The organism is Actinoallomurus oryzae, assembly GCF_039541955.1.
Taxonomy (GTDB): Bacteria; Actinomycetota; Actinomycetes; order Streptosporangiales; family Streptosporangiaceae; genus Actinoallomurus; species Actinoallomurus oryzae.
In genome coordinates this window covers 584,289-641,511 of the sequence record NZ_BAABHF010000009.1, presented here as the reverse complement: position 1 = coordinate 641,511, position 57,223 = coordinate 584,289, and the positions used below count along the sequence as shown (strand labels likewise).

49 protein-coding genes, 1 tRNA gene and 5 pseudogenes (1 of these 55 running past the window's edge) are annotated in these 57,223 nt (G+C 70.5%); 21 read left to right on the top strand and 34 right to left on the bottom strand.

The window, feature by feature from the left end:
- Positions 1-324 precede the first annotated feature (324 nt).
- Positions 325-3,276 (top strand): glycosyl hydrolase, encoded by a 2,952-nt coding sequence (locus ABEA10_RS04820; protein WP_345458003.1) that lies wholly within the window; start codon positions 325-327, stop codon positions 3,274-3,276.
- A gap of 5 nt (positions 3,277-3,281) precedes the next feature.
- Here ABEA10_RS04820 and ABEA10_RS04815 read toward each other — a convergent pair whose 3' ends face one another.
- Both ABEA10_RS04815 and ABEA10_RS04810 read right to left on the bottom strand, forming a co-directional pair.
- A complete protein-coding gene (locus ABEA10_RS04815; protein ID WP_329249373.1) occupies positions 3,282-3,950 on the bottom strand; it encodes a response regulator transcription factor in 669 nt (222 codons plus the stop codon).
- The gene (locus tag ABEA10_RS04810) at positions 3,947-4,768 is read right to left on the bottom strand and encodes a sensor histidine kinase (RefSeq protein WP_345457996.1); all 822 of its coding nucleotides are present in this window, start codon (positions 4,766-4,768) and stop codon (positions 3,947-3,949) included. Before ABEA10_RS04810 ends, ABEA10_RS04815 begins: the two co-directional genes overlap by 4 nt.
- 190 nt (positions 4,769-4,958) lie before the next feature.
- Between ABEA10_RS04810 and ABEA10_RS04805 the strand changes: the two genes are divergently transcribed.
- From ABEA10_RS04805 to ABEA10_RS04785, 5 genes are all read left to right on the top strand, one after another.
- Positions 4,959-6,341 (top strand): FAD-binding oxidoreductase, encoded by a 1,383-nt coding sequence (locus ABEA10_RS04805; RefSeq protein WP_345457993.1) that lies wholly within the window; start codon positions 4,959-4,961, stop codon positions 6,339-6,341.
- Positions 6,342-6,376: 35 nt separating this feature from the next.
- Complete coding sequence (locus ABEA10_RS04800) at positions 6,377-7,885, top strand: MFS transporter (RefSeq protein ID WP_345457990.1); 1,509 nt, start codon at positions 6,377-6,379, stop codon at positions 7,883-7,885.
- A 132-nt stretch (positions 7,886-8,017) separates the two neighbouring features.
- Positions 8,018-10,189 carry a protein kinase domain-containing protein gene (locus ABEA10_RS04795; protein WP_345457987.1) on the top strand — a complete coding sequence of 724 codons (2,172 nt, stop codon included), beginning with the start codon at positions 8,018-8,020 and terminating at the stop codon, positions 10,187-10,189.
- Positions 10,176-11,561, top strand: a complete 1,386-nt coding sequence (locus ABEA10_RS04790; RefSeq protein WP_345457984.1) for a serine/threonine-protein kinase — start codon at positions 10,176-10,178, stop codon at positions 11,559-11,561. Before ABEA10_RS04795 ends, ABEA10_RS04790 begins: the two co-directional genes overlap by 14 nt.
- A gap of 22 nt (positions 11,562-11,583) precedes the next feature.
- The gene (locus tag ABEA10_RS04785; protein ID WP_345457981.1) at positions 11,584-12,789 is read left to right on the top strand and encodes an ROK family transcriptional regulator; all 1,206 of its coding nucleotides are present in this window, start codon (positions 11,584-11,586) and stop codon (positions 12,787-12,789) included.
- A 29-nt stretch (positions 12,790-12,818) separates the two neighbouring features.
- On the opposite strand, the gene ABEA10_RS04780 is transcribed toward ABEA10_RS04785, so the two are convergent.
- Both ABEA10_RS04780 and ABEA10_RS04775 read right to left on the bottom strand, forming a co-directional pair.
- Positions 12,819-13,268, bottom strand: coding sequence for a hypothetical protein (locus ABEA10_RS04780; protein ID WP_345457978.1), 450 nt, complete (start codon positions 13,266-13,268; stop codon positions 12,819-12,821).
- A 54-nt stretch (positions 13,269-13,322) separates the two neighbouring features.
- Positions 13,323-14,150 carry an SCO4651 family lipoprotein gene (locus tag ABEA10_RS04775; RefSeq protein WP_345457975.1) on the bottom strand — a complete coding sequence of 276 codons (828 nt, stop codon included), beginning with the start codon at positions 14,148-14,150 and terminating at the stop codon, positions 13,323-13,325.
- Positions 14,151-14,298: 148 nt separating this feature from the next.
- On the opposite strand from ABEA10_RS04775, the gene ABEA10_RS04770 reads away from it, so the two are divergent.
- On the top strand, positions 14,299-15,096 hold the full coding sequence (locus ABEA10_RS04770; RefSeq protein WP_345457972.1) for a S1 RNA-binding domain-containing protein: 798 nt from the start codon (positions 14,299-14,301) through the stop codon (positions 15,094-15,096).
- Here ABEA10_RS04770 and ABEA10_RS04765 read toward each other — a convergent pair.
- From ABEA10_RS04765 to ABEA10_RS04740, 6 genes are all read right to left on the bottom strand, one after another.
- Positions 15,077-16,144, bottom strand: coding sequence for an alpha/beta fold hydrolase (locus ABEA10_RS04765; protein WP_345457969.1), 1,068 nt, complete (start codon positions 16,142-16,144; stop codon positions 15,077-15,079). The genes ABEA10_RS04770 and ABEA10_RS04765 overlap by 20 nt on opposite strands.
- A gap of 83 nt (positions 16,145-16,227) precedes the next feature.
- Positions 16,228-16,881 carry a response regulator gene (locus tag ABEA10_RS04760; RefSeq protein WP_345457966.1) on the bottom strand — a complete coding sequence of 218 codons (654 nt, stop codon included), beginning with the start codon at positions 16,879-16,881 and terminating at the stop codon, positions 16,228-16,230.
- Complete coding sequence (locus ABEA10_RS04755) at positions 16,878-18,002, bottom strand: sensor histidine kinase (protein ID WP_345457963.1); 1,125 nt, start codon at positions 18,000-18,002, stop codon at positions 16,878-16,880. The genes ABEA10_RS04760 and ABEA10_RS04755 overlap by 4 nt, the downstream gene beginning before the upstream one ends.
- A 5-nt stretch (positions 18,003-18,007) precedes the next feature.
- A complete protein-coding gene (locus ABEA10_RS04750) occupies positions 18,008-18,772 on the bottom strand; it encodes a hypothetical protein (protein ID WP_345457960.1) in 765 nt (254 codons plus the stop codon).
- Between the two features lie 128 nt (positions 18,773-18,900).
- Positions 18,901-19,398 (bottom strand): NUDIX hydrolase, encoded by a 498-nt coding sequence (locus ABEA10_RS04745; RefSeq protein ID WP_345457957.1) that lies wholly within the window; start codon positions 19,396-19,398, stop codon positions 18,901-18,903.
- Between the two features lie 5 nt (positions 19,399-19,403).
- A complete protein-coding gene (locus ABEA10_RS04740; RefSeq protein ID WP_345457954.1) occupies positions 19,404-20,117 on the bottom strand; it encodes an HAD family hydrolase in 714 nt (237 codons plus the stop codon).
- 172 nt (positions 20,118-20,289) lie between these two features.
- Between ABEA10_RS04740 and ABEA10_RS04735 the strand changes: the two genes are divergently transcribed.
- Positions 20,290-21,102 carry an SAM-dependent methyltransferase gene (locus ABEA10_RS04735; RefSeq protein ID WP_345457951.1) on the top strand — a complete coding sequence of 271 codons (813 nt, stop codon included), beginning with the start codon at positions 20,290-20,292 and terminating at the stop codon, positions 21,100-21,102.
- A 42-nt stretch (positions 21,103-21,144) separates the two neighbouring features.
- On the opposite strand, the gene ABEA10_RS04730 is transcribed toward ABEA10_RS04735, so the two are convergent.
- A complete protein-coding gene (locus ABEA10_RS04730; RefSeq protein WP_345457948.1) occupies positions 21,145-21,765 on the bottom strand; it encodes a sigma factor-like helix-turn-helix DNA-binding protein in 621 nt (206 codons plus the stop codon).
- A 77-nt stretch (positions 21,766-21,842) separates the two neighbouring features.
- Here ABEA10_RS04730 and ABEA10_RS04725 point away from each other — a divergent pair, with 77 nt between their 5' ends.
- Together ABEA10_RS04725 and ABEA10_RS04720 are read left to right on the top strand one after the other, a co-directional pair.
- On the top strand, positions 21,843-23,237 hold the full coding sequence (locus ABEA10_RS04725) for an IS110 family RNA-guided transposase (RefSeq protein ID WP_425550859.1): 1,395 nt from the start codon (positions 21,843-21,845) through the stop codon (positions 23,235-23,237).
- Positions 23,238-23,247: 10 nt separating this feature from the next.
- On the top strand, positions 23,248-23,739 hold the full coding sequence (locus ABEA10_RS04720; protein ID WP_345457943.1) for an SMI1/KNR4 family protein: 492 nt from the start codon (positions 23,248-23,250) through the stop codon (positions 23,737-23,739).
- 156 nt (positions 23,740-23,895) lie between these two features.
- Here ABEA10_RS04720 and ABEA10_RS04715 read toward each other — a convergent pair.
- The 3 genes and pseudogenes from ABEA10_RS04715 to ABEA10_RS04705 all read right to left on the bottom strand — a co-directional run.
- A pseudogene (locus ABEA10_RS04715) lies at positions 23,896-24,222 on the bottom strand (sigma factor); the annotation flags it as partial.
- Positions 24,197-24,779, bottom strand: a pseudogene (locus ABEA10_RS04710) (alpha/beta hydrolase fold domain-containing protein). The pseudogenes ABEA10_RS04715 and ABEA10_RS04710, both read right to left, overlap by 26 nt.
- Complete coding sequence (locus ABEA10_RS04705; protein ID WP_345457940.1) at positions 24,776-25,000, bottom strand: hypothetical protein; 225 nt, start codon at positions 24,998-25,000, stop codon at positions 24,776-24,778. Before ABEA10_RS04705 ends, ABEA10_RS04710 begins: the two are co-directional and overlap by 4 nt.
- A gap of 65 nt (positions 25,001-25,065) precedes the next feature.
- Here ABEA10_RS04705 and ABEA10_RS04700 point away from each other — a divergent pair, with 65 nt between their 5' ends.
- Positions 25,066-26,025, top strand: coding sequence for an NAD(P)/FAD-dependent oxidoreductase (locus tag ABEA10_RS04700; RefSeq protein ID WP_345457937.1), 960 nt, complete (start codon positions 25,066-25,068; stop codon positions 26,023-26,025).
- Positions 26,022-26,651 (top strand): SAM-dependent methyltransferase, encoded by a 630-nt coding sequence (locus tag ABEA10_RS04695; protein WP_345457934.1) that lies wholly within the window; start codon positions 26,022-26,024, stop codon positions 26,649-26,651. The genes ABEA10_RS04700 and ABEA10_RS04695 overlap by 4 nt, the downstream gene beginning before the upstream one ends.
- On the opposite strand, the gene ABEA10_RS04690 is transcribed toward ABEA10_RS04695, so the two are convergent.
- The 4 genes from ABEA10_RS04690 to add form a co-directional block, all read right to left on the bottom strand.
- The gene (locus ABEA10_RS04690; protein ID WP_345457931.1) at positions 26,641-27,333 is read right to left on the bottom strand and encodes a choice-of-anchor P family protein; all 693 of its coding nucleotides are present in this window, start codon (positions 27,331-27,333) and stop codon (positions 26,641-26,643) included. The genes ABEA10_RS04695 and ABEA10_RS04690 overlap by 11 nt on opposite strands.
- 175 nt (positions 27,334-27,508) lie before the next feature.
- The gene (locus tag ABEA10_RS04685) at positions 27,509-28,438 is read right to left on the bottom strand and encodes an LLM class F420-dependent oxidoreductase (RefSeq protein ID WP_345457928.1); all 930 of its coding nucleotides are present in this window, start codon (positions 28,436-28,438) and stop codon (positions 27,509-27,511) included.
- Positions 28,439-28,540: 102 nt separating this feature from the next.
- Entirely contained in the window at positions 28,541-29,401 is an 861-nt protein-coding gene (locus ABEA10_RS04680) for an aldo/keto reductase (protein WP_345457926.1), read from the bottom strand.
- A gap of 59 nt (positions 29,402-29,460) precedes the next feature.
- A complete protein-coding gene (gene add, locus ABEA10_RS04675) occupies positions 29,461-30,471 on the bottom strand; it encodes an adenosine deaminase (RefSeq protein ID WP_345457923.1) in 1,011 nt (336 codons plus the stop codon).
- 722 nt (positions 30,472-31,193) lie between these two features.
- Between add and ABEA10_RS04670 the strand changes: the two genes are divergently transcribed.
- Positions 31,194-32,189, top strand: a complete 996-nt coding sequence (locus ABEA10_RS04670) for a chaplin family protein (protein WP_345457919.1) — start codon at positions 31,194-31,196, stop codon at positions 32,187-32,189.
- A 204-nt stretch (positions 32,190-32,393) separates the two neighbouring features.
- Here ABEA10_RS04670 and ABEA10_RS04665 read toward each other — a convergent pair whose 3' ends face one another.
- A complete protein-coding gene (locus ABEA10_RS04665; RefSeq protein ID WP_345457916.1) occupies positions 32,394-32,942 on the bottom strand; it encodes an SMI1/KNR4 family protein in 549 nt (182 codons plus the stop codon).
- A gap of 645 nt (positions 32,943-33,587) precedes the next feature.
- Here ABEA10_RS04665 and ABEA10_RS04660 point away from each other — a divergent pair.
- Both ABEA10_RS04660 and ABEA10_RS04655 read left to right on the top strand, forming a co-directional pair.
- The gene (locus ABEA10_RS04660) at positions 33,588-34,826 is read left to right on the top strand and encodes an NlpC/P60 family protein (RefSeq protein WP_345457913.1); all 1,239 of its coding nucleotides are present in this window, start codon (positions 33,588-33,590) and stop codon (positions 34,824-34,826) included.
- Positions 34,827-35,858: 1,032 nt separating this feature from the next.
- A complete protein-coding gene (locus ABEA10_RS04655; protein WP_345457910.1) occupies positions 35,859-36,464 on the top strand; it encodes a LuxR C-terminal-related transcriptional regulator in 606 nt (201 codons plus the stop codon).
- 12 nt (positions 36,465-36,476) lie between these two features.
- Here the strand turns inward: ABEA10_RS04655 and cphA are convergent, their stop codons facing one another.
- The gene (gene cphA / locus ABEA10_RS04650; RefSeq protein WP_345457907.1) at positions 36,477-39,134 is read right to left on the bottom strand and encodes a cyanophycin synthetase; all 2,658 of its coding nucleotides are present in this window, start codon (positions 39,132-39,134) and stop codon (positions 36,477-36,479) included.
- 3 nt (positions 39,135-39,137) lie between these two features.
- Positions 39,138-39,968 (bottom strand): cyanophycinase, encoded by an 831-nt coding sequence (locus ABEA10_RS04645; protein WP_345457905.1) that lies wholly within the window; start codon positions 39,966-39,968, stop codon positions 39,138-39,140.
- Positions 39,969-40,385: 417 nt separating this feature from the next.
- On the opposite strand from ABEA10_RS04645, the gene ABEA10_RS04640 reads away from it, so the two are divergent.
- On the top strand, positions 40,386-41,027 hold the full coding sequence (locus ABEA10_RS04640; RefSeq protein ID WP_329249457.1) for a hypothetical protein: 642 nt from the start codon (positions 40,386-40,388) through the stop codon (positions 41,025-41,027).
- A 249-nt stretch (positions 41,028-41,276) separates the two neighbouring features.
- Here ABEA10_RS04640 and ABEA10_RS04635 read toward each other — a convergent pair whose 3' ends face one another.
- Entirely contained in the window at positions 41,277-41,789 is a 513-nt protein-coding gene (locus ABEA10_RS04635; RefSeq protein WP_345457901.1) for an NUDIX domain-containing protein, read from the bottom strand.
- Between the two features lie 186 nt (positions 41,790-41,975).
- Here ABEA10_RS04635 and ABEA10_RS04630 point away from each other — a divergent pair, with 186 nt between their 5' ends.
- A complete protein-coding gene (locus tag ABEA10_RS04630) occupies positions 41,976-42,581 on the top strand; it encodes a hypothetical protein (protein ID WP_345457898.1) in 606 nt (201 codons plus the stop codon).
- A 57-nt stretch (positions 42,582-42,638) separates the two neighbouring features.
- Here the strand turns inward: ABEA10_RS04630 and ABEA10_RS04625 are convergent, their stop codons facing one another.
- Positions 42,639-43,439, bottom strand: a complete 801-nt coding sequence (locus ABEA10_RS04625) for a GntR family transcriptional regulator (RefSeq protein ID WP_345457895.1) — start codon at positions 43,437-43,439, stop codon at positions 42,639-42,641.
- A 274-nt stretch (positions 43,440-43,713) separates the two neighbouring features.
- Between ABEA10_RS04625 and ABEA10_RS04620 the strand changes: the two genes are divergently transcribed.
- Both ABEA10_RS04620 and ABEA10_RS04615 read left to right on the top strand, forming a co-directional pair.
- Complete coding sequence (locus ABEA10_RS04620) at positions 43,714-43,911, top strand: hypothetical protein (RefSeq protein ID WP_329249471.1); 198 nt, start codon at positions 43,714-43,716, stop codon at positions 43,909-43,911.
- Between the two features lie 107 nt (positions 43,912-44,018).
- Positions 44,019-44,786: a hypothetical protein gene (locus ABEA10_RS04615; RefSeq protein WP_345457890.1), complete on the top strand. Its 768-nt coding sequence runs from the start codon at positions 44,019-44,021 to the stop codon at positions 44,784-44,786.
- Here the strand turns inward: ABEA10_RS04615 and ABEA10_RS04610 are convergent, their stop codons facing one another.
- Complete coding sequence (locus tag ABEA10_RS04610; protein WP_345457887.1) at positions 44,787-45,986, bottom strand: sigma factor; 1,200 nt, start codon at positions 45,984-45,986, stop codon at positions 44,787-44,789.
- Positions 45,987-46,215: 229 nt separating this feature from the next.
- Positions 46,216-47,349, bottom strand: coding sequence for a glycerophosphodiester phosphodiesterase (locus ABEA10_RS04605; RefSeq protein WP_345457884.1), 1,134 nt, complete (start codon positions 47,347-47,349; stop codon positions 46,216-46,218).
- 254 nt (positions 47,350-47,603) lie between these two features.
- Between ABEA10_RS04605 and ABEA10_RS04600 the strand changes: the two genes are divergently transcribed.
- Positions 47,604-47,676: transfer RNA gene (locus tag ABEA10_RS04600), tRNA-Arg, on the top strand.
- A 37-nt stretch (positions 47,677-47,713) separates the two neighbouring features.
- Here the strand turns inward: ABEA10_RS04600 and ABEA10_RS04595 are convergent.
- From ABEA10_RS04595 to ABEA10_RS51000, 9 genes and pseudogenes are all read right to left on the bottom strand, one after another.
- The gene (locus ABEA10_RS04595) at positions 47,714-48,562 is read right to left on the bottom strand and encodes an integrase core domain-containing protein (RefSeq protein WP_345457882.1); all 849 of its coding nucleotides are present in this window, start codon (positions 48,560-48,562) and stop codon (positions 47,714-47,716) included.
- Between the two features lie 19 nt (positions 48,563-48,581).
- A pseudogene (locus ABEA10_RS51005) lies at positions 48,582-48,803 on the bottom strand (helix-turn-helix domain-containing protein); the annotation flags it as partial.
- A 361-nt stretch (positions 48,804-49,164) separates the two neighbouring features.
- On the bottom strand, positions 49,165-49,671 hold the full coding sequence (locus tag ABEA10_RS04590; protein WP_345457879.1) for a hypothetical protein: 507 nt from the start codon (positions 49,669-49,671) through the stop codon (positions 49,165-49,167).
- A gap of 413 nt (positions 49,672-50,084) precedes the next feature.
- Positions 50,085-50,234: pseudogene (locus ABEA10_RS04585) on the bottom strand (tyrosine-type recombinase/integrase); the annotation flags it as partial.
- Positions 50,235-50,554: 320 nt separating this feature from the next.
- Positions 50,555-51,025: a hypothetical protein gene (locus ABEA10_RS04580; RefSeq protein WP_345457876.1), complete on the bottom strand. Its 471-nt coding sequence runs from the start codon at positions 51,023-51,025 to the stop codon at positions 50,555-50,557.
- 215 nt (positions 51,026-51,240) lie between these two features.
- A complete protein-coding gene (locus ABEA10_RS04575) occupies positions 51,241-53,490 on the bottom strand; it encodes an ABC transporter permease (protein ID WP_345457873.1) in 2,250 nt (749 codons plus the stop codon).
- A complete protein-coding gene (locus ABEA10_RS04570) occupies positions 53,490-54,269 on the bottom strand; it encodes an ABC transporter ATP-binding protein (protein WP_345457870.1) in 780 nt (259 codons plus the stop codon). Before ABEA10_RS04570 ends, ABEA10_RS04575 begins: the two co-directional genes overlap by 1 nt.
- Before the next feature lie 454 nt (positions 54,270-54,723).
- Positions 54,724-54,987 carry a hypothetical protein gene (locus tag ABEA10_RS04565; RefSeq protein WP_345457867.1) on the bottom strand — a complete coding sequence of 88 codons (264 nt, stop codon included), beginning with the start codon at positions 54,985-54,987 and terminating at the stop codon, positions 54,724-54,726.
- Between the two features lie 181 nt (positions 54,988-55,168).
- Positions 55,169-55,783, bottom strand: a pseudogene (locus ABEA10_RS51000) (helix-turn-helix transcriptional regulator); the annotation flags it as partial.
- Positions 55,784-56,668: 885 nt separating this feature from the next.
- Here ABEA10_RS51000 and ABEA10_RS04555 point away from each other — a divergent pair.
- On the top strand, positions 56,669-57,223 hold the 5' portion of the coding sequence (locus tag ABEA10_RS04555; protein WP_345457861.1) for a hypothetical protein. Its footprint extends 171 nt past the window's final position; the window shows 555 of its 726 coding nt (coding positions 1-555); the start codon lies at positions 56,669-56,671; its stop codon lies off the right edge, out of view.

The following is a 57,223-nucleotide window of genomic DNA, read 5'->3' as shown; positions in this document are numbered from 1 at the left end:
CCTGTTAAAACGTGTCAATTCCCCGGGGTTCGACCGGCTGCCGCGAACCAAAGGTGATGTTCGCGTCACAGCCGACGTCTGTACAGATCAGACGACCTGAAGTCGACTTCCGGCGCCGCGGCCGGCGGGCTCGGCTATTGACGCGCCGCCGCCCATCGACCTAATGTCCCGGGGACATCAGTTAAAACGTTTTACTTGCTCACCTTCCGGAGAGAGAGCATGGGCGAGCCGCCTGCGAACGGCAGCACGGCGTTCGGCGGGATCAGGAACGGTCGCACACGGCGATCCGCCTCAGCCGGCTCCCGGCGCGTCTGGGCGGTGGTGATGGCCGCCGTGTTGGCGCTGCCCGCGGCCGTCACGTCACCCGGCCCGGCGCAGGCATCGCCGAAGCGCGGAGGGACTCCGGACTACGGGTTGGCGGCCGGCCTGGCGCGTCGCTTCGCGAACCCGCCGGTCGAAGATCGGCCCTTCTACCGCTACTGGCATCCCGGCGGCCGGATGGACCCCGGCACGCTGAAGTCCGACTTCGCCGCGATGCGGGAGGGCGGTGCCGGGGGTGTCGAGCTGTCCAACTTCGTCCGGGACAACTCCGTAGCGCCGATCGAGGACTACGACCCCGCCACGCAGGGCTTCGGCACTCCCGCGTGGCAAGAGCGGTTCGGCGACGCCTACCGGATCGGCAAGAGCGCCGGGCTGCAGGTCGACGCGACGTACACCTCGAAGTGGTCGGCCAACCTCGCCTCCGTGTCGCCGGACGGGCCGGGGTCGGCGAAGGAGCTGACCCTGGCGACCGCGTGGCTCGGCCCGGGACAGGAGTACGCCGGCCGGGTGCCCCGGCCGACGCTTCCCGACGGTGTCCACAAGGCCGACCTGGTCGCGCTCCGCGCCTACCCCTGCGCGTCGAAGTGCGACGACGACGTTCCGGTACTCGACCCGGCGCACTCGGTGAACCTCAAGGACCGGGTGAGCGGCGACGAGCAGCTCCGCTGGACCGCCCCCAGCGGCCGATGGGTGCTGGTCGCCTCCTGGATGCACGGCACCGGCCAGCTCGTCGAGGGCGCCGAGACGCCCGGCACGTCGTACCTCGTCGACCACTTCAGCCGCGACGGCATCGACGCGATCGAGAGCTTCTGGAACGAGCACGTGCTCGACAAGGAGGTGCGCAAGCAGCTGAAGGCGAGCGGCGGATCGCTCTTCTTCGACTCCCTGGAGCTGAACCCGGGCGGCGAGCCGCTGCGCAGCTGGACCGCGGACTTCCTGAAAGAGTTCAAGAAGCGCCGTGGCTACGACGCGGAGCCGTACATCCCCACGCTGGCCGTCAGCGACCCGCAGTTCGAGCTGCCGGGTTCGGTGGCCGAACGCGTACGGGAGGACTACCGCAAGACGCTGAACGACCTGTTCATCGACGACCACCTCGTGCCGCTGCGCACGTGGGCGCACAGCCTCGGCCTGACGCTGCGCGGCCAGCCCTACAGCTCGTGGGGGCCGACGTTCGTCGATCCGATGGAGGCCTGGTCGCTGCTGGACATCCCGGAGGGCGAGGACCGCTCGTTCAACGCCGGGGCGAGTCAGGGCCTCATCGAGACGCAGGGGGCGGACGCCTGGCGGAGCATGGCGACCGTCGCCGGGCTCAGTGGCCGGCGGCTGGTCTCCGACGAATGCTGTGCGTCCTTCGGCCGCGCCTACCGGGTCACCCGGCAGAAGCTGCTCTCCCACGTCAACGAGAACTTCTCGGCCGGCGTCAACAACGTGGTCTGGCACGGCTGGTCGCACGACGCCCCCGGCACCGCGGCGACGTGGCCGGGCTGGGCGGGGTTCGGCAACACCGGCGTCGATGACTCGTACGGCCCGCAGAACCCGACCTGGGCGGACGACCGGCGCATCAACGACTACGTCGCGCGCCTTCAGACGACACTGCGTACGGGCCGGCAACTGACGGACGTCGCCATCTACCACCAGAAGCCGGGGCACAGCTCCGAAGGCACGGTCGGCGAGCGTTACTTCACCAGCTCCGCCCTCGAGCAGCGCGGCTTCACGTACGGGTTCGTGAACACCACGCTCCTGACCGGGCGCGCGATGCCCGTGGACGGACGGACGCTGGCACCGGACGGGCCGGGCTTCCACGCCTTCGTCGTCGACCGGGAGAGCGCCATGGACCTCGCCGCCGCCCGGCGCATCGTGGCCATGGCACGGCAGGGGCTCCCGGTCGTCGTGGTGGGCGAGGCACCGCAGCGGTCGCTCGGCAACGACCCCGGCGACGACGCCGCGGTCCGTGCCGCCTTCGAGCAACTGCGCCGGTACGGCAACGTCCGCCGGGTCGCGGCCGAGGACGACGTCCCCCAGGCTCTGGCCGCCCTCGGTGTACGGCCGCGTGCCGGGTTCGTGGAACCGTCGTCGCTGGTGGGCGTCCAGCGCCGTGGTCAGGACGTGAACGTGTACTACTGGTACAACGCCTCGGACGAGCAGGCGAAGGCGACCGTGTCGGTGGCCGCCCGGGGCATCCCGTACCGGCTGGACCCGTGGACCGGTCGCGTCGAGCCGATCGCGTCGTACGGCGTGCAGGGCGACCACACCGTCCTGAACCTCGACGTCGCCCCCGGCGACATCGCCCTGGTGGCGGTGAGCGACGCGCCGCCGGCCGGGACCCGGCCGCCGTCCACGCACGTGGTGAGCACGACGGCCGACCAGGTCGTCCTCGACGCCGGGAAGCCGGTGCTGCGGACCACCCGGAACGGCCGGCAGACGACCGTGCTGTCGGACGGACGCCAGGTCGTCACCGACGTCCGGACGGTGCCCGCGGCACAGCCCCTGTCCCAGTGGGGGTTGAGCCTCGCGTCGTGGCACCAGGGGTCCGGTCCCCAGCAGACCGCGATCACACAGTTGCCCGAGCAGCAGGTGACCGCGGCCCCGGACACCCACCTGCTACCGGCGTGGAGCACGTTGCCCGGCATGCAGAGCGTCTCCGGCGTGGGCACCTACCGGACCACGTTCGACGTGAAGGCGGACTCTCAGCGGAATGCCGGGGCCTATCTGGATCTCGGCCAGGTCACCACGACGTACCGGGTGGCGGTCAACGGACGGTCGCTGCCCCCGAGCGACCAGCTCGACAGCGCCCGGATCGACCTCGGCCCGTACCTGCGCTCCGGACACAACGAGGTGGTCGTCACCGTCGCCTCGATGCTGGGCAACGCCATCGCCGGGAAGGCGGCCGACCAGTACGGCCTGGTCGGGCCCGTCACGCTCATCCCGTACGTGGACGTGCCGCTGAGCCGCTGACGGGGTCAGCGGCCCGGGTCGCGGGCGCTGACGAGGCCGGACTGGTAGGCGAAGACGACCAGCTGGGCGCGGTCGCGGGCGCCGAGCTTGGTCATCGCCCGGCTGATGTGGGTCTTGGCGGTGGTGGGGCTGAGCACCAGCGACGCGGCGATCTCGTCGTTGCTCAGGCCGTGTGCGGCCAGGGCCACCACCTCGCGTTCCCGGTTGGTGAGGGCCTCCAGGTCCGCCGTGCCGAGGGCGTCCGGCGGGCGGGCGACGAACTCGGTGATCAGCTGCCGGGTGACCGCGGGGGACAGCAGCGCGTCGCCCCTCATCACCACCCGGAGCGCCTGTAGCAGGTCGGCCGGCTCGGTGTCCTTCAGCAGGAACCCGCTGGCCCCGGCCCGCAGCGCGCGGAAGACGTATTCGTCCAGCCCGTAGTTGGTGAGGATGACGACGCGGACGGCGGCCAGCTGTTCGTCGTCCGCGATCTGCCGGGTCGCCTCGATCCCGTCGAGTACGGGCATCTGGATGTCCATCAGGGCGATGTCCGGCCGGTGCTCCTTCGCCAGCGCCACCGCCTGCCGGCCGTCGGCGGCCTCACCGACCACCTCGATGCCGTCCTCGGAGTCCAGCAGCGCCCGGATGCCGTTGCGGATGAGCGCCTGGTCGTCGGCGAGCAGGACTCGGATCACGCGGGCGCCTTCGCCGGGAGCTCGGCCCGTACGCGGAAACCGCCCTGCTCACGGGGACCGGCGTGGAGACGGCCGCCGAGGGCGGCGACCCGCTCGCGCATGCCGATCAGCCCCAGCCCCCGGGCGGGCGCCGGCTCCGTGCCGCCTTCCGCGTCATCGGCCGGGTCCGCACCGCCGGCGGCGGCGTCCGGGGCGTCGTTCTCGATCTGGACGGTCAGCGTCTCCTGCCCGTACCCGAGCCGCACCGACGTGCATGCCGCGCCGGCGTGGCGCGAGACGTTGGTGAGCGCCTCCTGCACGATCCGGTACGCGGCCTGGTCCACGTCGGGCGGCAGACACCGCTCGGTCCCGGTCACCGTCACGGTCACCGTCAGCCCGGCCGCCTGCGCCCGGGCGATCAGGTCGGCCAGCTGGCCGAGGCCGGAGCCGGTGGTTCCGCCGTCGGCGTCGCCGTTGCGGAGCACGCTGAGGGTGGCGCGCAGCTCCCGGGCGGCGTCGGCGCTCGCCTCCTTGATCGCCAGCAGCGCGGAGGGAACCTCCTCGCCCCGCTTGCGGGCCAGGTGAGCGGCCACGCCCGCCTGCACCCGGATCACGGAGATGCTGTGCGTCAGGGAGTCGTGCAGCTCACGGGCGATGCGCAGCCGCTCCTCCATCGCCTTCCGCCGGGCGACCTCGTCGCGAGTCCGCTCCGCCTCTTCCGCGCGCTGCTCGACCTCACGCAGGTGCAGGTGCCACATGCGGAACGCCACCAGGGTGACGCCCGCGGAGATAAGCCAGCCGGTGCCGTAGAGCCAGCGCCGGCCATGTTCCGTGCGCATCCTCAGAGCCTACGTGCCCGGTCCGGCGCCGCCATCCTTCCGGCGGAGGGGTTCCCGCCTGCTTCCGTCGCAGTACCGCCGCCCCTCCCACGGCAGTACGGGAACCGCCCGCCCGCTCCCCGCCGACCAGGCAGGAAAGACGCCCTGCGCACGACGACCGGCACCCCCGCGCCGGAGCACCATCACCGGCATGACACAGACATCAGATTCCGAATCCGTCCACGGGGGCCTGTGCGGTGTCGCCGGCCGGCTCCCCGGCGAGGTACTGGCGCCCGGCCTCGACGGCTATGCCGAAGCCGCGGCCACCGTGTTCGCGACGGGCACGCCCGACCTGGTGGTCCGCCCGCCCGACGCGGCCGGAGTGGCCGCCGCCGTGCGGTACGCCACCGCCGCCGGCCTGGCCGTCACCGTACGGTCCGGCGGGCACAGCATGGCCGGGCTCAGCACGCACACCGACGGCATGGTCATCGACCTGCGGAACCTGTGCGGCGTCGAGGTTTTGGACCGGGCCGACCGCCGGGTCCGCGTCGGAGGCGGCGCGACCTGGGGCGCGGTGTCCGCCGCGCTGACACCGTACGGGCTGGGCCTGACCGCGGGCGACACCCGGGAGGTCGGCGTGGGCGGGCTCACCCTCGGCGGCGGGATCGGCTGGATGGTACGCCGCTACGGGCTGGCCATCGACAACCTGGCCGCGGCGGAACTGGTCACCGCGGACGGCGAGCTGATCCGCGCCGACGCCGGCCGGAACGAGGACCTGTTCTGGGCGCTGCGCGGGGGCGGCGGCAACTTCGGCGTGGTCACCTCTTTCGAGTTCACCGCCCAGCCGGTCACCACCGTGCACTTCGGGATGATCGGCTTCCAGCTCGGCGACCAGCCCGGCGAACTGACGGAGCTCGTCGCCGGCTGGCGGGACCTCACCCGGGCCGCCGACGAGAACCTGACCACCTCCCTCGCTCTGCTGCCGCCGATGCCCGGCCGGCCCGCCGGGCAGCCCACCGCCGTGCTGCAGTGCTGCTACGCGGGCTCCGACGGGGACGCCGCGGAGGCCGCGCTGCGTCCATTCCGCGCGCTCGCCCCGGTGACCGCCGACACCGTCCGCGCGATGCCGTACGCCGACGTTCTGGTGGCCTCCCCCGACCTGCCGCCCGGGGCGCGGATGGAGGTCCGTAACGCGCTCGTCCCGGCCCTGGACGACGCGACGGTCGGTGCCATCGCCGACCTGTACGCCGACGGTTCGATGGTCGAGCTGCGCGGCTTGAGCGGTGCGGCCTCCCGGGTCGCGCCGGACGCCACCGCCTTCGCCCACCGGGACGCCGAGGCGCTGGTCGTGGCGGGCGCGATGCTGCCGCCCGGGGCGCCGCCGCAGCTCGCCGACGCGCCGCTCGCCCGGTGGTCCCGGGTCGCGGCCCTGAGCCGCGGCGCGTACGTCAACTTCCTCGGGACCGCGACCTCCGCCGACGTCGAGCGCGTCTACCCGCCGGCCACCTACCGGCGGCTGGCCGACGTCAAGCGGCGCTACGACCCCGGCAACGTGTTCCGCCGCACCCACAACGTCCGCCCCGCGCGCGGCTGATCCCGCCCGGAATCCGGTCAGGAAGAGGAACTCTCGTGTCCGAAACCCACCCGGCGGCCCTTCCGGTCCCGCCGGTCACACGTGGCGCGACGCCGTCCGCGCACGGTGCCGCGCCGGCCGCCCGCCATTCCCGGCAGGGCCTGTCGTTGCTGGTCATCGCCACCGCCCAGCTGATGGTCGTGCTCGACTCGACCATCACGAACGTCGCCCTGCCGCGTATCCAGGACGCCCTGCATTTCTCCGGAGCGAACCTGTCATGGGTGGTCAACGCCTACGCGCTGGCCTTCGGCGGCCTGCTGCTGCTCGGGGGCCGGGCCGGCGACCTGCTGGGCCGCCGCCGGATGTTCGTCGTCGGTCTGCTGGTGTTCTCCGCCGCGTCGCTGGCCGGAGGATTCGCCACCTCCCAGGCCTGGCTGCTGGTGGCCCGCGCCGTCCAGGGCGTCGGCGGCGCGATCGTCGCGCCGGCCGCGCTGTCGCTGATCGTCACCACCTTCCCGGAGGGCCGGCCTCGCGCCCGGGCCATGGGCGTGTACTCCGCGATGAGCGTGGCGGGCGGCGCGATCGGCCTGGTGGCCGGTGGGCTGCTGGCCAACTACGCGTCCTGGAGGTGGGTGCTGTTCGTCAACGTCCCCTTCGGGGTCGCCGCGGCCCTGGCCGCTCCCCTGGCGCTCGCCGGGGAGCCGCGCCGGCCCGGTCGTCTGGACGTCCCGGGGGCACTGACCGGGACGGCCGGGCTCTCCGCGCTCGTGTACGGCCTGTCCAGCGCGGCGACCGGCCCGGACGGCGTGTCCCACTGGGGCGACGCCAAGGTGGTCGCCTCGCTGGCGGCCGGAGTGGTGCTGCTGGCCGCGTTCGGCCTCGTCGAGGCCCGGAGCCGGCACGCGCTGGTGCCCGGCAGGCTGCTGCGCGACGGCCGCCGGCTCGGGGCGAACCTGGTCATGTTCGGCGTGGGAACCGTGCTGTTCGGGGTGTTCTTCTTCCTCACCCTGTTCGCGCAGGAGGTGTGGGGCTACTCGGCCATCCGGACCGGCGTGGCGTTCCTGCCGCTGACCGCCGCGACGCTGGCCGGCTCCGCGGTCGCCTCCGCGCTGCTGCCGCGGATCGGCGCCCGCCCGCTGCTCCTGACCGGCACCGTCGGCTGCGCCGGTGGTCTGTACTGGCTGTCGCTGATGACGGAGAACTCCGGTTACGTGGGAGGGCTGCTCGGGCCGATCCTGGTCACCAGCGCCGGGCTGGGCCTGGTGTTCGTGCCGCTGCCGCTGGTCGCGCTCGACGGCGTCGCCGACGCGGATTCCGGGGTGGCCTCCAGCGTGCTCAACGCCGGCCGGCAGATCGGTGGTGCCGTCGGGCTCGCGGTGCTGAGCACCGTCGCCTGGACGGCCGTCGCCCACTCCGCCCGCACCCACGGCGCCTACCGCCACGCGCTGGTCGTCGGCTTCGACCGGGCCTTCGCCGTCGGCGCCGGGATCGCGGCTCTCACCCTGCTCATCACGATCACCATGATCCGGACCCGCCGCACCGGCCCGACACAGCCTGGCCGGTGACGCCTCCGCCCTGACGTGCAACGTCCTGGCTCATCCGGGACCGGTCCCGGATGAGCCGCCCACAATGGTCTGCCGCGCGGCAGAATACGGCGCGGATCGGTCGCGTGACCCAGGCCGTGGGAGGGGAGGACGGTGGAGCCACGGCAGCCGGGCGACCCGGCTCGGGTGGGCCCGTATCGGGTGCTGGCCCGGCTGGGCGAGGGCGGGATGGGCGTCGTCTATCTGGCGCGGTCGCGGAGCGGTCAGAAGGTCGCGGTCAAGGTGATCCGAGCGGACTTCACCGATGATTTCGAATACCGCGAGCGATTCCGGCGCGAGGTTCACGCCGCCCGCAAGGTGACGGGAGCATTCATCGCCCGGGTGCTCGAAGACGAATCGAACCCGAAGAACGAGCCGCCGTGGCTGGCCACCGAGTACCTTCCGGGACTGTCGCTGCGAGAGGCGGTCCACTGGTTCGGCGGGCTCCCGCCGGACGCGGTGCGCGCTCTGGCCGCCGGGCTGGCCGAGGCCCTCACCGCCATCCACCGCGCGGGCGTCGTACACCGCGATCTGAAGCCGGAGAACGTCCTCCTCACCGCGGGCGGACCCCGCGTGATCGACTTCGGGATCGCCCGGCCGGACGACGCCGGCACCATGACCCGCGCCGGTGTCCCGGTCGGCACTCCCGGATACATGTCGCCGGAACAGGCCTCCGGCGGCAGGGTCGGGCCGGAAAGCGATCTGTTCGCCCTCGGCACCGTGCTGGCGTACGCCGCGACCGGCCGGGAGCCGTTCGGATCCGGTTCGGTGCACTCCAAGTTGTACCGGGTGCGGAACATCCGGGCGGATCTCGGCGGCATCTCCGAGCCCTGGCTGCTCGATCTGATAGCGGGCTGTCACCAGAAGAAGCCGGGCCGGCGGCCCTCGGCCGCCCAGGTGGTGAAGCGGCTCGGCGCCCTGGACGACGGCGTTCCGTCGCTGCAGGGCACCCGATGGCTGCCGGCACCGGTCGCGGAGGCCATCGACCGCCGTACGGCCGAAGCCCGCGGGCTACCGGAGTTCCCCGTCGCCCCGTCACGGCACGCGGCGAATGACGCCGCGACCGTGCAGACGCCGGAGGCGGCGCCCGTCGACGGCGGGCGAGACGCGGCACGGCCCCGGAGGCCGAGCCGCCGGATGCTGCTCGGCGGCATGGGCGCCCTCGGCGTGGTCGCGCTGACCGCGGACGGTGTTCTGCCGCCGCCCCGTGACGAGGGCTCCGGCCGGCGGCCAGTGCGGAGTTCGCGCGTACCGCCTCGCCCCTCGCCGCCGGTCGCGCTGCGCTGGCGGCGCAAGGTGAGCGACTACTACCCGAATCTGATCGTCAGCGACGGGGTCGTCCTGGCGAAGGAATACGCGCCCATCGGTGTTCTCCGCGCGCTCGATCCGCACACCGGACGGACGCTGTGGAAGCGCGACACGTATGGCAATCCCATGGCCTTCGGCGACGTCGTCTACCAGGTCCCGGCCGACGAGAACCGGCTGCTCGCGCTGCGTGGTTCGTCCGGGGCGACCCTGTGGTCGCATCCGCTCAGCAGATCCGGCGCCGAATTCCCCTCGACGGTGGTCGTCACCGAGTCGGCGGTCTGCTACGGCGTGACGCGGCTGACCGCGATCGACGCACACGACAGGCGACTGCTCTGGACCGCGGGTGTGAATTCCCAGTACGGCCTGTCCGCCGGAGCGGGCATCGTGGCCGCGGCGAGCAAGAAGACCTTCGTCGGCTTGTCCGCACGCTCCGGGCGAGTGCGCTGGACCTACGACATGGATCATGGATTCAGCCCGATGATCGGCTATGGCATGGTCTTCGTCTGGGATCGTCACATGACGCTTCACACGTTGCGTGCCCGCGACGGGACGCTCGTCTGGAAGCGGCCGGACTCCGGGTATGAGTTCCCCTTGCAGAACGGGCATCTGCCCTTGTGGCGCGGAAACCTGTACGTAGGCCGGCCGGACGGCATCGTCCTCGCACTCCGGGCCGCGACCGGCGAACTGGTCTGGTGGCGGCGGTTCGGCCACGGCGAGGGGGCGTCGTACGACCGGGTGAACACGCTCGGCCTCTACGGCGGCACGCTGTACGTCGGATGCACCGACCGGCACGCGTACGCGGTGAACCCCGCCGACGGCCGCGTGCTGTGGAGCCACGGCGCGGACCTGACGCTGACCTCCGCGCCGGTCGGCGTCGCCGGGCTGGCGTTCATCGGCACCAAGGACGGCTACGTCGAGGCCCTGGGCCCGCCGTCGAACACGCCGAGCCACAGTGGAGGCACCCGTGCGCACCCTTGATCCGGCGGATCCGCGGTGGATCGGAACCGGGGACCGGCGGTACCGGGTGCTGGCGCGCATCGGCTCCGGCGGCATGGGCGTCGTCTACTTCGGCCGGTCCACCGGCGGGCGGAGCGTGACGATCAAAAGGGTGCACGCCGAGTTCGCCAAGGACCGGGAGTTCCGCCGGCGGTTCGGACGCGAGGTGGCGGCCGCACGGAAGGTCGGCGGCGGGTTCACCGCGCAGGTGATCGACGCTGACGCCGATGCCGGCATCCCGTACCTGGTGACCGAGTTCCTTCCGGCCCTGCCGGTGAGCGAGGCGGTACACGAGTTCGGCCCGCTTCCGGTCGCCTCGGTGTGGACGCTGGCAGCGGGCGTGGCGGAGGCGCTGGTCTCGATCCACCGCGCCGGCGTCGTCCACCGGGATCTGAAGCCCTCGAACGTGCTGCTGACCGCCGACGGCCCACGAGTGATCGATTTCGGCATCGCTCACCTGGCGGACGCCGTACCGCTCACGAGCCCCGGGATCCGCGTCGGTTCACCCGGCTTCATGTCGCCCGAACAGGTGGCCGGCGGCTCGGTCGGGCCGGCCGGCGACATCTTCTCGTTCGGGGCCATGCTGGTGTACGCCTGCACCGGCGCCGAGGCATTCGGCGAGGGCTCACCGGACGAGAAGATGGCGCGCATCGAGCACGGATCGCCGCGGCTCGACGGGATCGCCGACGAAGCCCTGCGCGAGTTGCTCGAATCCTGCATGGACCGATCCCCGTCCCGCCGCCCCACGGCCGAGCGGCTGGCCGAGATCACCGCCTCGGCGACCGAGGACGGCCGGTCGGCCGGTGCCTGGCTGCCGTCCGCGGTCGCGTCCGCCATCGTCGCGCGCGAGCGCGAAGCGGAGAACCCACCGACCACGCCGGACCGGCCGGCCGACGGCCCGCGACGGTGGTGGCGCGGTCGTCGCGTCGTGCTGTCGGCCGCGTTCGGCGGCGCGCTCGCCATCGGCGTGGGCACGTCCGCCACGGCCTGGTACGGAACAGGTTCCAAGCCGGCCGTCGCACTCACGCCGACCGCCACGGCATCCCCGACCGCGGCGACCCCGACCGTGGCCGGCCCTCGTACCTTGGAGTTCAACCTCACCGGGAACGTCACGGTGACCTCGCTGAGGTACGAGGTGAACGGCCGGACGACGACGCTCGGACACGTGAAGCTGCCGTGGCGGAAGGACGTGTCCATTCCACCTTTGCCGAAGAAGAGCACCTGGCGTCTCTCCTACCGCTTCCCTCCGGGCAAGGTCTGGTACCGGGTGCTGGTGGACGGCTTCGAGGTCTGGAGCGGTGGAGGCCTCTCGACCGGCGCGCCCTACAACGGCAACGGACACGGAACCGTCTGACCAACTGCGTTCGGCCTCGCCCGTGGACGCCTTGTGGGTCATGATTGATCGCATGACCGCGAATCCCGGGCGCCCGCGTCTGCTGCGCACGCTGAACGATCGCGCCGCGCTGGAGCTGCTGGCTTCGTCGGGAGCGTCGACTCGTGCGCAGGTGAGCGAGACGACCGGGCTGTCGAAGGTGACGGCCGGCCATGTCCTGTCCCGCCTGGAGGAGCGTGGCCTGGTCGTCAAGGTCGGCGTACGAGAGAGCGGGCGCGGGCCCGGCGCCGCCCTTTACGGCCTCAACCCCTCGTGCGGCCATGTGATCGCGATTGAGGTCTACCCCGACACGACGACCGCCGTTCTCGCCGACATCACCGGGCGAGTGCTGGCGGAGACGACGGCCCTGACCGATACCGCCGCGGACCCGGCCGAAGCGGTACACGCGATCGTGGAACACCTCACCGAGGCCGCACAGATCGACAGGGCGCAGGTGCAGGTGTGCGTGATCGCCCTTCCCGCCGTCATTGAGCCTGATACAAGCCGTGTTCATTTTTGCTACGAAATGCCCGCCTGGGGCGGAGACGTCATCGAAGCCATCCGCCGACGGCTGGGGCTGGCCGTCCGGATCGACAACGACGTCAACCTCGCCGCGATGGCCGAGCGTGCGCTGGGAGCCGCGAGCGACGTTCGAAATTTCGTGCTGGTCTGGATCGGACGCGGGCCTGGATCGGCCGTCATGGTGGGCGACCAGTTGTTGCGCGGGACCGCGGGCGCGGCCGGTGAACTCGGGGCGATGCCCGTTCCGGGCTCGGCCGTGAGCAACGGCGGCTTTGACCGCAGCCGCTATGAGACGGCCGCCGCCTTCCAGGCCCTGGTGGGCTCGCAGGCCGTGCAGGAACTCGCCGCGCGGCACCGGATCGCGACCGAGAACGCCGCGCAGAGCGTGGCGACCGCCGTCAGGAGTACGACGGGGGCGGCCTTTCTCGACGAGTTGGCCCGGCGGATCGCCTTGGGGGTCGCCTCCATCTGTACCGTTCTCGACCCTGAGCTCGTCGTACTGGGCAGCCACGTCGCTTCCGCCGGAGGCGACGAGCTGGCGGGACGTGTTCAGCGCGCCGTCGCCGACATGTGCCTGGCCCGGCCTCGGGTGGAGGCGAGCACCGTCCCGGACCGGCCGGTGGTACGCGGCGCCTTGCTGGTCGCGGTCGAACACGCACGTGAACGTGTGCTGTTCGGCGATCTATGAGCGACCTTGGCGGTACGCGTTGGCGGGCGTCAGGTTCGTGATTCGCGGAAGCCCGCGGACGAGGCCTCCTCGCGGGAGCAGAAGAAACGGTCGTCGAGAGGTGTCACCGCGTACGCCGGGCTGGCGGAGGTCGTGTACGTGTAGCCGGCGGCGAAGGTCGTACCCACCAGCGGCAGGTGGCCGCAGCGGATGATGTGCAGGGGGTACCGCGCCATCCCGGACGCCAACGGCACCACCAGCAGGCCCAGATAGACGACCACGGCGGCGACGGCGGCGCGCGGCAGCGCCGGTATCACCCACAGCAGCGCCATGACCGGGAGCGCGACCAGGAACCACGCCAGGACGAAGACCCCGTACCAGGAGCCGAAGGCCACCGGCGGTCGCGGGCGGGAGACGAGCAGCACCAGTACGTACCCGAGCGCCGGAAGCAGGAAGACGAGCAGCGCCAGCCAGCCCACGGCCTGCAAGTAGCGCGTCACAGGCCGAACGTACCTCCGTACGAGGGGCGTGACACGTTCGTGCGCCGGTCCGGTTCAGACCGGGATCCCCTTGGGGTGGTTGAGGTTCTTCACGTCCTTCGGAGCCGGTGGCGTGATCGTGACCGGGGTGTCGAAGGTGGAGTAGTTGACGGTGGTGTTCAGCCGCCGCTTCGTGCCGCGCCGGTTGACCAGGTTGATCTTGCGGATCAGCCGCTGGTCGTCGATCCAGACCTCGAAGTACGGGGTGGTGCCGAACGGCCCGTAGATCAGCTGCGCCTCGGTGCGTTCGGCGGGGCTCAGCTTGGTCAGCGCCTCGCTGAGGGCGAACGTGCCCTGGTAGCGGGTGGTGGGCGTCCCGGCCGTCTTCTCCCGGCCGACCGTGTGCACGTCCTTTGAGGCGGTGAACATCCTGGCGTGCAGCAGCGGGTCCGGCTGGCGGACCTGGGCGACGAGAGCCATGACGTCGGTGTCGGCCGGCTTCAGCGCGCTGAGCGAGAGGCCGATCCACGGCTTGTGGATGAACTCGAGCAGCTTCAGATTCTTGATGTACAGCTTGTCCCCGAGCAGGATCTCGCTGGAGCCCGGGTCGCCCTCCCACCCGGTGTTGGTGAAGGGGACGTCGTACTCCAGGGCCTGGTCCTTCGACCGGCTCGTCACCTCGCCGGCCAGGCGTCTCCTCTCCTTGCCCACGAAGGTGGAGAGGGAGACCGACGCCTGGTAGGACGTCACCGAGCCGAGCCGCTTCACCGCCTGGTCCAACGCCTCCGCCGCCGTACGGGGGGTGCCGCTCGCGGCCGAGGGCTTGTTCGCGTTCGCCCGGCACCCCGCCAGCGACACCACCAGCGCCAGAGCGGCGGCACCGGCCGCGCATCGACCGGCCATCGTCATCACGGTGACTTCCTCCGATTCCCGGCAACGCTGCCGTTGCCCCTATCAGGACGCGCCGGGGTGCTTGTCCGGATTACCTGACGGGAGCGCCGATCGACGGTGAGCCGCTCGTGCACCACGCGGCCATGGCAAGGTGACAGGCGTGGACGGGGCGCCGGGCGAGCAGGGCATGGCCGAGATCTTGGAGACCCTGCGGATCGGTGATGTCGTCTCGGGGACGGTCGCAGAGGTACGGCGGCCGTACGGGATCGTGGTGAGGCTCGACGGGCGACTCGGGCCGGTACCGGCGACCGTCGGCCCCCTGTACGTCTCCTGGCGTCGCCCGCCGTATGAGGCCGTGCGAGTCGGCGAGCGGATCACCGCCGAGGTGATCGATGTGGACCGGGAGCGGGGGGTCGGCCTGTCGCTGGCCGCGACCGAGAACCCGGAGCTCTGGGCCTTCCTGAAGTCACTTCGTCCCGGCGAGATGCTCAGCGGCGTGGTGGCGGATGTGCAGCGGTTCGGCGTGTTCGTCACGCTGGACGATGGTCCACCGCACCCGGTCTACCCGGGAGTCGGTTTCGTCACGACCCCCGAACTGTCGTGGCGACACTTCGATGACCTCTCCGAAGTCGTCGAGGTAGGGCAGCGGGTCACCGGATCCTTTCTCTACTTCGACACCCCGAACGGAGAGGCAAGGCTCTCCCTTCGTGCGTGTGAACCCGATCCCTTCCAGGAGTTCGCGGACGAAGCGCACGAGGGGCAGGTGCTCTCGGGAACGGTGACCATGCTCGTGCCGTTCGGAGCCTTCGTCGGCGTCGCCGACGGCGTCGAGGGCCTGGTGCACCGCGACGAACTGGCTCCCGGCGAGACCCTTGAGGTGGGGGAACGCATCGAGGTGGCCATCGTCGACCTGGACCGTGATCGCCGTCGGTTGCGGCTCACCCGCCACCTCCGGTGATCGCCGAGGCGACCTGGCCGGGGTTGGAGATGAAGGACAGGTGGCGGGCGCCCGGGATGAGCACCGGTGCAGGGGCGCCGATCCGCTTCGCCGTCTCGTACGGCGAGGACCTGGCGAACACGTCGTCGGCGGAGCCGAAGACCACCGCCTTGGAGATCGGGACTCCGGCGAGCGCCGCCACGCGCGTGGCGGGCAGGCCGACGATGCTCGTCATGTGCCAGATTCCGTCCTCCGCGCCCGCGACCTGCAAGGGGCGGCGCCACTGGTCCACGCCCGCGCGGTCGAGGCGGGGGCAGCCCGGGCCGCAGTTCGACTCATAGATCCGGCGGATCAGCCAGTCCGAGCGGACGGCGAGCCGGAGCAACGTCGTGCGGTACGGGGGCGGAAGCGCGGTCTGGAGTCCGGTGGCGCCCGCGCCGGCGCCGGTGTTCAGCCCGTCCCCGTCGAGGAACACCAGCCGCGAGATACGGTCCGGTGACCGCAGCGTCGCAGCGGCGACCACGGCCGCGCCGGTGGAGTGCCCGACGAGCGTGACGTGGTCCAGGCGCAGCGCGTCGAGGAAGCCCAGCACCTGCGCGGCCTGGTGGTCGGCGTCGTACGGGCCCTCGCGCCGGCTGTAGCCCCAGCCGGTCAGGTCGAGCGCGTACACCCGGCGACGTCCGGCGAGCGCCCGGCCGAGTGGATCGAAGGTGTCCGCCGACTCGGCGAAGCCGTGGACCAGGACGACGGGCGGCCCGTCACCGCCGCCCCACTGCCGGTACCGGGTGCGGATGCCGTCGGCGGTGACGAACCGCAGGCCCGCCGGTTCGCGGGCCCGGCCGGCGGTCGCGGCGTTGTAGATGAGCGAGAACAGCGTCGCGGTGACGGCGAACGCCGCAACGGCGACGAGGAGGCGGCGCGCCCACCGCCACCGGGCCTTGCCCGGCCGGCCGGCGGAAGGGCGACCCGCGGAAGTGTCGCGACGAGGCGCTGACGTCTCCACGTTCACACGCTCCCGGCGGCGCCCGAAGACCACGCCGGCCACCTGGGCTATGGAGGTCCGAGTCATTCCGCGATCGTCGCCGCGGACGACCGAGCGCACGTCCGCCGTGGAGCGGCAACGGCTCTACGCAGATCGGCGTACGGAAGCGGTCAGTCGCCCAGGCCGGACTGGTAGGCGAAGACGACCAGCTGCGCCCGGTCGCGGGCGCCGAGCTTCACCATCGCGCGGCTGACGTGCGTACGCGCCGTCGCCGGGCTGATCACCAGTCGCGCGGCGATCTCCTCGTTGCTCAGACCCTCGGCGACCAGGGCGAGGATCTCCCGCTCCCGGTCGGTCAGCGTGTCCAGGGCGGGATGCGGCCGGGCCGGGCGGGGCGCGTTCGCCACGAAGGCGCGAATGACCTTGCGCGTCACCGAGGGCGACATGAGCGCGCCGCCGTCGACGACCGCGCGGATGGCGGCCAGGAGGTCGGCCGGCTTGGTGTCCTTGAGCAGGAAGCCGCTGGCGCCGTGCCGCAGGGCGTCGAAGACGTACTGGTCGTGTTCGAACGTGGTGAGGACGATGACCTTGGTGCCCGCGAGAGAGGGATCGGCGCTGATCCGCCGGGTGGCGGTGAGCCCGTCGACGCCGGGCATGCGGATGTCCATCAGGACGACGTCGGGCCGCTCCCGCCGGGCGGCGGCGACGGCGGCCAGCCCGTCGGCGGCCTCCCCGGCACAGGACATCCCGTCCTCGTTCTCGATCAGGGTGCGCAGCCCGAGGCGGACGAGCTCCTGGTCGTCGACGACGAGTACTTCGATCATGTTCGGCCTCCGTACGGAAGACGGGCGCGGACCTCGAAACGACCGTGCGGGGCCGGCCCGGCGGTGAACTCCCCGCCGAGGGCGAGGACGCGTTCGCGCATGCCGGAGATCCCGAACCCGCCCACACCGGCGGCACCGGCCGGCGTCCCGGACACGGGATTGGCGACCACGATGACGACGCTCTCGGGCCGGTACCGGATGCTCACGCTCGCCGTCGTGGCTCCGCTGTGCCGCAGCACGTTGGTCAACGACTCCTGGACGATCCGGTATCCGGTCACGTCGATCGCGACCGGGAGGGCGGCCGGGGGTTCCCCCATGGTGTCGAGACCCACGTGGACACCGGCCTCCGCCATCCGCTGCCGGAGCCCGTCGAGCCCGCCCAGCCCCGGTACCGGCGACCTTTCCGCGGCGGTCCGCGTCCGGCGGACCACCGCGAGCGTCGCGCGGAGCTCGTCGAGGGCGTCGCTGCTGGTACGGCTGATGGCCGACAGCGCCAGTTCCGCCTGGTCGGGCTTCTTGGCGAGCAGGTGCAGCGCGATGTCGGCCTGCATCTTGATCGCGGCGAGCCCGTGCCCGACGATGTCGTGCACCTCCTGGGCGACCCGGAACCTCTCCTCGTCGACGTGCTGCCGGATCGTCTCGGCGCGCGCCCGTACGGCCGCCTCCCACCGCGTCCGCAGCGTGAACCCCAGGGCGAACGGGACGACGACCCAGGCGGACACGGGGATCAGCCCGTACAGGCCGAGCGTGGTGTCGCCGACGAACAGGTGGATGACCAGGAGGGCGAGCGCGGCCAGCGAGTACCGCGCGGACCTCGCCGGCGCCGCATGCCTGGCCGCGCTGTACACCGAGAGCATGAAGCACACCAGGATCGGCCCGTAGGAGTACCCGCACGCCAGGTACGCCGAGGTGCCTGCCGCAACGGCGGCCAGCACCGGCAGCGGCCACCTGCGGCGTACGGCGAGCACCAGGGCCACCGCCACCACCAGCGTGTACCCCAGCGCGTCGATCGGCACCGCCGCCCGGTCCGGCGCCCCGGCGAACGCGCTGCCGACGACCCCGGTGAAGGCCAGCACGGCCGCCAGGGCGACGTCGCCGGCCAGAGACCCGGTGATCCTCATGGCTCTCAGCGGAGCAGGGAGTAGGCCAGGGCGGCGGCGATGGCCAGGCCGTACCCGGCGACGGCGATGGCGACGACCCGGGTACGGCGGGTTTCGTCCCAGGCGGTACGGGACGACAGCCAGGCCAGCGCGGGCAGGACCAGGACCCCGTGCAGGCTCACGCCGTGGACGGGCTTGAGGAAACCGAGGTCATGATAGGCCTGCTGCTGGTGGCCGGCACCGACCTCGGCCGCCCCGCGAGCGATCATCGCGGCGCCGGTGGCCAGGCCGATCAGCAGGCTCACGAACCCGGCCCGCAGGCCGAGCCGCATGCCGGCCGGGATCCCGGGATTCGCCCGAAAGGCGGTCACGGCCAGGACGCCCAGGACCACGACGAGCACCGCGCCCCCGGCCGCGAGCACAGTGGAGACCGCGGAGTTGAAGGCGGTCTCCCGGTTCAGGTGGGAGGGCACATGCCGCCACGCCTGCAGCGTGATGCCGCCGACCTCCACGACGCAGTCGGCCGCGAAGACGCCCAGCAGCAGCGCGCGCCCACGTTCGCCGATCGGCAGGTACGAGGCCACCCACGCGACCGCGACCAGCGTCAGGCCGAACGACAGCCCGAAGGTGGCCGGCTTCCGCCAGGACACCGGGCCGTACCAGGGACCGCCGTCGACCGCGAAGACGGCCAGGTGGAACAGTCCCGCGCAGACGAGCACCGCACCGAGGCCGTAACAGAAACGCTCGATACGACGGCCACGGCTCCGAACACCGGCGAGCACGTCCCGCACGGCACCTCCTCAGGCATCGGCATGTCGCTGTGCCCGGCCATCATTCGGCACGGCGGGCCGCCTGGCGTCGGCCGAGGAGCGGCATCCGGACTACGCCGATACGCGTAGCGGACGCCACGGCGGGCGACTCATCGAGTCTGTTCGGGGCGCGTGTGCAGCGCGACGGCCGCATCGATGATCTGGGTGCCGCCGGGAGGAGGACGGGTCGTATCCCACCAGCAGACGGCGCTGATCTCCTGGTTGGGGATGAAGAAGTCCTGAGGGCGGCTGCCGACGTGGCCGGTGTGGACGGCGGCGTATTCGTCGCGCGGTGGAGCGGTGAGCCGGAAGCGCGCGTACCCGGCCAGAGTGAGAGCGGGCAGGTGCAGGCCGCTCTCCTCGCGCAGTTCCCGTACGGCCGCCTGCAGCGGGGTCTCCCCGGGTTCGATCCCGCCGCCCGGGAGTTCCCACTGGTGACGGAAGCGGTCGAAGACCAGCAGCAGCCGCGGGCCGTGCCAGACCGCGACCAGCGAGGCGGGCATCGGCGCGTCGCCGGGCACGCCGGAGACCTGCGAGGCGGGAAGGAACGCGGTCAGGGCGTTCCCCGTCTTCTCGTCCAGGACCAGGGCCCGATCCCCGTCGTCCATGGCGCTCACCGATCGATCGCAGTCAGGAGGGCGGGCAGGTCGCGGAGGGTCCGGATGGCCGGTGGACGCGCCGGCCCGGTGTCGTCGCCGCGGTTCAGCCAGATGCCGTGCAGCCCGGCGTCGGTGGCGGCGATGGCGTCGGTACGGAGCCGGTCCCCGACGTAGGCGACCTCGTCCGGCGCGAGGCGGAGCCGGGTGCAGGCCGTGTGGAAGATTTTCGCGCTGGGTTTCGCGGCACCGGCCTCGCTGGAGGCGATGACGTCCGGGAGTTCGTCCGCGAGCCCGACGTGGCGGAGTTTCCCGCGCTGCTGGCCGGCGTCGCCGTTGGTCAGGACTCCCAGGCGCAGACGGCGACCGCGTGTGGCGAGCGCTTCGAGCGCCGGGCGGACGTCGGGGTAGACCCGCCAGGCCGCCTCGTAGCGGCGCAGGTAGCCGGCGAACCAGGCGTCGGCCTGTCGGGCGTCCCAGGAGCCCAGGCCGAGTTCGGCGGCGAGGGAGGTGACCCGCAGGCGCCGCTGTTCGGTGAAGGTGAGCTCTCCGGCCAGGTAGCGATCCATCGCCAGTTCTTCGAGGTGTCTCCACCGCCGTACGTGCTCGTGGTCGGCGCGCCGTACGCCGGGGGTGGCCCGGAGAGTTTCGACGAGTGCGACCTCGGCGGCGGTGTCGTGGTCGATCAGCGTCCCGTCCAGGTCGAACAGGACGGCCTTCACCGAAGTCATCGTCGATCCTCTCGTGTCGCCCCGTCCGAGGTTGCCATTTCGCCGCCGGTGGCGGTGGTTCGATGTCATGTGTGCGAAGAAGCGGCAACACATCCCGAACGTGTCGATCTGGCGGGATTATGCGGGTTACGCTCGGGGAACACGATCGGGTGCGCAGAGCGGAGGGGTCACCGTGAAAGACAAGCCGGCTGTTCCCGAACCGCAGCCACACTGGGCGCTCGACACCGGCGTGCCGCACACCGCCCGCGTCTGGAACTACTTCCTCGGCGGCAAGGACAACTTCGCCTCCGACCGCCAGGCCGGCGAGCGCATCGCCAAGGTCAATCCGCCCGTCCTCGAACTCGCTCGCGCCTCGCGCGCGTTGCTCGTGCGCGCCGTCCGCCACCTGACCGCCGAGGCCGGGGTCAGGCAGTTCATCGACATCGGCACCGGGTTGCCCACCTTCAACAACACCCACGAGGTCGCCCAGGGGATCGCCCCGGAGTCGCGCATCGTCTACGTCGACAACGACCCGCTGGTGCTGGTGCACGCCGAGGCGCTGCTCACCAGCACGGAGGCCGGCGTCACCCACTACGTCGAGGCCGACCTGCACGACCCCGACACGATCCTGCGCGAGGCGGCGAAGGTCCTCGACTTCGACCGGCCGATCGCGATCATGCTGATCGCGATCCTGCACCACATCGACGACACCGACGAGGCGCGGAAGATCGTACGCCGGCTGGTGGACGCGGTGCCCTCGGGCAGTCACCTGGCGCTCGCCCACGCCGTGCACAGCGAGACGATGGACGAGGGCGCGCGGCAGTGGAACAAGGTCGGCAGGCCTCCGCTCACCCCGCGCAGCCCCGAGGAGATCGAGAGCTTCCTCGACGGCCTCGACCTGCTGGAGCCGGGAGCCGTCACGACGACGCGCTGGCGCCCGGGCGAGGTCAACCTCGGCGTCACGCACGACGTGGACCAGTACGCCGCCGTCGGCCGCAAGCCCTGACCGGGCCACCGGCGCGGAGGCCCCACCCGCCCGGATGACCGGTCACCCACTCATCTCGGGCGGGAGGCCGAACCCGGCGACCAGGCCGGCGCCGCCGCCGAAGACGAGGATGCGGGCGATGCCCGTCCTGGTCACGGTGAGGACGCCCAGTCCGTACGCGGCGCCGTCGCGGTAGGCGGCCGCGGCCGGCTGCCCGTTGGCGAAAGTGGGGGTCATCCGCCAGTCTCCCGGCGACCCGATCACGTCGTGCAGGAACCGCAGGCAGGCCGAGCGCCCGGAGAACCAGGTGCGGGTGCCGACCAGCTCTATCGCGGCGTCGGCGCGGAGAGCGCGTTCGAGTGCCGCGACGTCGGCCTTCTCGAAGCCGGCGACGTACTGGTCGAGCAGTGCCCGCGCGTACGGCTCGGTGGGCTCGATGAGCTTCTCCCGGCTGGGGGACACATCGTCGAGCCGGGCACGGGCCCGCTGCAACGAACTCTTGACCGCCGCGGTGGTCGTGTCGAGCATGGCCGCGACCTCGGCGGCCGGGAAGGCGAGCACCTCCCGCAGGATGAACACCGCACGTTGCCGTGCGGGCAGATACTGCAGGCCGGCGATGAGCGCGAGCCGCAGGCTCTCGCGCGTGGCGACGATCGTCGCGGGATCCTCCGGCTGCGGGATCACGAGTGCGTCCGCGATCGGCTCGTTAGGCGATCCTGTTCTGGCGGTCCTTTGCGGGCCGTCACCTCTCGGCCCGGTGGGTGCACAGCCTGCGATCGGTCAGCCGCTTGACGGCTTGCGACAGTGTTGCCGGCCCCGCCGGGACGAGGGCGTCCGGACTGGCATCAGGGAATCGCCCCACGAGGGCCGCAGTAACGAGCTTCCGGCAGGCGTCCTCTCTGCGACAGAGGGGTGTGGTTCTCTTCCCTCTGGAAGGACGCGAATTGCAACACACGGTCGGTTGGGACTGGGGTAGCCGGACCCACTCGGTGACAGTGCTGGACGCTACGGGCGGCAAGGCGGCTCGGTGGACGCTCCCACACACCGAGGCTGGGCTCACCAGCACGCTGCGGCGTTTGGCGGACTACGGCGACGCTGGTGATCTGCGGGTCGCGATCGAGACGAGCAAGGGCCTGGTGGTCGATCGGCTGCTGGCGGCCGGACATCCGATCGTGCCGATCCACCCAGGGATGTTCAACGCGATGCGGCCCCGGTGGGGAGCGTCCCGCGCGAAGAGCGATAGCGCCGACAGCTTCATGCTGGCCGACTTGCTGCGCACCGATGGTCATCTCTTGCGGTCGCTGGCGCCGACCGAGACGACCACGCTGGAGCTCCAGGCGCTGTCTCGGCAGCGCAGCGATTTGGTCGCAACCCGCACCAGCTTGACGAACCAGCTGCGGGCCTTGCTGGAAGCGCACTGGCCGGGAGCGACCCGGCTGTTCAAGAACATCGAGGCAGGGATCTCGCTCGCGTTCTTGGAACGTTTCCCGACCCCGCAAGCCGCCGCGAAACTCACGCCGGCCAAGATGGATGCCTTCTTGCGCCGTCATGCCTACACCGGCGGCAAGACCGGGGCCGAGCTCCTCGAACGGCTGCGGACCGCGCCTAGGGCCGCCAGCAGGGTCAGCCCCGAGATCGTCACCGTCATGGTGAACACCCAGGTCGGGCAGGTCCGTGCGATCGTCGAGGCCATCAAATCCCTGGAGTCGACCACCAAACAGGTCTTGGACGCCCACCCCTATGCCGAGCTGTTCCAGGCACCACCGCGAGTCGGGACGGTGAACCTGGCGCAGATCATCGGAGAAATCGGGCCCATGCTGGAACGTGGCCTGACCGCTGAGCAGCTCGCGGCCGAGGTCGGCATGGCCTCGGTCACCCGGGCCAGCGGCAAGGTCCACTCCGTTGGCTTCCGGCATGCCGCCAACCGGGCTGCTCGCAAGGCCCTGCACACGTTCGCCGACAACAGCCGTCATGACGACCCGTGGGCCGCTGACCTCTACCGACGCGCTCGTGACCGAGGCAAACGCCATCCCCAGACCGTTCGCATCCTCGGCCGGGGCTGGCTCCGGATCATGCACGCTTGTTTCCGGGACGGCACACCTTACGATCCCGCCATTCACCACTCCCGTCACCGACCCGCGTCCGCTGAAACATAGGCTTCCGGCCATGGCGAAGTTCGAGCACGTCAAAGCCTCCTTCTGGGACTCGGGTACGTACGGGGTTCAACCGCCGTTGACCGACGCCCTGATCCACCAGGCCGAAGAACTCCTCTCGGTGAATCTGCCGCCCGAGTTGCTGGAACTGCTACGCCTGCGCAACGGCGGCCCCGTCTCCGACGCATGGAATGCCTTCCCCACCCAACAACCCACCTCCTGGAGCCTCGATCACGTCCCCTTCACCGACCTGCACGGCATCGGCCACAACGGACACTCAACGACCCTCCTCGACAGCCCCTACCTGACCACCGAATGGGACCTGCCACCCCGACTCGTGCTGCTCTCCGGCGACGGCCACTACTGGATCGCCCTGGACTACCGCACCCAGCCGGAACCAAGCGTCACCTGGTTCGACACCGACCTGGACGCTGAACTGCGCCTCGCCGCCGACTTCCGCACCTTCATCGAAGGACTCATGCCAGCAGAAGACCTGGCCGGCTGACCCCCAGCGACAGCCAAGGAAGAGCTGCCGCGGCGCTTCCGGTCCTCGCTACGCTGCGGTCCGGGTCACCTTGCCACCGAATAACCCGGGCTCCTCAATGTGGCACCTGAACAGCAGAAACCATTGACGACCGCGCCACCAGCTTGACTCAGGGAACTGTAGCCACGCGACCTCGGGATCGGCGGGGTCCGGCGGGGCGTCCGGATCGGCGGCGGGGCCGGCGAGGCCGGACGGCAACGCCCGCCGACCGCGCTGCCGCAGCGCGGTCAGGCAGGCATCGGTGGCGATGCGGTACAGCCGGACCCGCAGCGACGATCGGCCCTCGAACGTCCCGTTCGACCGCCATGCCCGGAGGTAGGTCTCTTGCACCAGGTCCTCGGCCTCATCCGCCGAACCGAGCATCCGGTAGCAGTGCGCCAGCAACTCGCGTCGGAACGGCTCAGTGAGGCGGCCGAACTCACCGGCGTCGAGCGCCTTCGTCACCGCCGCCCCCTGGTCGATCACGCGACATCCCGAAGGCCGAGTCTGGGCCGTACCCAGGCGGCCATTCTCCGGATCGCCTCGTCGGCCTCCGGGCCCGGCCGGCGGCCATCTGGAAGGTGTGCTGCATGCCGGGGAAGACGTCGAGCCGGACGTCGACTCCGGCCTTGCGGGCGTGCTCTTCCAGCCGGCGCGCGTCGTCCAGCAGCGCTTCGTCCCCTCCCACCTGGATGTAGGTCGGCGCGAGGCCGGACAGGTCGGCGTACAGCGGGTTGGCCAGCGGGTCGCGGGGGTCACCGTCCGCGCCCAGAAAGTCATCCGCCAGCGCGCGTACGAGGTCCCGCCTGAAGAAGGCGTCGCGCTCCCGGTTGGTCTCGTAGGACTCTCCGACGGCCTCCATGCCAACCCAGGGCGAGAACGGCAGCGCCGCGGCCGGGAGAGGCAGCCCCTGCTCGGGCCCGCAGCTGCGTAGTGATCACCAGCCCACCGCCGGCCGAGTCGCCGGCGAAGGCGACGTGGCCGGCGCGGAATCCCTCGTCGAGCAGCCAGCGGTACGTCATCGTCGCCTCGTCGACCTGCGTACCGCCCACATCGCGGGCAGGCCGCCCGCGACGACCCCGGTGTAGTCGACCTCAGGTGGTTCCGCCGTCAGATCTCCCCACTCCTCGTCGCCCGGCGCTTCGGCCGGCGTACGTGCCCGCCAGCCGTCGTCCGTACGGGGCGCGGTGAAGCGGTAGCGCTCGCCCACCGCGAAGGACGGCGTGGTGTCCGAGACGAACACAGGCACTTTGCTGAATCAGCAAAGATGTTTGTCGTGTGGGGCGACGGGGGCGCACCATCATCGGCATGACGCAACAGACATACGAAGTGGTCGTGATCGGCGGTGGGGCGGCCGGTCTGGGCGGGGCACTGGCCCTGGCACGGGCGCGGCGCAGGGTCCTGGTCATCGACGCGGGTCGTCCGCGGAACGCCCCCGCGGACCAGGTGCACGTCTACCTGGGGCGGGAGGGAACGCCGCCGGAGGTCCTCCTGGCCGACGGCCGGCGCGAGGTCGAGGGGTACGGCGGTGAGATCCGATCGGGTGAGGTCGTGTCGGCCGAGCGCCGCGACACCGGCGGCTTCCGCGTCACCCTCGCGGACGGCTCCGTCGTCACGGCGGACCGCCTGCTCGTCGCGACGGGCCTGGTCGACGACCTGCCCGACGTCCCCGGACTGGCCGCACGCTGGGGCCGCGACGTGCTCCACTGCCCGTACTGCCACGGCTGGGAGGTGCGCGACCGGGCGATCGGCGTCCTGGCCACCTCACCGGTCGCGGTTCATCAGGCGTTGCTGTGGCGGCAGTGGAGCAAGAACGTGACCCTCTTCGCGAACGGCGTCGACGGGCTCGCGGACAACGAGGAACTGGCCGCCCGCGACGTCACCGTGGTCGACGGCCGGGTGACGGCGGTGGAGGTGGAGGACGACCGGCTCACCGGCGTCCGGCTGGAGGACGGGCGGGTGGTCGCCTGCGACGCGCTCACCGTCCCGCCCCTCATGACCGCCCGGGCCGGTGTGCTCACCGGTCTCGGGCTGGAGCCGGCCGAGCAGGAGATGGGCGGCCACGTCATCGGCACCTCCATCCCGGCGGACCCGACCGGAGCGACGGCGGTCCCGGGAGTATGGGTGGCCGGCAACGTGACCGGCCTGGCCGACCAGGTCATCGGCGCGGCCGCCGCGGGCGTACGGGCCGGTGCGATGATCAACGCGGACCTGGTGGCGGAGGAGACGCGCCGGGCCGTCGAGGCCCGCAGGGAGGGACGGCGATGAGCGCGGAAGAGTGGGACGCCCGGTACCGGGAGAGCGAGCGGCTCTGGAGCGGGAAACCGAACGACGTGCTGGTCCGTGAGGTCTCCGACCTGCCGCCGGGACGGGTGCTGGACCTGGGATGCGGTGAGGGCGGCGACGCCGTCTGGCTCGCCCGGCGCGGATGGCACGTGACCGCCGTCGACATCTCGCGCGTCGCCCTCGAACGCGCGGCCCGGCACGCGGTCGAGGCGGGCGTCGCCGAGCGGATCGACTTCCAGTGGCACGACCTCGCGAAGTCGTTCCCGGCCGGGGAGTTCGACCTCGTGTCCGCGCACTTCCTGCACTCCCCCGGCGACATGCCGCGGGAGGAGATCCTGCGGACCGCGGCCTCGGCCGTCGTACGCGGCGGGGTGCTGCTCATCGTCGGCCACGGGGGTCTCCCGCCGTGGGAACACGATCACGCCCACGTCCGGCTGCCGACCCCGCAGGACGTCCTGGCGGACCTGCGCCTCCCGGAAGGGCAGTGGGAGGTGCAGGTCTGCGCGGAACACGAGCGGATCCAGACCGCACCCGACGGAAAGCCGGCGACCCGTACCGACAACACGCTCAGGGTCCGGCGCCTGGCCGCGGAGGAGGTCAGCCGGTGACGGGGAGGTCGCTCGGCACCGGCGTGGGCACCGGCGCCTGACCGGGCGGGGTGCTCTGCGTCGGTGTCGGCGTCGGCTGCTGCGGCGGCGTGGTCTGACCGGCGGAGCAGGTGGCGGAGGAGATGTCGATCCTCTGGGCCTTGCCGGTCGCGAGCGCCAGCTTCACCTCCACCGCTGTGACGGTCAGGCTGCCGTCCGCATTGTGGACCTGTTTGTTGAGCACCACCGAGACCGATCCGACGCCCTGGACCGGCACCGTGACCGTGCTGTTCGGCGCCGCGTCCGCGGCGAGACGGTGGCCGGCGACCGAGGCCTTGACCAGGTGCGACGAGCCCTTGCCGCCGACGCACTTGGCCGTGATCAGGTGGGCCGACAGCGCGGCCTTGACCACCCTGAGGTCGACCACACTCGCGCGTGAGGCCGCCCCGGCGGCGGAGGTGTGCAGCACCTTGAGCTTCACCAGCGGGTTCGGGGGCAGCTGAGCGAGGCTCTTGTGGTGCGCCCCCGCCGACGAGGTGACCGCCGGGGTCTGCGGGATGTTGACCAGGCCGGTGGCGGACACGCCGAAGGCGGAGGCGGTGCCGGTGGCCGGGCTGGCCGAGGCCGTCGCCGCGAGTGCGGCCGGGACGGCGATCGCTGCGGCGACCGCTCCGGCGATCGCGACGCTTGCGGGGAGGGGCATCAAGCGCACAGTTGTCTCCTCGGGATGGAGGTACGGGTCAAGCTCTGCGCCTGTCCTCTACGCATCAGCGGGTGCTTCGGTTGCACGGTCCGCCGAAGTTCCTCGCACGCCTTGTCGCGTACCGGTCACAGAGTGCGTCTGGCGACAATTCGGGCGGTCGGCCCCGGCCACCCGCTCACACGCCGGCCGCGCGCGCCTTCTCGTACACCTCGGCGGCGACGTCCTTGAGCTCCTCGGCGTCGCGTGCGCTCGGCTGGAAGTCGACGATGATTTCCTCGAAGCCGATCGCGGCGAACGCGGCCAGGTCCTCGACGATCTGCTCGGCGTTTCCCTGGAAGGGGGCGCGGTCATCGCCCTCGTAGGGCTTGCGCGTGTACTGCGGGTTGGTCCGCAGCACCGTCTGGATCGGCGTGGTGCGCCCGCGCTCGGCCGCCAGTTCTCGTAGTTCGCGCCACTGGGTGGTGGCCTGCTCGACGCTGGTGGCGACGGGCAGCCAGCCGTCGGCGTGGTCGATGAGCCGGCGCTGTGCTCGCCTGCCGCCGGCGGCCAGGAGGATCGGGATCGGCCGGGCGGGTTTGGGTCCGACCACGGCCGGGGCGATCCGGGTCGTCCCGCCGTCGTAGGTCACCGGGTCCGGGCCCCACACCGCCCGGCAGACCTCGATGACCTCGTCCATCACCTGGCCGCGCTCCTCGAAGGGCCGGACGCCCGCGGCCGCGTACTCATCGAGGGACCAGCCCGTGCCGAAGCCGGCGATCACCCGGCCGCCGCTCGCCGCGTCCAGCGTGGCCAGCGTCTTGGCCAGCTGGAACGGTCCGTGCAGTGGTGCCACCAGCACGCTGGTGCCCAGCCGGGCGTGTTCGGTGACCGCCGCGGCGAGGGCCAGTGTCACCAGCGGCTCGGCCACCCCGCGGTAGGAATCGGGCCAGGGCATGCCGGGAACGCCGTACAGGCCCTGGGTCGCGGGCTCCGGGAACAGGGCCCGTTCGTAGGCCCAAAGACTCTCGTATCCGATCCGCTCGGCGGCGCGTGCGACGTCGGTCACGTCGCTGCCGAGGTCGTACTGATGGTTCTGCGGGAGGCCGAGTCCGAGTGCGGTCGCCATGATCCGTCAGCTCCTTCATGTAGTTGATAATTCAACTATATGCCGATGGACGGCCGTTTCACCGGTGGCGAACCCGCGCGAAGCTTCCGGGGCGGTGCGTGCTCAGACGAACAGCGGCTCGGCGGCGGACCGCTCGGCCAGCGCGCTCATCGCCTCCTCGTCCGGGGCGGCGGTGTAGCGGGAGGCGGCGTCGAGCACGCGCGGCAGCAGGCCGACGTCGCCGACGCTGTTCACGAAGATGCCCGGACGGCTGAGCGCCCACCAGACGGCCAGGTCGATGTCGTCCTGCCGCTCCAGCGGTTCGTACCAGGTCGACCGGGTGTGCGGGCGTTCACGCCAGTGGCGCAGCGCGATCGACTTGATCGTCTGTACCGCCACCCGCCGCTCCTGGCAGGTCTGGTGCAGCGCGTCGAAGTTTTCGGCGTAGTACGGGTTGCGCATGGTCACGTAGTTGTACGGCAGCAGCACCGAGTCGAAGTCGAACCGTTCGAGACTGCGCCGATGCGTCGCGGCGATCTGGGCGCCGTGACCGGTCACGCCGATGAAGCGGACGAGCCCCTCGTCTCGCGCCTCGATCGCCGCCTCCAGCGCGCCGCCCGGAGAGAGGGCGATGTCCCACTCGATGGGGTCGGCCAGGTTGTGCAGATGGAGCAGGTCGACGTGGTCGACACCCAGGCGTTCGAGCGAACGGTGGAGCTCCTCGCGGGCCGGGCCCGCCGTGCGCTCACCGGTCTTGGTGGCCAGGAAGAACCGGCCGGGCTCGCGGGCCAGCAGCGGTTTGAGCCGTACCTCGGCCTCGCCGTACGACGCCGCGACGTCGATGTGGTTCACGCCGTGTTCGAGCAGGACGTCGAGCGTCTCGTCGGCGACCCGCTGCGGCTCATTGGCGAGCGCCGCGGCGCCGAAGATCACTCGTGTGCTCAGGTGGCCGGTACGCCCGAACTCTGCCGTCTCGATCGCCATTGAACCCTCCCGTACCGATATGGGCGCCGGTGACGCTGATCGCCGACTATGAGGTCAACCTACGCCTTGTCCTGTGCCGGTCGTCCGGCGTCACGCAGCCACTCGTCGATCGCGCGGTGGATGCGCTCCTTGGTCGCCGCCGGGGCGAAGGACGCGTCGATGCCGCTACGGGACAGCTCGGCGAGTGCCGCGTCGTCGTAGCCGAAGGCCGTACGGACACGGGCGTACTCCTCGGCCAGGGAGGTGCCGGCCGTGGACGGGATGTCGGTGTTCAGCGTGACCCGCAGGCCGGCGTCGCGCAGCCGGGGCAGTGGGTGGGCGTCGAGCGACGCCGCGAGGCCGAGTGTCACGTTCGACGACGGGCAGACCTCCAGGGGAATGTCTCGTTCGCGCACCTCGGCGACCAGGTCCGGGTCGTCCAGCACGCGGATTCCGTGGCCCAGCCGCTCGGTACGGCCGACGGTGATCGCCTCACGGATGCTGTCCGGCCCGCACGTCTCCCCGGCGTGGTGCACCAGGTGCAGTCCGGCGTCGCGCGCCGCGTCGAGCACCTCGGCGAACGGCGCGAGCGGGTGCGCCTCGTCGCCGGCCAGCCCGACCGCGATGACCTCCTCGTGGGACTCGGCGAGCTTGACGGTGTGCCAGGCCCGTTCGACCGAACGCCGCCGGGAGTGGTCGAGGATCACCCGGCACTCGATGCCGTACCTCGCCTGGCCCTCGGCCAGCCCGTCCAGCACCGCCTCCAGCGGCATGCCGAGGTCGCCGAGCCGCTCGCCGTGCGAGGCCGCCGTGAACGTCACCTCGGCATAACGCGTGCCCTGCGCCGCCTCGTCCGCGCAGTACTCGACGGCGACTCGCCGGAAGTCCTCCGGCCGGCGCAGGCAGGTGCGGATGAGCGTGTTGTGGTCGGCGAACTGGCGGAACCCGTCGAAGACCGGCGGGCCGTCCTCCGGCAGCGACGGCACCGGAACCCCGGTGGCCTCGCCGATCTCCCGCAACGTCGTCCACCGGATGGTGCTCTCCAGGTGGACGTGCAGGTGGGCCTTGGGCAGGAGCGTCAGGTCACGCATGGGACAAGCATCGCGCACGACGCGGATCCCCTGGGCGGGGGCCCGGGTGGACCGGCGGCGTACGGCTGGTGGCATTTCGGCCTTGGTGGCTTTGGAGAAATACGGCTGCTGCTTCCGGTGAATGGGCTGAATAATCCGATACTGGCCGGTGCTCCGCACCGCTTCATTGGATGGCTGGATGAGTAATGAGAGCGCCAAATTCTGCAACCCCGTACCGGGTCGGATATGACTCGTTGTTTGCTTTGTCCGGCGAATTCATGGACCGCCCGCGACGTGATCTTTTCCAATCTCGCCGCAGGTGTGGGGCTGTTTTACGTATCTCGATCGGGCCTTACGAACGTCACTGGGGCCGGTGTTAATGTTGCGTTCGTTCAGCATCGAGGTACGACGTTTCTGAGATCACCGGCCACTTGGAGGGTGTGTGAAGCGGCAAAGGCTGAAGATGTGGACGACACCTGTCGTCGGCGGTATTAGCCGCCAATGCCTCACGCTGTTCACCGCCGCCGCGTGGCCGCCTTTCCCCGAATGTAACTTTTCCACTGATGCCGCCGCACAACGTGCGCCGGTCGTGTCCGGGTCAAGAAGTCACTCTCCACGAGAACTCCGAGCGGTGATCCACATCGCCGGTTAACGCCGGGGCGGTGCGGAACAAGGGCCGCCGTACCGCCCGGGCGAGAACCTCCCGAACCACCAGTGAAGAAACCAACACCCTTGGGGGAGACATGCACAAATGGACCGCTCGCGCCGCTCGGGTGGCGCTGGTCGCGGCCGCCGTCAGTGCGGCCGGCGTCGGCGTCGCCAATGCGGACGACACGACGGGCCACCAGAGCATCCTCGGCGGTAACCAGCTGCTCAACCACCTTTCGGTCATCGCGCCGATCGGTCTGTTCGGTAACCACGTCAACCTGCTGAGCTCGGTGGGTCCGGGCAACGGCTTCCGCTACGCGGACGTCCGCAAGGACGACGAGCCCACCCCGCAGGTCGACATCTGCGGTAACGCCATCGCGAGTGCGAAGGGTGTCGGTACGGCCGCGTGCAAGGGCGAGGCGAGCATCGGTGCCACCGAGGCCGCTCCGGCCTCGGCTGCTGCCCCTGCCGAGGCTGCGGCTCCTGCGGCGGCTCCGGCCGAGGCGGCGGCTCCGGCTCCGGCCATCGCGGGCCCGATGACCGGCGCTCCGGCCGCCGCCATCGGCGCTCCGGGCGGCGCGGCGGCTCCCGCGTCGAGCGAGCCCCAGGCTCCGGCGGCGTCGGCGGCTCCGGCGGCTCCGGCGGCTCCGGCGGCTCCGGCGGCGCCCGCGCAGGCCGCAGCCGCGCCCGTCACGGCTCCTGCCGCGGCTCCGGCCCAGGCTCCTGCCGCTGCTCCGGCTCCGGCTCAGGCGCCGGCCGCGGCTCCGGCTCCTGCCGCTGCTCCGGCTCCGGCCCAGGCACCGGCCGCCGCTCCGGCGGAAGCCGCGGCTGCGGCGCCTGTCGCCGCTCCGGCCGCTCCTGTCGCTCAGGCCGCGCCGGAGGCCCGTCCCGTCGAGATGAGCACCTCCGGCGAGAACGGTGTGCTCAGCGGCAACCAGGTCAAGGCGCCCGTGCACGCCCCGATCCGGGTCTGCGGCAACGCGGGCGCGCTGGGCGGCATGGCCACGGCCGCGTGCGACGGAAGGGCATCGAGCGGGCGTATCGGCGGTACCGCCGTCCGCGGGTTCGGCGTCGCGGGCCTGCTCGGCTGAACCTGACGCTCGGGCAGTTTCTCTGCATCGGCCGAATCATCTGTCCGTCCGCCCGGACCACCGGGCGGACGGACATTTCTTCGCCTCCGCACAGCCTCACACCCAGGCGTCCCGTGATCTCACCTCTCCCCATGCCGACCCGGCACTTCCCGCCCGCGCCGCACCTCGCTCGCCCCCTCCGTCTACTCCGCACCCGGAAGGACGTCAGCGGCTCTGGGTGATCGGGTAGGGGCGGAAGTCATCACCCTCGTCGCTCAGCTGGTGGGTGATGATCTCCGACTCGAACTCCCGGGAGAACAGACCGGCCAGGAACTCCGTGCACGTCATGGGGTAGAGCTCGCAGTCACCGAGGTCGCAGTGGAGGACGGCGACCGGCCAGCGCTCGGGCGGTTCACCGGGCCTCACGAGCCAGTTGAGGCTGTCCGCGTCGATGGTGTCGGCCCACACGACGAGCCTCAGGTCGTCCGCCGCCAGTTCGGCCGGTCGGTCGTCGAGAATCGACCACAGGCTGTCGAGGTCCCCCATGTGCCCGTCGTTGTACGTCACCAGTTCGCTGCCGATACGGGTAGGCGGCGGCACCAACAGTCCGACGTGATCGGAGAACTGACCGCCGCCGTAGACGTCCACGAGGTCCTTGTAGTCCTGGGGCAGCGGCAGACCCAGGCGCTCCTCCACAGCCGCCCAGTCGCGGTGGTGCCCGTCACCCGCCGGCGGGGGGATCAGTCGCCGGAGCCGGTCCAGCGGGGTGGCCATGGGAGTGCCTTTCTGCCGTTCGGTGTTTCGTCGGCGGAATCGTACCGCCGATGCGTCTTTTCCGTTTCCAGCCAGGTGGGGGGAACGGCTGGCGGAGGGTGGGGGCAGACGAGGTGAAATCCCGATCTCTCCGGTTCCCGTGACATGAATCCGGTCGCGACCACCTATCTCCGTCTGTTCTGCTTATTCTTACGGCGGAGGCGATGAAATTACATCGTTTCCCTTGCACTTCTCGTGCGGTGACCTTGGGCTCGATAAGGCGATCGAAAAACCTTCGGTTTACTTTTCCTGATTGGCGGCGGATCTAAATCCCGATGGTGAACCTTGCGGCGAAAAGAGGTGATGATACGGCGCTGAGAGCAGGGGGTATCTGCTGATGCGAAGAAAGGCTCACACGTACCCTTTGGAGGTCAGCGGATGGATTCGGTGGACCAGGCTGAGTCGCAAGGCTGGAGTCTCTGGGCCAAATTGGCCGCTCCAGCTTTACTGCGATGTCCTGTCCTCGGTATCAGCGCTGTGCTGGTCGTATCGACGCCGCTCGCCGCGGCGGCCCGCGCCCTGCCGCGTTCCCAAGAATTCGCCTCGGCCCAGCCAACGCAGCGACAGATGCGTGTCCTGCGTTCTTACGAGCGGTACTTGGCTCGGATGAAGGCACAGACCGTCAAGGCGCGCAAGGCGGTGCGGTTCGCCTACCGCCAGGTCGGAAAGCCCTACCAGTGGGGCGGCGCCGGCCCGCGCACGTACGACTGCTCCGGCCTGGTGATGGCCGCCTGGCGCAAGGGCGGCCTGCGGCTGCCGCACCGGGCCGACCTTCAGCACCGGATGATCCGCAGAAAGGTGAGCCTGAAGCACCTGCGTCCTGGTGACCTCGTGTTCTTCTCGGGCGACCACCACGTCGGCATCTACGTCGGACGTCATCACTTCCTGCACGCGCCGCACACCGGTGCCCGGGTCCAGCGCGGAACGCTGTCCGGGTGGCGGCTGCGCACCTTCGCCGGAGCGGCCCGTCCGGGAGCACCGGCCTACCACGCGTGGCCGCACTGGGTGCGGACGCTCGCCAAGCATCACGAGACCAAGAAACACTCGCACGGCGCACCCCACCGGAGGCACGCCGATGCTCACACGGACGACCCGACCGGCACGCAGGCACAGACGCCGGGCACCCAGCCGGAGACGCCGGGCACCCAGCCGGAGACGCCGGGCACCCAGGCGGTAGCACCGGGCACCCAGCCGGAGACACCGGGCAGCCAGCCGGAGACACCGGGCAGCCAGCCGGAGACACCGGGCAGCCAGGCGGTGACACCTGGCACGCAGGCGCAGATGCCCGGCGCCCAGGTGAAGACGCCGAGCACGCCGGCGCAGACGCCCGGCACGCAGGTGCAGACGCCCGGCGGGCAGTCCGCGCAGGCGCCCGCCGCCGAGCCGGTCCAGCAGGAGGTTCAGGGGCCCGAGGACGACCAGGCCGGTCCGTACGAGGCCGCGCAGCCGCCTGCTTCTCCATCGGCTTCTGCGGTGGCACCGCCGCAGGGGAGCTGGCGGGCCCGGCAGCCGGCAGCGTACGCGCCGTCCGCCGGCTCGAGCCTGCTGTCCATTCCGCTGCTCAGGTTGTCGGCGCCGAGGGGACATCACCACGATGACCCCGCACCTCGCCCCGGTACGCAGCCGGGGGCGCACACCGGGACACGGGGCGGTCCGCGTACCGGAGCGCACACCGGCGGGCGGCGACACCGGCCGCGGGTATCGGTGCGGCGTCAGAACGACGAGCAGCGGTTCGATCGCGACTTCAGCGACGGCGGCCACTACGGCAACGAGTACGGAGACGATGACGGCGGCGCCGGCGACGACGGCATCGACCTGCGCTCACTCCTGGGAGACGCTCTCTGAGCGAGGCCCGTCGACCGGAAGTACGGCCGAGACCGGACATCCCCGTTGGTGCGGAATGATTCACATTCTTGGGGGAAGAGTCGAGGTCAAGCCGTAGGTCGGCGGGGGGCGGAAAATGGCCGAGAGCGTTCGTTGTCCGGGGTCGCCGCGAAAGGCGCCCCGGACAACGGCCCGCGGGAACCTTCCGCACCCGCTCGCTCCGCCACGGCCGCTAGCACCACCACCGCGCGCTCCGGCACGGTCCGCTCCGGTACGGTCCGCTTCGGCGTCGTCTGCTCCGGCACGGTCCGCTTCGGCACCGTGCGCTCCAGCGCCGCCCGCTCCAGCGGGGTCCGCTTCGGCGCAGACGGCATCGGAGGCCTCCGGGGAGCCTGCCCGGCAGGGTGCGGAATCGTCCGGCGGTCTTCTGCCCGATCCGGGGGAGCGCGACCGCCCGCGCTTATGCGCGTCGTGTCTGCGCCCGGCGCTCGGGTACGCCGTCCGCCTCGTGCTCACCGTGTTCGGTCTGGTGCTGGCGTTCTCCGCGTTCGAGGCGCTGTCACAGGCCGGCGCCGAGACACGCGCCGAGGCCCGTCCCCCGCACACGAGCAGCCGCACGCAGGGCGCGCTCCCCGGCCGATCCGGAACGAGCCGCCACGCCGCCGTCTCCCATCCGGCGCGGTCCACCCGCACGCGACGGCTCCCGCACCACGTGACTCGGCCGCACATGGCGCCGCGACGGCCGTACACCGCGCGGCGACGGTCGCATACCGCGCCGCGGCGGACGTCGGAACCACTCGGCCGTCGGTCGGCCGCGCGCTGGCCGTACGACCCCCGAAGACGCACCGGCCGCCACGGCTCGTGTGGAACGCGAGATCATCCGGCCGATGAGACGCCGACCCGCCTGGCCGGTGCTCCCGTTGATGGGATCGGACTGATCACGAATCGGCCGGCGCGCAGCGGCATGGCCCTGCCACCGGCGACCCCGCTCCAGGCCGGCGCGCGCCGGGAAGGCGACGCCGGTGACGATCGTCCGCGAAGGGGGAGCGACTCGTGATCCGTACGCTCGTCGCCGAGCACGTGCACCTGTTACGTATCGGCCTGGTCGCCTATCTCACCCGGGAACCGGGGATCGAGGTCGTCGCCGAGCTCGAGAAGGCCGACCGGCTCGTCTCCACCGCAGCCGAGCTGAAGCCCAGAGTCGCCGTCATCGACGTCGAGCTGCCGCCGGAGGGAGGGTCCGCCGTGGCCGGGCTGCTGGTGCGAACGCTGCCCGCCTGCGCCACGGTGATGCTGGTCGGCCGGGACGATCCCGGGCACCTCAGCCGTGCCATGTCCGTACGCCCCCTGGGCCTGATCAGCCGGGAGGCGCCGGTCGAACTGCTCACCTGGTGCGTGCGCCGGGTGGCGTCCGGCCGCCGCGTGGTCGACCCGGACCTCGCCCGCACCGCCCGCACCATCGACGAGAACCCGCTCACCCACCGCGAGCGGCAGATCCTGCGGATCGCCTCCGCCGGCGCCTCGACGGCGGAGATCGCCGCCGAACTGTCGGTCAGCGCCAAGACGGTGCGCAACCACCTGTCCCGCGCCTTCGTACGGATCGGCGCGCGCAACCGGATGGACGCCATCCGCATCGCGACCGAGCGCGAATGGCTCTGAGACGCCGGGAGGTCAGCGGGGGGTCTGCGACGTCGGAGTCGGTGCGGCGCCGAGCGTCTGCAGCAGGTCGGCGACGGGCTGGAGCTTCTCGTACAGCAGCAGGAGGGGTTCGCCGGGGGTGGTGAGGCCGAGCGCGATGCCGACCGCGTCCTTCAGGTCGCCGGCGGTGTGGATCCGCACGTCCGGCCGTTCCTGCGTGAGCCCGTCGATGATGAGCCTGGTCATCTCTCCGGAGCGCCGGCCGCGCAGGTCCTCGTCCTCGTACACGACGACGCGGTCGAAGGACCGCGCGAGCTCGCGCGCCGTCTCCATCACCAGGTCGTCGCACCGGTCGCCCGGCAGCGTCACGGTCGCCACGCCGTCACGCCCCCAGACGCGTCGCAGCAGTCCGCCCACTGCCGCGACCGCCGCCGGGTTGTGCGCGTAGTCGACGATGACCGGGGTCTCCTCGACGCGGAAGGAGCAGCCGCGGCCCGGGTTGCACCGGTGCGGATCGAAGGTCAGCAGCCCTCGGGCCACCAGGCTCATCGGTACGCCGAGCGCGCGAGTGGCCGCGGCGGCGGCCAGCGCGTTGGCGATCATGTAGTCGGCCTTGCCGCGGAAGGACCCGGCGACGTCGCCGACCGGCAGCAGCGCGCGGGTCCGGCCGCCTTCGGCCTCGACCAGCCAACCGTCCTCGGTGTAGTACGCGACGCCACCGGCGCGGAGGTGCCGGGAGACGATGTCGTTCGTCCCGGACTGGGCGAAGTAACGCACCACCGGCTTGCGCCGCCGTACGGCCGGGCGTTCGGCGAACGCCGCGACCCGCGGGTCGTCGGCGTTGAGCACGATGTGGCCGCCGGGCCGGATCTCCTCGGCGACCAGCGCCTTGATCTCGACGAGGTCCTCGACCGTGTCGATGTCGTCGACGCCGAGATGGTCGTCGCTGATGTTGGTGATGACGGCGACGTCGGCGCGGTTGTAGCCGAGCCCTCGGCGTACGATGCCGCCGCGCGCGGTCTCCAGTACGGCCGCCTCGACCGCGCGGTTGCCCAGCACCATCTGCGCCGACCGGGGGCCCGACGCGTCGGCCTTGTAGATCAGCTCGTCGCCCACGTACACGCCCTCGGTCGTGCTCATGCCGACCTTGCGGCCGTCCTGGCCGAGCAGGTGCGCGACCATCCGTACGGTCGTGGTCTTGCCGTTGGTGCCGGTGACGGCCACCAGGGGGACACGTGCGGTGGCGCCCGGCGGGTACATCTGGTCGATGATGTCGGCCGCGACGTCACGTGAGCGGCCCTCGTACGGCGCGAGGTGCATGCGGAGCCCCGGCGAGGAGTTCACCTCGATCACGCCGACTCCGGTCGACTCCGGCGGGATCGGCGCGCCGATGTCGGGCAGCCGCAGGTCGATGCCGCACACGTCCAGCCCGATGGTCGCCGCCACCCGGCGGCACAGCCGGACCACGTCGGGGTGCATGCGATCGGTGACGTCCTTGCTGGTGCCGCCGGTGGACAGGTTCGCGTTGCGGCGCAGCGTGACGATCTCACCGTCGGCCGGCACGCAGCCCGGATGCAGGCCCCGGGCGGCGAGGTGGGCCAGCTCGGTGTCGCCGAGAGTCAGGCGGGTCAGCGGACGATCGTGTCCCTCGCCGCGCAACGGGTCGGTGTTGGCGAGGGCGACCAGCTCGGCGATGGTGGACCGGCCGTCGCCCGTCACACGCGCCGGGCTCAGCTCGGCGGCGGCCGCGACCCGGTCGCCGACCACGAGCACGCGGTGATCGCGGCCCGGCACGTAGCTCTCCACGAGGACGTCCTCGCACACGGTCGCGGCCTCACGGAAGGCGGCGCTCACCTCGGCCGGGTCCGACAGCTCGATCGAGACCTTCTCGCCGTGGTGGCCGGACAGCGGCTTGACCACGACCGGGCCGCCGATCTCGGTCAGGACCGCCACGGCCTCCTCGGCGGAGGTCACGATGCGCCCGCTGGGCACGGGCAGCCCGGCCTCCTCCAGCAGGCACTTGGTCAGCATCTTGTCCGCCGCGGCCTCCATCCCGACCGCCGAGGTGCGGTCGGTCATGGCCGCCCACACCATCCGGCGGTGCTTGCCGTGGCCGAGCTGCAGGAGGTTCAGGTGGCCCATCCGGCGTACCGGGATGCCACGGCGGCGCGCCGCCTCGGCGAGCGCGGCGGTGCTGACGCCCAGCCGGGACTGCCCGTACGCGGAGGAGATGGCGGTCAGCTCCGGGTCGAGCACCGGCGCGCCGCCCTCCAGCAGCTCGGTGACGGTGCGCATGGCGAGCCGCAGCAGCCGCTCCACGATCGGGTCCTCGGGCGGTTCGTCGCGCGGGCATTCGAGGATGACGTCGTAGCGTCCCGGCGCGCCCGCCCAGACCGTACGGCCGAAGAAGACCTCCCGGCCGACCATCGAGGACAGCTCCAGCGTCACGTGCTCGGTGACGTGCCCGAAGTAGGTGCCGCGGCCCATCGCCTCCAGCAGGCCGCCCGGCCGCCCGGCCGAACAGTGGTGCTCGGTGAGGCCCGGCAGCAACGGCACCAGCCGGTCGGCGAAGCCGGGGAAGTCCGTGGTCTCCCGGCCGGTGAGCTCTTCCAGCTCCAGGCGGGCGATCGCCACCGGCCGCGAGACGTAGAGATTGGGACCGCCGAGCCAGCGCAGATGGTCCAGGTGCACGGCTTACTCCTCTTCTTCCCGTGTAGGGCCGAACCACGGTTTGCGCTGCTCCAGGTCGAAACAGCAGCCGGCCGGAAGGAGATGCAGACGAACGTCGAACAGCGCCATCGGGTCGTTCGCGGCATGGTCCTGCGCGACGGTGGCCCGATCGGCGTCCACGACGGTGACCACGCCACGGCCGATCACCTCGAAACGGTCGCCGTCGACGACGATCGCGGTGTCCTCGTCGATGCCGACGCCGAGGTACCGCACGTCGAGGGCGATGCCGCTGAGCAGCCGTGGCAGCCGGCCGCGTTCGGCGAAATGCATGTCGATCAGGACGTTGCCGAGCAGGTCGAGTCCCGGCCCGATGCGGACCGACGATGTCCTGACCGACCCTCCGTCGCCGCCGAGGATCATCCAGCGGCCCAGCGCGGTGGCGCCCGCGCTGGTGCCGGCGATCACGAGGCCGTCCTCGTGGAGCCGGCGGTGGAGGAGGACGTTGGTCTTGGAACCGACGAGCATGCTGAGCCGTGACTGGTCGCCCCCGCTGATCAGCACGCCGGTCGCCTGCTCGAGCATGGTGAGCGAGGCGGGATCGTCGGCGGTCGTGCGCCCGATGAGCCGCAGCTCTGTCACGGACGGGACTCCGAGGCGCCGGAACACCGTGGTGTACTCGGCGGTGACCTGTTCGGGAACGCCGGTGGCGGTGGTCACCACGACGATGCGTGAACGACGTGAGCCGGAGAGGCTGACGAACTCCTCGAGCGGTCCGGTGCCGCAGGTGCGGTTCTCCCTGCCGCCGATGACCAGGAGCCGGCCGCTGCCGGTCCTCCCCTCCGTTATGTCGGTCACGACAGCTAGCTACCCTCTTGTCACAGCAAGTAGTCGCCGACTGTGACACCGGGCATGGTGCGGTTTTCTTGGCCAATTGTCTGCCGAAGCGGGTGATTCGCCGGAAGTATGGTCCGGCTTCGCGCGGCGCGAGGAGGGCTTTTTGAGATACCGGATGGTATTTCGCTGAGCGCTATCCAGGAGGCGACGGTCCCCTTACTTCGGAGATCGCGGTGAACCAACGCTCCGCCCTGCGCGTCTAAGGGGCGCATGATTCCTGAGATCGTGGGGGTGGCCGCAGGGACGTACGGGAAAAGGCGGCGTGGTAACCCTCCGAGAGGCACACTCACTCCGAAGTGGAGCGAATGGGGGCGGACGGCCCAGTTCGTTTTGGAGGTGCCCATGTCGTGCACGAACGGTTTCGGCAATGTTCGTCTTATGTACCGTCTTGTCCTGGCGGTCGACGTCGAGAAGTACAGCGCGCGTGACGCGCGAGAACAGCTACGAGCGCAGACGGAGCTGAAACGCATCCTCAACATCGCCGCCCAGAACGCCGGACTCGACCAGCGCCACTGGTACGAGCAGGTGAGCGGAGACGGTGAGCTGGTGGTGCTGCCCGAGGACGTGGACGTCTCCGCCGTCGTCGGGGACTTCACGCACCAGCTCGAGACGGTCCTCGGCGAGGTCAACCGCAAGGTCGTGGGCGGGACGCGGCTGAGGCTGCGGGTCGCGATGCACCACGGCACGCTGACGCCCGGCCCGTTCGGGCCCGCGGGCGACGCGCCGATCGTGGTCAGCCGGCTCCTCGACGCCAAGCCGCTGCGCCGGCTTCTCGCCGATCAGCAGGACCGCGACCTGGCGCTCATCGTCTCGCAGAGCCTCTACCAGGACGTCGTCCGCACCGGGTTCTGCTCGCTCGACCCCGAGGAGTTCCAGCCCGTACGCGTGAACGCCAAGGGCATCCAGTACCACGGCTTCGTCCGGCGTCCCGATCAGGTGCGGATGGCTCCGGCGGCGACGCTGCGACCGGTCAGCGGAGGCGGCGCGGCACTCGTCGCGCTGCCCGGCGGCCGCGCCTGATCCGTCCACGCCATCCCCGCATGGCCTACGCTCACCGATTTCTCCACGTTCCCGGTCGGTCAGCCGCCCGCGCGCCGTCGCGGCGCGCGGCGGCCGCCGGCCGTTTCTGCGCTGACAACGGCAAAGGCTCGCATTTCTCCGGACGTTGAATAGGGGTTTCTGGGGTAGACGCCTTGTGAATACCTTTTAGGGGATTTGCGATATCTGACGCCGGTGGCGCACGTTATCTCGTGCGGCCTCGCGTCGGTGTTACGGGTGGCGTTCTCCGGCCGGCCGGCCGTCCTCCAGTGAGATCGCCGTTCCGGCGGCGACCGCCCCCAGGCACGCCGCGATCCGGCGGGCCAGCGGAGCACTCGCCAGCTCGGGCACACGACCGGCGTCGACGAAGGCGTACGAGGCGAGTTCGTCGGCCTGCAGGCGGATCCTCGCGATGTCGGCCGCGGTCAGCACGCCACCGTCGTAGACGAACATCATCCCCTCGGGGCGCTCCGGCCGCGACGGCACCCAGTCGACCGCCAGCACCCGTCCGACCGGGCGGTCCAGTCCGAGTTCTTCCAGCACCTCGCGACGGCACGCCGCCGTCGGCGACTCCTCCTGCTCGACCACGCCGCCCGGCAGGTCCCAGGTCGGCTTGTACGTCGGCTCCACCAGCAGCACCCGTCCGGCCGCGTCGCGGAACAGCGAGCCCGCGGCCATGCGCTTACGCGCCAGGGACGCGACGTACTGATCCGGCGGCAACACTCCTGATCTGCCAGAACTCATCCGGCGAGGCTACCGGGCGCCGCCGCTGCGCATCCGCCAACCGGCCGGACCGGCCGCCGCCGGATTGACGATCATCGATCTCACCGGCAAGGTTCCGGAGTGCACGACCGCCGGTTTCAAGAGTCCGAGAAGAAGCCGACCGAAGACGCCCGGTCCTGGCCGAAGGAGTGACCGTGCCCCCCACCTGTGCCTCCCGCGACCGGTAACGGCGGCCAGGGGCCGGGCGAGGCGTGGGTGTTCGCCCGGACCACCGGCGCCGGCGGGCTCGGTCACACCGGATGGGCCGTCAAGCTGCCCGAGGACGACACCTACATGTTCGGCGCCACCGAATCCGTGCCCACGGGCAAGGGCGACAACGGCGGGCGCGGCAAGGCCTGGATCCTCAAGGGCAGGGAGAACGGCACCTGGGTCATGACCGGAACCCGCGACCAGATGCTGCGGACCTTCGGCGACCCGACCGCCGACCCCTACGTCGCCGCGATCACGCCCTGGGCCAAGCCCTACGACAAGTGCCGGTGCCAGGCGACCGCCGTCGCGAACGTGGTCGCGGCCACGATCGCCGTCGCCGCGAGCAAGAACGCGGGCTACCTACTCGTCTTCAACAACTGCCTCGGCAACACGATCAAGATTCTGCGCGCGTACGGCGCGCTCCGGCTCCCCGCGGCGACGTACCTTCGCGCTCTGCCGAACAACTGGTTCAAGAGCCTCACCGAGCCCTGGGGCCCGATCCGGGAACTCGGCCACGCCGGCGACCGGCCGTCCGTCCTCCCGAATCCCGCCGCATGGCTCTGACCCGGCATTTCGCGGCGGCGAGCATCTTCCGCCGGGCGGAGCGAGTGGTGACCGGGGCTACGCGGGGCCGGGGACGTCGAGATGAGGCTCCGGCACGTCGCCGAGGTTGTAGTAGAGCTGGTTGCGGTCGGCCGGGTAGACCGTGACGGTGAATCGCATCGGCTCGCCGGTGGTGGCGTACACGGTGCGGGAGAGTTCGATCAGGCTGACGCTCACGTTGTCCGGCAGGCCGAAGAACACCGACTCCTGCCGGCCGGGAGGGCGTGCGGCGATGAGGTCCTGGTAGCCCGCCTGCGTGAGTTGCAGCGCGCCCTCGAGGTACTTGGCCACGCCCTCGCCGACGTCGACGGCGTCGACGAGGCGTTCGGCGCCCCGGTTGACGAACTCCATGGGGTAGAAGGACGTCTGCAGCGACCACGGGGCGTCGTCGATGAAGCGCTCCTGGTACCGGCTGACCACCCGCGCGCCCTCGGTGAGCTGGAGCTGGCGGGCGACGAGGCCGGTGGCCTTGCGGATCTCCACGCGCGGGTCCGAGGTGCTCGGCCGGCGGTTCTGGACGCGGGCGCTCGCGACGTACGCGCCGCCCTCGTCGTCGGCGCTCCCGAAGCCGTGCCGCGGGGACAGCTCGACGGCGAACGGAGTGATCTTCCGGGAGACGAACGTGCCGCGGCCCGGCTGGGCGACGACGAGCTGCCGCTGGGTCAGCCACTTGATCGCGTCGCGCACCGTGTTGCGCGAGGCGTCGTACTCGGCCTGGAGCTCGAGCTCGGTCGGGAGCTGCGAGCCGCGGGGGATCTCACCGCTGTCGATCTTCTTGACCAGGTCGTCGGCGATCGCACGCCACTTTGACCCTGCCATCATCACTCCTCGAACGCCCGACCACCCAATATTGGCCAGACGGATCAACTCGGTCAAACAGGGTTAATGATTCCGTTTGGGGGTATCGATGGAATGGTTGGGATGATTCCATCCTACCAATATGATCACGTTGTGAGGGCGATACGGCAGAGTCGCCAGATCGCCACCGGCCCCGGTCATTCCGCGGGCCTGTCCGGGGGCGGATGGCAAAACCGCACGTTCTGTGCGGTGCGAGCGAGAGGGAAAGCTCGTGCACTGGTTCGATTCGGTAAGTATGGTCCTGCTCGTCGTCGCGGTCGCCGTCTTCGGCGCCGCCGTGAACCTCCTCTGGGGCTTCGTCAGATCCAGCGGCCGCGACCCGCTGACCCCCTACGCCCCGGATGAGCGTTCGGCACGTGCCCGGCGGTGGGCCGGCGTCTACGTCCGGCGACCGCAGCCCCAGGACACCCCCCTGGACCGGAACGCCGTCTAGGCCTTTCCGGACCCGTCTCTCCTGCCCCTCACGCCTCCGTCGTGAGGGGCAGGCCGTTACCCGGTGCGGAGCGTGACGTCCGCTCGCCGAGAGGAGGACCGATCTCGATGGAAACCCCCTGCGCCCGCTCGTCCGGACTCGTCCGGCCCGCCTCGTACGCCCGTGTCGCCGCCGCGGCGGGTGTGGGAAGGGCGATGGGCCGCCTGTCCGCCCGGGTGCTGCGCCCGCGCCCGTACGCCGCGAAGGGAGCTCTGCAGTGCGCGGTCGTGGCGTTCGACATCGCCGGCTTCGGCGACCGGCGCCGCGACGACGACGTGCAGCTCTACGTACGAGCCGGGCTGTACCGCATCCTTGAGGAGTCGTTCGAGGACGCCGGCGTGCCGTGGCGGGAATGTCACCGGGAGGACCGGGGCGACGGCGTCCTCGTCGTCGTGCCCGCGCTGGTCGCCACCGAGTCCCTCATCTCCCCACTGACCGAGCGTGTACGCGCGGGGCTGCGCCGCCACAACAAGCTCTCCAGCGAACCCGCGCAGATCCGGCTGCGGATGGCACTGCACGCCGGCCACGTCCACTTCGACGCGTACGGTGTGGCCGGGCAGACGCTGGTGCACGCGTTCCGGCTGCTGGAGGCGCCCACGTTCAAGACCGCCTTCGCCGCCACGGGCCGCGAGCTCGGCTGCGTGGTCTCCGACCGGCTGTACGACGACGTGATCCGGCACGGGCCGGGACTGATCGACCCGGACCTCTACCACGCGATCAGCGTGTCGGTGAAGGAGACCGAGGCACGCGCGTGGGTGCACTTCCCGCCCGGAGCGGTCCGCCCGGCGCTGAACGCCTGGCCGCACATGGTGGGCCCCGCCGCGGCGGGCGCCTGATCACAGGACGGAGATGTCCCAGGCGATCGACACGGGCACCACCTGGCCCGCACCGCCGCTCACCGTGATGGTGGCCGTGCCCGGCAGGGTGATCAGCCCCCGGTTGAGCGTCACCTCGATCTCCACCCGGCCGTGATCCTTGATGGTCCCGCCGGCCTGGGCGAGCGTGACCTGGGGCGAGGAGGCCGCGGCGCTCCAGCTGACCGGGCCACCCCGGGCGCTGAGCACCAGGGAGGCCATCGTGTCGTGGTTGCGGAAGCGGATCGAGGCGGGGTCGACCACCAGGGTGCCGCCCCTGCCCCCCGGCGGCGACGGCGAGGACGTGGGCGTCGGCGTGCGGGAGTTCATCGACTGCGGGGCGGTGGTCGGCCGCTGGTCGTCGCCGGCGCCCGGGGCGCCGGCCTGCGCCGACCGGTGCGGATGAGGCTCGGGCGACCGGGCGGTGTGCGGCTTGCCGCCGGGCCACTGGATGTCGGGCACCGGCAGGTTGGGGTTCATCACCAGGAGCGCGACGAACGCCGCGGCCAGCGTGGTGAACAGTCCCACGCTGGTGAACGCCCACCGGCGCGCGAGGTGCGAGGGCGCGTCCGGCTGGCGCGGCATGCCCTCCGGCGTCAGCGCCCCGCCACGCGCGGCGATCTCGGCGCGGTATCCGGCCAGCTCGGGATCGGTCCCGGTGTGCTGGACCCGGTGCCGTAGGGCCGCGGGCACCACGGGCGCGGGCGCGGCGAGCAGGAACTCCTCGGCGTCGGGCACCCGCTGCTGCGCACGGTTCAGCCGCGCGTCCGAGCGGCGGAGCGAGACGCCGACCGTCATGGCGAGGTCGTCGCCGGTCAGGTCGTGCCGCAGCGCGAGGAACAGCGCCTCGCGGTGGAGGAAGTCCAGGCTGCCGAGAGGATCGTCATCGGCGGGTTCGAGCTGGAGCTTGCGTTGCATGCAGCGCCGCCGCGCCGCCGCGTACAGCCAGGGACGCAGCCGCTCCCGATCACGCAGCCGAGGCGCACGGCGCGCGGCGTCGATGAAGGTGTCGTGGACGACGTCGGCGGCGGCACGCCGGTCGTCCAGGAGTGCCATGCAGTAGTCGTACAGGCGCTCGGCGTACACGTCGTAGAGCGTGGCGATCACATCGTCGTCCCCGTCGTGCAGTCCCTTGACGAGACGACGATCGGCGTCGGGGGCGAAGCGGGACCACCTTGCCATGTACGTGCTCCACGATTCAGGTTGCCTAAACCCTAAGGGAAGAAAGCAAGCTCACCGTAAAAAGCGCAAATAGTGCAACTTGCCCTTCGGCGCCGATGTTCGAGGCGCCGACCTTCGGGTGGCCGTAAACGACGATGCCCCGTACGGGACGCGCACGGGGCATCGTCGGCCATGGCCGTTATAGAACCTTCGCCGTACGGTGACGGTCGGGCGGCCCACCCTTCGTTGATCAGCCGAAAACGCGGGCCCTCGTCGAGACGGCCAGGGCGGAGTCGTCGGAGAAGATCCCGTCCACGCCGAGCCGGTAGAAGTCGGCGAGGTATCGCGAGGCGTCGCCCTCGGCGCGCGCGTAGTTCGGCGAGCCGGAGTCGCCCTGCTGGTACTCCACGGGCAGGAAGGAGTTCTCCGGCCGCACCGTCCACGGGTGCACGGCGAGACCGGCGCGGTGGGCGTCACGGACCAGCGTCGTGGGCGGCAGCGCGTGGTTGCCGGAATCGACAGGAATGATCCGCGAGAGCCCCGGCCCGATGCCGTACGCGTAGGTCGCGATGTCCTTCAGCCCGGCCGGCTTGACCAGGTCGTCGTACGTCCGCGGGTCGTGGTTCGCGACGAAGTCGTACGGCGCGCCCTGGGTGTCGATGAGCTGGATCAGCCGGATGCTGGTCTTCTTGCTGAGCGCCCGCAGGTTCGAGGTCTCGAAGGACTGGATGAACACCTTGTCGTTCCGGCCCTTGAAACCGTACTTGGCGAGTTCCTTGAGCAGCTCGTCCTCCAGCGGCAGCCCGATCCCGCGGAAGTAGGTGGGATGCTTCGTCTCGGGGTAGACGCCGACGTGGTGATCCTTGGCGATCTGCAGGACCTCATCGAGGCTGGCGATCTTGTCGACCCCGTCGAACGCGCTGCTGCCCGCACGCAGATCCGGCAGCCGCTCCTTGAGCCGCAGCGTCTCCAGCTGGGCGAAGGTGAAATCCTCGGTGAACCAGTCGGTGTGCTGGACGCCGTCGATCGTCTTGGTCTTCTTGAGACTCGCGAACTCCGGATGCTTGGCCACGTCCGTGGTGTCGTTCAGCCAGTTGTCGTGCCGCGCGACCAGGACGTGATCCTTGGTGGTCACGACGTCCGGCTCGATGTAGTCGGCGCCCATCTCGATGGCGAGCTGGTAGGCACTCCTGGACTCCTCGGGCCGGTACTCACTGGCACCGCGGTGTGCGATCACAATGGGCTTCTGCCTGCTGAGCGTGCTGGGCGTGCTCTTCTGCGCTGACGCCGAGGAAGCCCCGCTGGAACCGGCGAACGCGGCGTACGCGGACCCCGCGGTGACGAGGGCCAGCCCACCGGCCAGCAAGCGTCGAGACAGTGACATGAGCGACCTCCTGAGTCGGAACGAGCGGAGGCTACGACGGCCGCGTGACGAATGGGAGACCTGATCTTTAAGGGAAGAGGGTCCGAAACCGGCCAGCCACGTACACGCCCGCCGCTGATCAATGGCGCGTGCGGAGGGGGCGGGAAGTTGTCCACAGGGGAGGGTGCCTCTGTGGATAAAACCGAGGCGGAGGACGCGGCCGGGTATCGATTCGCGTGTCGCCGTGGAGTGCCGGTACACTCGTCGAGCAGCCAGCAGCCGTAGCTCAACGGATAGAGCATCTGACTACGGATCAGAAGGTTGGGGGTTCGAATCCCTCCGGCTGCGCAGTGTGATGTCTCAGGACATCGGAAACCCTCCGAACCTACGGGGTCGGAGGGTTTTTTCTTTGGGGTTGGTAGTCGCGGGTGGGGTCGATGGTCAGTTCGCGGAGGAGTTCGCCGGTGGTGGCGTTGATGACGCGGACGTGGAGATCGTCGATGAGCATGATGACGTGGGTTCGGGCGTGGGTTCGCCCGATGCCGATGTGGTGGAGCCGGCCGCCCGTGCGCAGGGTGACGACGCCGGAGTCGTCGATGCGGTCGTGGCGGACCCGGGTGTGGGTGTCGGCCTGGCGGCTGGTGGCGGGCAGCGCTTTGGGCAGGGTGTTGTAGACGGTGGCGGGCGTGGCTCGGTGCGGCAACGACCGGTGCGGGCGCTGGTGGTTGTAGGCGGCGGTGAAGCGGTCGATGAGGGCCTGTAGCTGGGCCACGGTTGCCGGCTGATCAGGCTGGGCCCGTAGCCATTTCTTCATCGTCTGCTGGAAGCGTTCGACTTTCCCGCAGGTGGTGGGGTGGTTTGGGGTGGAGTTCTTTTGGCGGATGTGTAAGCGGCGGAGTTCGTGTTCCAGGGCGTTGCGGCCGCCTTTGCCGCCGGCCAGGCGGGTGGTGAAGACCATGCCGTTGTCGGTGAGGGTGGAGGCGGGGACGCCGTGGGTGCGTATGGCATGGCGGAAGGTGTCGCGCACGATAGGGCCGGTGACGCGGGACCAGGCGCTGACGTGCAGGGCGTAGCGGGAGTGGTCGTCCAGCCAGGTGAGGATCTCGGTGTCGGTGCCATCGGCCAGGCGGTAGTGGGTGAAGTCGCCCCTGCCAGGTTTCGTTCGGCAGTTCGGCTTGGAAGCGGATGTAAGACGAGCGTGGCCGCTTCTTGGGGGCGGGGGTGATGAGGCCATGACGGGTCAGGTAGCGGCTGATCGTGGCCCGGGACACTTTCCGCTGGTGGTGGTGTTGCAGGTGCCAGGCGATCGTTTCGGGCCCGGCGTCTAAGCCTTGTTCGGACAGTTCTTTGCGGATCCGGATGATCAGCTCCACCGTCCCGGCGTCGATCGCGGCCGGTGAGGTATGCGGGCGCCGTGACCGCGGCTCGAACGCTGTCTCGCCCTCGGCCCGGTACCGGGCGACCAGCTTCGACACCCCACCCCTTCGACACCCCGTAGGCGCGAGCGACCTCGGCTTGAGAACGGCCCTCAACGACCACCGCGGTGATCACAAGTCTGGCTTTCGACACCGCCAGACTCTGCCGCCCAGGTGTTTCCTATGTCTTGAGACATGCGTTTCCTATGTCCTGAGCGAGCACACCTCCGGCTGCGCAGGTCAAGGGCCTACTCCGATCACGGAGTAGGCCCTTTTTGACGACAATGGAGCCGCTGATAGCGGCTGCAGTGGTCGACCCGCCCGTCGCGACCACCTCGTGACCAGGGGCCGCTTGTCGCTGCGTTCAATCGTTCATTCGGTCGACCGCGGACAGGGGCAAAGGTCCCTTCAGCGCAGGTGATCAGGATTCGGTGCGGGTGAACGAGGGTAGCCCGAGAGCCTCAAGCAGCTGGAAGAACAGGTCCTCGGCGAAGGCCTCCCTGCCATCCAACACGGCCTGTACGGCGGCGACGGTCGGCGTGAACCCCGCTTCGGTCGCCCACTGCACTGCGAGCGGTGCCGCGAGCGCGGCGGGCGGGCCCACCTCGTGCATTCGCTCCTGGGCCGCGCGGAACCGGCGCTGGTAGTCCTCGCCCTCGTCCAGTTGGATCTCGCCGTTCTCGTCCTCATAGACGTACGGCCACGCCTCAGGGATGATGTGCCCGATGATGCGGTCCAGCATCAGCCAGCCACCCCACCGGCCTGCTTTAGGGCTGTAGCCGATCAACTGGGCGCCGTCACTGTCCATCACCACTGCTGCCAGCACGGGATTGCCGGTCTGCTCCATCACCGCGACGAGCATCCGCTCCCAATCGGCGGGCAGCGATGTCGAATCCCACCCCTCCGGTCCCCGGTAGATCTGTGCCACCTGCCAACCGTCCGAGCCAGCACCGTGCCAGGCCGACCGGTCGACCGACGCCCGCACCGCGGCGAGTTCCACGAACGGCCGACTGCTGTGCGCTGCGATAAATGTTCCCCAGTACCCCACAAGCGCATATATTTCCAGACTTGCTTAGGCCGGCGGTCCAAGCCCAGGGACACATGCTGGTCCGATAAGACCACGCCGATCAGCATCAGGGTTCGACCGGGCCCGGCAGGATGTGGGCGCGATGTTGCTGGTTCCTCCATGATCGTGGCGCATCAGGCGTACGCCACCGTCGGCTACGGATCAGAAGGTTGGGGGTTCGAATCCCTCCGGCTGCGCCCAGGTCAAAGGCCCCTCGCAATCGTGCGAGGGGCCTTTTTCGTGGGTCGTGGGAGCCACGCCGGGAGCCACCGGGGTCACGACCCGAACAGAGCCCGGCTCATGGATGTCGCCGCCGCTCGCGTGATGGTGATGCTGGCGTGGCCGAGGATCTCGGAGACCACGTGCAGCGGCGTGCTCTGGGCGAGCATCAGCGAGGCGCCGGAGTGGCGTAGTTCGTGGGGGGTGCCAGTGTCCGAGCCCGGGCTTCTGGCAGAGCTTGGAGAAGGTGTGCGAGAAGTTGTCCGGGTCCATCGGCGTGCCGACCTCGCTGGTGAAGATCAGGCCGTGATCTTGCCAGAGCGGACCGGCGGCGATCTTCGTTTCGGGGAGCGCCTTCCGCAACACGGTCCGCATGATCCGGACGCTATTAGCGCTGTAGCCGGCCTCCCGTTTTGCCTTCCACAGCTTGTCCAGGTCGACGATGGTGAGCTTGGTGGGACGAAGGCAGAGGGGATGAACTCGGCGGGTGATGTCATGGCGTTGGAACGCCGTGGGCTCCCGGCGCTCAGGGCATTGGGTGGCCCCAAAGGATCTGCACCTTCTTGGGGTGGTCACGATCGGCCCGGCATGCGTATCCGGTCCGGCCCGCGCCGATGCCTCCGGCGACCAGTGCCGACACCGTGGCCATACTGTCGGTCTCGTATGGGGCTCTGCCGGGAATCTGCACCCGCACATGGAAGCGGTAGATTTCATCGCCGTTGACCCGGGAACGCGCGTCCCGCTCCCCGAGGATTTTGGCGGTGCATTTTATCGCGTGGGCGCGGTCAACCTCGGTGGTGTCTCTTTCAGGGGAACTCAAGATGACAAAGGATATTGCCCAGCCGAGTCCGACAGTGACGAGCATGACGAACACGCCGCGGAAGGCGTCACGGGGCTTGCGGTCACGTATCCCTGTAACGAGGTTGACGAGCCCCACAGCGAGCAGAAACAGCAGGATGATGCCCGGGACGATACTGAGGATCAGGACGCCGATCACGAAATCAGATTAGATTAGTTACGATCTTCAGCCCGGCTTGGGCCCAGACCGCGCTAGATCTGACCCGCGTATGGCCCGCGAACGGTGGCACACGGCTGCATACGGCTAACAGCGACCGTCCTACCTCACCTAGGGGCCTCCCGCCGAGGTGTGGACGCCCTGAGTGCCCTGGATCATGGAGGTCTGGGGATTGAGAGGGGTCCTCGTGTCCACGGTCACTCGACCGCCAGCGCGGCCTCAGCGGGGCGCCCGTGCGTCGCGCGCCAAGCGGGGAGCAGAACAGCGCCGAGGGTCAGCAGCAGTGTGAAGATCGCCAGCGCGATGAAGGTCCACGGACCGCCCGCAGGCATCACCGAGTCGAGGCGTTTGAGGCTGACCGGCACCAAGATCACGGCTGCCGCCGCGGAGCCGATGGCCACACCGCTGAGCGCCACGAGCGCGCCCTCCAACCCGACCATCTGCATGACCTGGGTACGGGTCGAACCGGCCAGTCGTTGCAGACCGAACTCACGCCGTCGTGCGGTCACACTCGAGGCCAGGGTGTTGATCACGGTGATGGCCGCATACCCGGCGATCATCAACACCATGATGTAGATCGCGAAGTTCGCGGTGCGCTTCTCGTCGTCGTACTCCTTGAGCAGGACGTCGCGACCCCCCACCGTCGCGCCTGCCGCGGCCGCGGCGCCGTCCAGTTGCTCGGCCAGCTGCGTGGTCGAGGTGTCGTTGTTCGCCTTCACCAGGATGCGCGTCGCGACTCCCTCCGTGGTGTGGGCGGCCAAGGTGTCGGCCGGCAGCAGGAGCGTGTCGTAGCCGTCCGGGGCGGAGAACAGGGCGGCCACCCGTACGTCGAGTGCCGTGTTGTCACCCATACGTAGCGTGATCGGGTCACCGACGTCGACACCGAGCTGGTGGGCGTGGGCTCTCTCGATCGCGATCGTGTCGCCGCGCAGGTCGGCGAAGGCACCCCCGGTGATCTTCACCGGCGTGGTCGCGCCTGCTCCTTCGGCCGTGACGCCCTGGAGGGTCCAGCCCTCGTTCATCGGCGAACGGTCCTGCGGCTTCTCGATGAACCCGAGGCTGTTCACGTACTCCGAGGCGCCGGCGACGCCCGGCAGGTCGTTGATCTGATGGACCAGATCGGGACTGACGCCGCCGGGGATGGTCAGGACGGCATCCGCGACCAGGTTGTCGGCGAACGCCCGCCGGTCGGCCTTGTCGTTCGTCGTCTGGAGGTACAACATCCCGACCGACACCGTGGTCAGCAAGATGACCGGCGCCATCACTGCCGCCATCCGGCTGCTGCGACCCCGCGCGTTGAGGATGGCAAGCTGCCCGATCACGCCGGCGAGCGCATGGACGGGCCACTGGAGGACGAACGTGGTGATCTTGGTCAGCCCGGGCGCCAGAAGCGCGAACCCGAGACCCAGGAGGATCACGGCCGGTGCGCCTGTCGCCGGCGTCAGGGGGCCACTCATCACGACGATCGTCACCATCGTCAGCGCGAAGGCACCAGCCAGGAGCACCACTCCCAGGATCATCCGTCCAGCACCCGCGTACCGGCCCTCGACGCCGACCTCGGCCAGGGCCTGCGTTGGCTTGATCCGCGCCGCCCGTCTGCCGGCGAGCAGCGCACCGGCCAGCGCGGCCACGATCGCGACCGCCGTCGCTGCCACGGTCGGAATCCACCCCTGATGGAACGCGACGCCGTGGGCGGCGATCCCCCGGTCGGCCAACTGGTCGAAGAGGAACCGGCCCAGCAGGTGACCCGGGACGTACGCGACGGCCGTGGCGACCACGGACAGCATCAGCGTCTCGCGGAAAATCAGGCGGCGCACCTGGCGCGGTGTCGCGCCGACGGCTCGCAGGAGCGCCATGTCTCGCTGGCGCTGCGCGATCGAGAGGCCGAGCATAGAGGCCACGCCGAAGACCGACACGAGAAGCGCGAACGCGGTGAAGACTCCGGCGAGCGCCATCACAGTGACACCGCTCGCCTGGGCCTCGCGCAGTTCGGCTCGTCCACGCTCGTCGCCGACGAGCGTGATCGTCCGGTCGCCCACAACGGCGTCGATCCGCTCACGCAGCTGCGCCACGTCCTGGCCCGGCTTCGCCTCGACCCCGATCGCGTCGACCGTGCCGGGCGGGGCTTTGCCCTCGAAGACGTAGCTCTTCGTCGTGCGGACGCCGTCGAGCCCGGCGATTGTCTGCTCCAGTCGGGCGTCGATGCGTACGCGCTCGGGCAGGATCGGCGGTTCGTCGGGGTCGCCGCCCGAGTCGTGGTACTCCTGATCGCCGGCGACGACGATGTCCGCGGACGTGAGTTGCTGTGGTGGGACGGCGGTGCGGATCCCGGTCTCGATGAGGCCGCCGCAGGCCATCATGATGGCAGCCGCGGAGAGCATCACCAGCAGCGATGCGACGAAGACACTCGCACGGAACCAGAGTGTGCGCAGGGCGAGCTGCAGCATCAGATCCGCCCCTTCCCCGGCGCGGAGAATTCGTCGACGAAGGCACCCAGATGGGTCATCCGCTCGGCGACCGACTCGGCAGTCGGTGCGTGGAGCTCGCCGGCCAGGCGGCCGTCGGCGAGGAACAGGACGCGATCGGCGTACGAGGCCGCGACCGGGTCGTGCGTCACCATCACGATCGTCTGTTCGGATGAGCGCACCGAGTCCTGCAACAGCGCGAGCACATCTCGTGCGGTCCTGGTGTCGAGCGCTCCGGTGGGCTCGTCGGCGAAGATGACGGCGGGATCGCTGATCAACGCCCGCGCGATGGCAACGCGTTGCTGCTGTCCGCCGGAGAGTTCGGCCGGACGGTGATGGTGCCGCTGCCCCAGTCCGACCCGGTCCAGCACCGTGGCGACCTTGCGCCGGTCCGGCCTCAGCCCCGCGAGCCGCAGCGGCAACGTGACGTTCTGGCGCACCGTCAGCACAGGCAGAAGGTTGAACGCCTGGAACACGAAGCCGATCCGGTCACGCCGCAGCTGGGTCAGTTCGGTCTCGTTCATCTCGCCGATCTCGCGATCCTCCAGACGAACAGATCCCGACGTCGGTTGATCGAGCCCGGCCGCGCACTGCAGCAACGTGCTCTTGCCGGAGCCGGACGGTCCCATGATCGCGGTGAAGGTCCCTCGCCCGAACTGCGTCGTGACGCCATCGAGCGCCACCACCTGGTTCTCGCGTCTGCCGTAGACCTTGCGGACATCTGTCAGCCGAACCGCGTCGGCCGCCCCGGTGTTGTTCAACGTGTTGTCCTCGCCTCACGGCCCGACCTGTCGCCGGGCTCTCCAGCCATCGACTCTGGCCTTCACCGCGACGTCGGACATCGTCCGGCGACACCGTCCTGACCTGGTGCCCTCGCACCTGAACGAGCGACATCTGGTGGAGACGCACTACAGGCGCCGCCGGACATCCGGGGGTCCGAGGAGGGCGACCGCTGAGCAGGGGTCGCTGCGGCGAGGGGGCGACTCCCGTCGGTTGAGATTCGTCCTACTTCCAGAGAACAAGGAGTGGCGGGACGGAGGATGGCCTTGGGCTTACTGGGTTTCGTGTGCGCGGTGAGCGGAACGGTGACTTTCCTGATCGGACTGCATAACATCCGACTGACTCGGCGACTACGACGGCACGGGAGACGACAACCGTGCAACGGACCCGCTGATGGCGACCGTAAGGCCTGCTATGGCTCTCGCGCCGGAGGGCTCAATCTAGGGAGCCGATATAGCGGGCGACGCTGACTCGGAAGTGCCCGGTGGACCCCAACCGCCATGGTGCGTCATAGGTGATCAGCCAGGAGTCCTCGCCCAACTGGTACACGTCCCTGCGCCCCACCTTGCGCCCGACGGCCTCGGGCTGGTGCTGGAAGGCGATGTTCTGGCCGGTGGCCCTCGCCTCGGCCAGGTCGCCGCCAACCGGTTGTATCAGCGAGATGTGCCACGCCCCGTTGCGGCGCTCCTTTTCCTCCACGATCACGGCATACGACGGAGCGGATTGGTACGGGCCAGCGTTCTGGGGGGTTCCTGGATGCATCTGACCATGGTGCCCGGCGAGCTTGTTCAGGCTGCGGTTCTTGGTCGAGGTAGCCCTTGGGTGTCCAGTGGCGCAGCCCGGACGCATTGACGTGGTGGATCGCTATTCGCGCGCTTCGTTCTCCGACCAGCGCGGCCAGTCGAGGGTTGCCGGGGTCTTCGCCCGCGGTCTTTCTCAGGATGCCGACGGTGCCGCGTGCCGACGCCTCCCAATCGCGGTGCCGGGCCGCGGTCTCTTCGTCGAGGAACAGCAGCCACGCAGAGTTCCGTTCGGCCTCGGGCAGGGCTCCGTAGTCGGTGAAGACGGCACACGCGAGTGGGTTCCAGCCGATCACCTGCATCGTGCGGGTCATGACGAGCGCCGGCACGGTGAGGGTCTCCAGGAACTGGCGCGTCGAGTCGTGCATGCGCTCCTTGACCGGGCGCCGGGCAGGGCGGGGCCGGGGACGTGCCAGGTCGTAAAGGTGGGCCCGTTGAGTGTCGTCGAGCAGGAGAACACGGGCGATGGAATCGAGCAAGGATTCGGTGGGGCGGCCACCGCGGCCCTGTTCGAGGCGCACGTAGTAGTCCGTCGACACGCCGACGAGGGCGGCCAGTTCCTCGCGGCGCAGCCCTGGCACGCGGCGGCGGCCGGCGTCCGGTAGTCCCACCGAGGCCGGCGTCACGGCAGCCCTTCGGGCTTGCAGGAACTCCCCGACCTCGGACTTCCAGTCGCCAGGCTTCGTCGCGGTCATTTCATCAGTCTGCTGCCGAGAGCTCGATACCGGGCGCTTCGGAAATTGGGACCGTCACGGAACAGGATGCCTATATTGAAGAATGGCTGAGTCGCGCCTTGCGGCGCTAGCCGTGGACCTCGCCGTGCCGCAAATGTGCCAGACCGGTGGGTAATCAAGGGATACTCACGGTGACTCGCGGGCAAGCGCATATCGACCCTGAGCTGGACCGGAGCCGGTCACGGGGTCGCGGCCCGAAATATTCCAATCTGGGGTTCGACATCGCCCTCGAACGCTGGTGCCGAGCTTAGGGGCCCTACGGGGACATTGTCGTACCTTCGCGGGCTATGTTGGCAGCCGTGTAATCATGTGGCGGTGAAGACGTTGTATGCGTTGCTGGGCGTGCTCCCGCTCTTCGTGGCGGCGTGTGATGCGCCAGCGCAGCGGGCCGACGTCACGAAGCCGGGACGGACCGGCGTCACGAAGCCAGGGCGGACCGAGGCTCCGACGCCGATACCAGCGAAGACTGAGCCGAATCGCTGGGGGGTTGTGCAGGGTCCGAGAACGGCGCCTCGCACAGAAATCGTAGACCTTTGGGCGAGCGGTTCCGCCGACGTATGGGCGGTCGGTCGCCACGGCTGTGAGCGGTCGAAGACTGCGCTTGATGATGAAGAGCCCTGCCCGGACATTTTGCGATGGGACGGCCGCCAGTGGCGACCGCAGCGGCCTCCGCGGGCAGGCGGGACGATCTGGGCGGTAAGCGGGCGGAGCCGATCCGACGTCTGGGTCGCCGGAAGCGATAAATTCGCCTATATCGCCCACTGGGACGGACGGAGCTGGGCCTGGCGGGCACCGTGGGGCACCGCCGTACCCGAATCGGCTCCGGACTACCGGAGCTTGCGCGCCGTGGCCGTGTCGGGAAAGACGGCGTGGTTCGCCGGCGAAGTCCACACCCGCACCGGTCAGCTCGGCGTCAAGCCGGTGCTGGTGGGGTGGGACGGCCGTAAGGTGTCGATCTGGCAGCAGCCCGGCGAGGGTCGTTTTGTCGACATCGTCTCTTCCGTCTCTGGTCAGGTCTGGGCGGCCGGCTCCATCGTGGGTCGCTACGAGAACGGCATTGAATACGACAGACCCCTTATCGTCCGATGGACGGGGACGACCTGGGCCCGGTCCCCGGTTCCCGACATATGGGGGGAGCTGTCGGCGATCTGGCAAGGTGACCGGCGAGACGCCTGGGCGGTGGGATACCGCCCTACGGACGCGGGACGGGACGACCCCGTCGTCCTGCGCTGGGACGGCCGATCATGGCGGCCGGTAGCGGTGCCCGTCGAACACGCCGACCTATATGGCGTCACCGGCGACCGGGCAGGCAGAGTATGGATCTCCGGTTTCGACCCGAACCATCCACGCCAAGTCCTTTTCCTCTCCTACAACGGTCATACCTGGACACGCTCCTACACG

Bases quoted from the DNA above. Each gene is read 5' to 3' on its own strand.
- ABEA10_RS04690 (WP_345457931.1), bottom strand. From the start codon at position 27,333: ATGCCCCTCCCCGCAAGCGTCGCGATCGCCGGAGCGGTCGCCGCAGCG.
- ABEA10_RS04635 (WP_345457901.1), bottom strand. From the start codon at position 41,789: ATGAGTTCTGGCAGATCAGGAGTGTTGCCGCCGGATCAGTACGTCGCG.
- ABEA10_RS04775 (WP_345457975.1), bottom strand. From the start codon at position 14,150: ATGGCCGGTCGATGCGCGGCCGGTGCCGCCGCTCTGGCGCTGGTGGTG.
- ABEA10_RS04575 (WP_345457873.1), bottom strand. From the start codon at position 53,490: ATGCTGCAGCTCGCCCTGCGCACACTCTGGTTCCGTGCGAGTGTCTTC.
- ABEA10_RS04720 (WP_345457943.1), top strand. From the start codon at position 23,248: ATGGCGAAGTTCGAGCACGTCAAAGCCTCCTTCTGGGACTCGGGTACG.
- ABEA10_RS04620 (WP_329249471.1), top strand. From the start codon at position 43,714: ATGGTCCTGCTCGTCGTCGCGGTCGCCGTCTTCGGCGCCGCCGTGAAC.
- ABEA10_RS04740 (WP_345457954.1), bottom strand. From the start codon at position 20,117: ATGACTTCGGTGAAGGCCGTCCTGTTCGACCTGGACGGGACGCTGATC.
- ABEA10_RS04700 (WP_345457937.1), top strand. From the start codon at position 25,066: ATGACGCAACAGACATACGAAGTGGTCGTGATCGGCGGTGGGGCGGCC.
- ABEA10_RS04755 (WP_345457963.1), bottom strand. From the start codon at position 18,002: ATGAGGATCACCGGGTCTCTGGCCGGCGACGTCGCCCTGGCGGCCGTG.
- ABEA10_RS04695 (WP_345457934.1), top strand. From the start codon at position 26,022: ATGAGCGCGGAAGAGTGGGACGCCCGGTACCGGGAGAGCGAGCGGCTC.
- ABEA10_RS04685 (WP_345457928.1), bottom strand. From the start codon at position 28,438: ATGGCGACCGCACTCGGACTCGGCCTCCCGCAGAACCATCAGTACGAC.
- ABEA10_RS04640 (WP_329249457.1), top strand. From the start codon at position 40,386: ATGTACCGTCTTGTCCTGGCGGTCGACGTCGAGAAGTACAGCGCGCGT.
- ABEA10_RS04680 (WP_345457926.1), bottom strand. From the start codon at position 29,401: ATGGCGATCGAGACGGCAGAGTTCGGGCGTACCGGCCACCTGAGCACA.
- ABEA10_RS04745 (WP_345457957.1), bottom strand. From the start codon at position 19,398: ATGGACGACGGGGATCGGGCCCTGGTCCTGGACGAGAAGACGGGGAAC.
- ABEA10_RS04805 (WP_345457993.1), top strand. From the start codon at position 4,959: ATGACACAGACATCAGATTCCGAATCCGTCCACGGGGGCCTGTGCGGT.
- ABEA10_RS04610 (WP_345457887.1), bottom strand. From the start codon at position 45,986: ATGGCAAGGTGGTCCCGCTTCGCCCCCGACGCCGATCGTCGTCTCGTC.
- ABEA10_RS04765 (WP_345457969.1), bottom strand. From the start codon at position 16,144: ATGACTCGGACCTCCATAGCCCAGGTGGCCGGCGTGGTCTTCGGGCGC.
- ABEA10_RS04820 (WP_345458003.1), top strand. From the start codon at position 325: ATGGCCGCCGTGTTGGCGCTGCCCGCGGCCGTCACGTCACCCGGCCCG.
- ABEA10_RS04615 (WP_345457890.1), top strand. From the start codon at position 44,019: ATGGAAACCCCCTGCGCCCGCTCGTCCGGACTCGTCCGGCCCGCCTCG.
- ABEA10_RS04595 (WP_345457882.1), bottom strand. From the start codon at position 48,562: ATGGCCTCATCACCCCCGCCCCCAAGAAGCGGCCACGCTCGTCTTACA.
- ABEA10_RS04665 (WP_345457916.1), bottom strand. From the start codon at position 32,942: ATGGCCACCCCGCTGGACCGGCTCCGGCGACTGATCCCCCCGCCGGCG.
- ABEA10_RS04760 (WP_345457966.1), bottom strand. From the start codon at position 16,881: ATGATCGAAGTACTCGTCGTCGACGACCAGGAGCTCGTCCGCCTCGGG.
- add (WP_345457923.1), bottom strand. From the start codon at position 30,471: ATGCGTGACCTGACGCTCCTGCCCAAGGCCCACCTGCACGTCCACCTG.
- ABEA10_RS04670 (WP_345457919.1), top strand. From the start codon at position 31,194: ATGCACAAATGGACCGCTCGCGCCGCTCGGGTGGCGCTGGTCGCGGCC.
- ABEA10_RS04810 (WP_345457996.1), bottom strand. From the start codon at position 4,768: ATGCGCACGGAACATGGCCGGCGCTGGCTCTACGGCACCGGCTGGCTT.
- ABEA10_RS04625 (WP_345457895.1), bottom strand. From the start codon at position 43,439: ATGGCAGGGTCAAAGTGGCGTGCGATCGCCGACGACCTGGTCAAGAAG.
- ABEA10_RS04605 (WP_345457884.1), bottom strand. From the start codon at position 47,349: ATGTCACTGTCTCGACGCTTGCTGGCCGGTGGGCTGGCCCTCGTCACC.
- ABEA10_RS04660 (WP_345457913.1), top strand. From the start codon at position 33,588: ATGAAGGCACAGACCGTCAAGGCGCGCAAGGCGGTGCGGTTCGCCTAC.